This window comes from Lacinutrix mariniflava, from assembly GCF_001418015.1.
In the GTDB taxonomy this organism is placed as follows: Bacteria; Bacteroidota; Bacteroidia; order Flavobacteriales; family Flavobacteriaceae; genus Lacinutrix; species Lacinutrix mariniflava.
In genome coordinates, this window is the sequence record NZ_LIQG01000018.1 from 57,672 (window position 1) to 111,510 (window position 53,839).

The 53,839-nt window shown below is 30.6% G+C and carries 48 protein-coding genes, 1 other RNA gene and 1 pseudogene (1 of these 50 running past the window's edge); 32 read left to right on the top strand and 18 right to left on the bottom strand.

The window, feature by feature from the left end; all coding sequences use genetic code 11:
- On the bottom strand, positions 1-429 hold the 5' portion of the coding sequence (gene hutH / locus ASC44_RS02900; RefSeq protein ID WP_055446129.1) for a histidine ammonia-lyase. Its footprint begins 1,104 nt before the window's first position; 429 of the gene's 1,533 nt are visible here — the first part of the coding sequence; the start codon lies at positions 427-429; the stop codon falls past the left edge of the window.
- 124 nt (positions 430-553) lie between these two features.
- On the opposite strand from hutH, the gene ASC44_RS02905 reads away from it, so the two are divergent.
- Positions 554-1,603 (top strand): TlpA family protein disulfide reductase, encoded by a 1,050-nt coding sequence (locus ASC44_RS02905; RefSeq protein WP_055446130.1) that lies wholly within the window; start codon positions 554-556, stop codon positions 1,601-1,603.
- A 70-nt stretch (positions 1,604-1,673) separates the two neighbouring features.
- Here the strand turns inward: ASC44_RS02905 and ASC44_RS02910 are convergent, their stop codons facing one another.
- Positions 1,674-3,239 carry a bifunctional ADP-dependent NAD(P)H-hydrate dehydratase/NAD(P)H-hydrate epimerase gene (locus ASC44_RS02910; RefSeq protein ID WP_055446131.1) on the bottom strand — a complete coding sequence of 522 codons (1,566 nt, stop codon included), beginning with the start codon at positions 3,237-3,239 and terminating at the stop codon, positions 1,674-1,676.
- A 365-nt stretch (positions 3,240-3,604) separates the two neighbouring features.
- Between ASC44_RS02910 and thrA the strand changes: the two genes are divergently transcribed.
- From thrA to ASC44_RS02930, 4 genes are all read left to right on the top strand, one after another.
- Positions 3,605-6,049 (top strand): bifunctional aspartate kinase/homoserine dehydrogenase I, encoded by a 2,445-nt coding sequence (gene thrA / locus ASC44_RS02915; protein WP_055446132.1) that lies wholly within the window; start codon positions 3,605-3,607, stop codon positions 6,047-6,049.
- Between the two features lie 83 nt (positions 6,050-6,132).
- A complete protein-coding gene (locus ASC44_RS02920; RefSeq protein WP_055446133.1) occupies positions 6,133-7,053 on the top strand; it encodes a homoserine kinase in 921 nt (306 codons plus the stop codon).
- A gap of 100 nt (positions 7,054-7,153) precedes the next feature.
- Positions 7,154-8,446 carry a threonine synthase gene (gene thrC / locus ASC44_RS02925; RefSeq protein ID WP_055446134.1) on the top strand — a complete coding sequence of 431 codons (1,293 nt, stop codon included), beginning with the start codon at positions 7,154-7,156 and terminating at the stop codon, positions 8,444-8,446.
- Positions 8,447-8,504: 58 nt separating this feature from the next.
- On the top strand, positions 8,505-8,891 hold the full coding sequence (locus ASC44_RS02930; RefSeq protein ID WP_055446135.1) for a VOC family protein: 387 nt from the start codon (positions 8,505-8,507) through the stop codon (positions 8,889-8,891).
- A 71-nt stretch (positions 8,892-8,962) separates the two neighbouring features.
- On the opposite strand, the gene ASC44_RS02935 is transcribed toward ASC44_RS02930, so the two are convergent.
- Entirely contained in the window at positions 8,963-9,613 is a 651-nt protein-coding gene (locus ASC44_RS02935) for an SDR family oxidoreductase (RefSeq protein WP_055446136.1), read from the bottom strand.
- Between the two features lie 328 nt (positions 9,614-9,941).
- Here ASC44_RS02935 and ASC44_RS02940 point away from each other — a divergent pair, with 328 nt between their 5' ends.
- The 7 genes from ASC44_RS02940 (at position 9,942) to ASC44_RS02970 (ending at position 16,312) form a co-directional block, all read left to right on the top strand.
- On the top strand, positions 9,942-10,421 hold the full coding sequence (locus ASC44_RS02940; RefSeq protein ID WP_055446137.1) for a DUF2004 domain-containing protein: 480 nt from the start codon (positions 9,942-9,944) through the stop codon (positions 10,419-10,421).
- Positions 10,422-10,442: 21 nt separating this feature from the next.
- Positions 10,443-11,498 carry a polysaccharide lyase family 7 protein gene (locus ASC44_RS02945; protein ID WP_055446138.1) on the top strand — a complete coding sequence of 352 codons (1,056 nt, stop codon included), beginning with the start codon at positions 10,443-10,445 and terminating at the stop codon, positions 11,496-11,498.
- A gap of 17 nt (positions 11,499-11,515) precedes the next feature.
- Entirely contained in the window at positions 11,516-11,866 is a 351-nt protein-coding gene (locus ASC44_RS02950; protein ID WP_055446139.1) for a gamma-glutamylcyclotransferase family protein, read from the top strand.
- A 67-nt stretch (positions 11,867-11,933) separates the two neighbouring features.
- Complete coding sequence (locus tag ASC44_RS02955; RefSeq protein ID WP_152973256.1) at positions 11,934-12,335, top strand: hypothetical protein; 402 nt, start codon at positions 11,934-11,936, stop codon at positions 12,333-12,335.
- Positions 12,336-12,708: 373 nt separating this feature from the next.
- The gene (locus ASC44_RS02960; protein WP_275044195.1) at positions 12,709-13,437 is read left to right on the top strand and encodes a tRNA-uridine aminocarboxypropyltransferase; all 729 of its coding nucleotides are present in this window, start codon (positions 12,709-12,711) and stop codon (positions 13,435-13,437) included.
- A gap of 267 nt (positions 13,438-13,704) precedes the next feature.
- A complete protein-coding gene (locus tag ASC44_RS02965; RefSeq protein WP_055446142.1) occupies positions 13,705-15,429 on the top strand; it encodes a hypothetical protein in 1,725 nt (574 codons plus the stop codon).
- Positions 15,422-16,312 (top strand): hypothetical protein, encoded by an 891-nt coding sequence (locus ASC44_RS02970; protein WP_055446143.1) that lies wholly within the window; start codon positions 15,422-15,424, stop codon positions 16,310-16,312. The genes ASC44_RS02965 and ASC44_RS02970 overlap by 8 nt, the downstream gene beginning before the upstream one ends.
- A 170-nt stretch (positions 16,313-16,482) precedes the next feature.
- Here the strand turns inward: ASC44_RS02970 and ASC44_RS02975 are convergent, their stop codons facing one another.
- On the bottom strand, positions 16,483-17,919 hold the full coding sequence (locus ASC44_RS02975; protein WP_083476231.1) for an SH3 domain-containing protein: 1,437 nt from the start codon (positions 17,917-17,919) through the stop codon (positions 16,483-16,485).
- Positions 17,916-18,467, bottom strand: coding sequence for a hypothetical protein (locus ASC44_RS02980; RefSeq protein ID WP_055446145.1), 552 nt, complete (start codon positions 18,465-18,467; stop codon positions 17,916-17,918). Before ASC44_RS02980 ends, ASC44_RS02975 begins: the two co-directional genes overlap by 4 nt.
- Positions 18,468-18,653: 186 nt before the next feature.
- Between ASC44_RS02980 and gcvT the strand changes: the two genes are divergently transcribed.
- The 11 genes from gcvT (at position 18,654) to ASC44_RS03040 (ending at position 29,792) form a co-directional block, all read left to right on the top strand.
- A complete protein-coding gene (gene gcvT / locus ASC44_RS02985) occupies positions 18,654-19,724 on the top strand; it encodes a glycine cleavage system aminomethyltransferase GcvT (RefSeq protein ID WP_055446146.1) in 1,071 nt (356 codons plus the stop codon).
- An 8-nt stretch (positions 19,725-19,732) separates the two neighbouring features.
- Complete coding sequence (locus tag ASC44_RS02990) at positions 19,733-20,647, top strand: glutaminase (RefSeq protein ID WP_055446147.1); 915 nt, start codon at positions 19,733-19,735, stop codon at positions 20,645-20,647.
- A gap of 22 nt (positions 20,648-20,669) precedes the next feature.
- Positions 20,670-21,503 (top strand): sugar nucleotide-binding protein, encoded by an 834-nt coding sequence (locus ASC44_RS02995; RefSeq protein WP_055446148.1) that lies wholly within the window; start codon positions 20,670-20,672, stop codon positions 21,501-21,503.
- 310 nt (positions 21,504-21,813) lie between these two features.
- Positions 21,814-22,395, top strand: a complete 582-nt coding sequence (locus ASC44_RS03005) for an SMI1/KNR4 family protein (protein ID WP_055446150.1) — start codon at positions 21,814-21,816, stop codon at positions 22,393-22,395.
- A complete protein-coding gene (locus tag ASC44_RS03010; protein ID WP_055446151.1) occupies positions 22,395-22,832 on the top strand; it encodes a hypothetical protein in 438 nt (145 codons plus the stop codon). The genes ASC44_RS03005 and ASC44_RS03010 overlap by 1 nt, the downstream gene beginning before the upstream one ends.
- A gap of 30 nt (positions 22,833-22,862) precedes the next feature.
- On the top strand, positions 22,863-23,153 hold the full coding sequence (locus tag ASC44_RS03015; protein WP_055446152.1) for a 4a-hydroxytetrahydrobiopterin dehydratase: 291 nt from the start codon (positions 22,863-22,865) through the stop codon (positions 23,151-23,153).
- A gap of 69 nt (positions 23,154-23,222) precedes the next feature.
- On the top strand, positions 23,223-25,271 hold the full coding sequence (locus ASC44_RS03020) for a carboxy terminal-processing peptidase (protein ID WP_055446153.1): 2,049 nt from the start codon (positions 23,223-23,225) through the stop codon (positions 25,269-25,271).
- A gap of 6 nt (positions 25,272-25,277) precedes the next feature.
- Positions 25,278-26,312 (top strand): hypothetical protein, encoded by a 1,035-nt coding sequence (locus ASC44_RS03025; protein WP_055446154.1) that lies wholly within the window; start codon positions 25,278-25,280, stop codon positions 26,310-26,312.
- A 170-nt stretch (positions 26,313-26,482) separates the two neighbouring features.
- Positions 26,483-27,226, top strand: a complete 744-nt coding sequence (locus tag ASC44_RS03030; protein WP_055446155.1) for a YebC/PmpR family DNA-binding transcriptional regulator — start codon at positions 26,483-26,485, stop codon at positions 27,224-27,226.
- Positions 27,227-27,367: 141 nt separating this feature from the next.
- On the top strand, positions 27,368-28,852 hold the full coding sequence (locus ASC44_RS03035; protein ID WP_055446156.1) for a carboxypeptidase-like regulatory domain-containing protein: 1,485 nt from the start codon (positions 27,368-27,370) through the stop codon (positions 28,850-28,852).
- A 499-nt stretch (positions 28,853-29,351) separates the two neighbouring features.
- Positions 29,352-29,792, top strand: a complete 441-nt coding sequence (locus tag ASC44_RS03040) for a hypothetical protein (protein ID WP_055446157.1) — start codon at positions 29,352-29,354, stop codon at positions 29,790-29,792.
- Positions 29,793-29,913: 121 nt separating this feature from the next.
- Here the strand turns inward: ASC44_RS03040 and ASC44_RS03045 are convergent, their stop codons facing one another.
- The 8 genes from ASC44_RS03045 to ASC44_RS03080 all read right to left on the bottom strand — a co-directional run bounded on the left by ASC44_RS03045 (position 29,914) and on the right by ASC44_RS03080 (position 37,251).
- Positions 29,914-30,951: an NHL repeat-containing protein gene (locus ASC44_RS03045; RefSeq protein WP_055446158.1), complete on the bottom strand. Its 1,038-nt coding sequence runs from the start codon at positions 30,949-30,951 to the stop codon at positions 29,914-29,916.
- Between the two features lie 425 nt (positions 30,952-31,376).
- Positions 31,377-31,925, bottom strand: coding sequence for a 1-acyl-sn-glycerol-3-phosphate acyltransferase (locus tag ASC44_RS03050; protein ID WP_055446159.1), 549 nt, complete (start codon positions 31,923-31,925; stop codon positions 31,377-31,379).
- Between the two features lies 1 nt (position 31,926).
- Positions 31,927-33,009, bottom strand: coding sequence for an iron-containing alcohol dehydrogenase family protein (locus ASC44_RS03055; RefSeq protein WP_055446160.1), 1,083 nt, complete (start codon positions 33,007-33,009; stop codon positions 31,927-31,929).
- A 28-nt stretch (positions 33,010-33,037) separates the two neighbouring features.
- Positions 33,038-33,655 (bottom strand): CatA-like O-acetyltransferase, encoded by a 618-nt coding sequence (locus tag ASC44_RS03060; protein ID WP_055446161.1) that lies wholly within the window; start codon positions 33,653-33,655, stop codon positions 33,038-33,040.
- A 2-nt stretch (positions 33,656-33,657) separates the two neighbouring features.
- Positions 33,658-34,362: an HAD family hydrolase gene (locus ASC44_RS03065; RefSeq protein ID WP_055446162.1), complete on the bottom strand. Its 705-nt coding sequence runs from the start codon at positions 34,360-34,362 to the stop codon at positions 33,658-33,660.
- 60 nt (positions 34,363-34,422) lie between these two features.
- Positions 34,423-35,151, bottom strand: a complete 729-nt coding sequence (gene kdsB / locus ASC44_RS03070) for a 3-deoxy-manno-octulosonate cytidylyltransferase (protein ID WP_055446163.1) — start codon at positions 35,149-35,151, stop codon at positions 34,423-34,425.
- Positions 35,152-35,213: 62 nt separating this feature from the next.
- Complete coding sequence (locus ASC44_RS03075) at positions 35,214-35,780, bottom strand: DUF4126 domain-containing protein (protein ID WP_055446164.1); 567 nt, start codon at positions 35,778-35,780, stop codon at positions 35,214-35,216.
- A 43-nt stretch (positions 35,781-35,823) separates the two neighbouring features.
- Positions 35,824-37,251 carry an ATP-dependent DNA helicase gene (locus tag ASC44_RS03080; protein WP_055446165.1) on the bottom strand — a complete coding sequence of 476 codons (1,428 nt, stop codon included), beginning with the start codon at positions 37,249-37,251 and terminating at the stop codon, positions 35,824-35,826.
- A 120-nt stretch (positions 37,252-37,371) separates the two neighbouring features.
- Here ASC44_RS03080 and ASC44_RS03085 point away from each other — a divergent pair, with 120 nt between their 5' ends.
- From ASC44_RS03085 to ASC44_RS03095, 3 genes are read left to right on the top strand one after another with little or no spacing between them, the layout of a single operon-like run.
- Positions 37,372-38,112 carry a hypothetical protein gene (locus ASC44_RS03085; protein ID WP_055446166.1) on the top strand — a complete coding sequence of 247 codons (741 nt, stop codon included), beginning with the start codon at positions 37,372-37,374 and terminating at the stop codon, positions 38,110-38,112.
- A complete protein-coding gene (locus ASC44_RS03090) occupies positions 38,093-38,917 on the top strand; it encodes a DUF3822 family protein (protein WP_055446176.1) in 825 nt (274 codons plus the stop codon). The genes ASC44_RS03085 and ASC44_RS03090 overlap by 20 nt, the downstream gene beginning before the upstream one ends.
- On the top strand, positions 38,918-39,475 hold the full coding sequence (locus ASC44_RS03095) for an RsmD family RNA methyltransferase (protein ID WP_055446167.1): 558 nt from the start codon (positions 38,918-38,920) through the stop codon (positions 39,473-39,475).
- 58 nt (positions 39,476-39,533) lie between these two features.
- On the opposite strand, the gene rnpB is transcribed toward ASC44_RS03095, so the two are convergent.
- An RNA gene (rnpB, locus tag ASC44_RS03145) (RNase P RNA component class A) lies at positions 39,534-39,856 on the bottom strand.
- An 85-nt stretch (positions 39,857-39,941) separates the two neighbouring features.
- Here rnpB and ASC44_RS03100 point away from each other — a divergent pair.
- The 4 genes and pseudogenes from ASC44_RS03100 (at position 39,942) to ASC44_RS03115 (ending at position 43,994) form a co-directional block, all read left to right on the top strand.
- Positions 39,942-40,919, top strand: a complete 978-nt coding sequence (locus ASC44_RS03100) for a hypothetical protein (protein WP_055446168.1) — start codon at positions 39,942-39,944, stop codon at positions 40,917-40,919.
- Positions 40,920-41,064: 145 nt separating this feature from the next.
- Positions 41,065-42,797: pseudogene (locus ASC44_RS03105) on the top strand (DNA polymerase III subunit gamma/tau).
- Positions 42,798-42,847: 50 nt separating this feature from the next.
- Positions 42,848-43,396: a hypothetical protein gene (locus tag ASC44_RS03110; protein WP_055446169.1), complete on the top strand. Its 549-nt coding sequence runs from the start codon at positions 42,848-42,850 to the stop codon at positions 43,394-43,396.
- Between the two features lie 16 nt (positions 43,397-43,412).
- Positions 43,413-43,994 (top strand): MiaE family protein, encoded by a 582-nt coding sequence (locus tag ASC44_RS03115; protein WP_055446170.1) that lies wholly within the window; start codon positions 43,413-43,415, stop codon positions 43,992-43,994.
- A gap of 186 nt (positions 43,995-44,180) precedes the next feature.
- Here ASC44_RS03115 and ASC44_RS03120 read toward each other — a convergent pair whose 3' ends face one another.
- The 4 genes from ASC44_RS03120 to ASC44_RS03135 form a co-directional block, all read right to left on the bottom strand.
- Entirely contained in the window at positions 44,181-44,711 is a 531-nt protein-coding gene (locus ASC44_RS03120) for a porin family protein (protein ID WP_055446171.1), read from the bottom strand.
- Between the two features lie 101 nt (positions 44,712-44,812).
- The gene (locus ASC44_RS03125; RefSeq protein WP_055446172.1) at positions 44,813-45,724 is read right to left on the bottom strand and encodes a Ppx/GppA phosphatase family protein; all 912 of its coding nucleotides are present in this window, start codon (positions 45,722-45,724) and stop codon (positions 44,813-44,815) included.
- Positions 45,724-47,784 (bottom strand): polyphosphate kinase 1, encoded by a 2,061-nt coding sequence (ppk1, locus tag ASC44_RS03130; protein WP_055446173.1) that lies wholly within the window; start codon positions 47,782-47,784, stop codon positions 45,724-45,726. Before ppk1 ends, ASC44_RS03125 begins: the two co-directional genes overlap by 1 nt.
- Positions 47,785-47,825: 41 nt before the next feature.
- Positions 47,826-48,335 (bottom strand): SixA phosphatase family protein, encoded by a 510-nt coding sequence (locus tag ASC44_RS03135; RefSeq protein WP_055446174.1) that lies wholly within the window; start codon positions 48,333-48,335, stop codon positions 47,826-47,828.
- Between the two features lie 72 nt (positions 48,336-48,407).
- Between ASC44_RS03135 and ASC44_RS18430 the strand changes: the two genes are divergently transcribed.
- The gene (locus ASC44_RS18430) at positions 48,408-48,539 is read left to right on the top strand and encodes a hypothetical protein (protein WP_275044196.1); all 132 of its coding nucleotides are present in this window, start codon (positions 48,408-48,410) and stop codon (positions 48,537-48,539) included.
- A gap of 204 nt (positions 48,540-48,743) precedes the next feature.
- On the top strand, positions 48,744-53,839 hold a 5,096-nt coding region (locus ASC44_RS03140; RefSeq protein WP_206542776.1), incomplete at its 3' end, for a beta strand repeat-containing protein.

Consider the following 53,839-nt stretch of genomic DNA (forward strand, 5'->3'; position numbering starts at 1 on the left):
AAGAGATCCTTGAGTAAATACAAACGGAAAAACATCATTATTAAAAAAATCTATTAATCTATTTACAGTAGCTAGTTGTACACCACTATGTCCATAACTTAACGATTGTATTTTTAATAATAACATTACTTTTACTACACTTTCCGGGACACGATCACCTGTTCCGCAAGCATGAGACATTACTAAGTTCTCTTGTAATTTAGTTAAATCTTTTTTAGAAATCTCTACATTATATAAAGAACCAAAGCCTGTATTAATACCATAGAATGGCTTATCTGCCTCACTTAATTTCTTATCTAAATATGTTTTACATGTTTCTATTTTTTGAATAGATTCTTTAGAAAGCTTAAGTTTTTTTTTGTCTTTAAAAATATTGTAGATCGTTACAATGTCAAGTTTATCTGATGATATATAATGGAATGTGCTCATTTAGTTAGATTAAAGTATTTCAAAAATGAAGATATGTTAATTATTCTGCAAATAATATTAATAATTTATGAGAATCTCTAATAATCTTCTACTTTTGGGAAAAACTTTTTAATAAATAAGTAAAATGAAAAAAATAGTATTGGCATTATCTATCTTAACAATAGTAGCTTGCAAAGAGGAAGCACCTAAAGATTATCTTATCTTTTCCGGGAAAATTGAAAATCAAAGTAGTGACTCTTTATATGTTTTCCAAGGTAGAGCATTTGCTAAAACAATAAAAGTTGCAGAAAATGGTACATTTAATGACACTTTAAAAGTGGCTACAGGAATGTATGGTATTTATGATGGTAACAAAAATAACAAGACTAATAATCTATTTTTTAAAAACGGAAATGATTTAAAATTAGAGCTAGATGCTAACGAATTTAATGAATCATTAAAATTCTCAGGTAAAGGAGCAGATGATAATAACTATTTTCTTAAAAAATCTAAGATGCAAGAAAATTTATTTGAGCCAAGTCTTTTTGATCTTGAGGAAGTAGATTTTAATGCAAAAGTTGTGGAAATGGAAAAAGAATTAAATTCTTTTTTAGAAAGCAATTCTAAAAACCTTGACTCTACACTTTTAGCTAACGAAAAAATAGAAATCACTAAATTTAAAGGTGGAATTACTGGTGCCTACAAACAACAACAAGGTAGAGCTGCACAGTTTGCCTCTTATATTGGAAAGCCGTCTCCAGACTTCGATTTTGAAAATGCAAAAGGAGGAAAAACAGCTTTAGCAGATTTAAAAGGAAAATATGTATACATAGATGTTTGGGCAACTTGGTGCGGACCTTGTATTAGAGAAATTCCTTCATTAAAGAAAGTAGAAAAAAACTTTCATGGTAAAAATATTGAATTTGTAAGTCTTTCTGTAGATGACGGAAGAGGATTTAAAGGAGATGCAGTTGCTGCTAAAGAAGCTTGGAAAAAAATGATAGCAGATAAAGAGTTAGGTGGAACTCAGATTATTTCAGACAATGGATGGAAATCTGATTTCGTACAAGGATTCAAAATTAACGGTATTCCTCGTTTTATCTTACTAGATCCAGCAGGAAATGTAGTTAATGCTGATGCTCCAAGACCTTCAAGCCCTAAATTAATCGAGTTATTCGATTCTTTAGAGATGTAGTATAAAAGTTTAAAGTATAAAAAAAACCGAGTTAACTTATAAAAGTATAACTCGTTGTTTTTTTTTTGATCTATTTTTTCTGCTCCTTAGTATCTGCTTGTTCTACTTGCAGCGGTTCTGGTTGTTTAAACAAATCTAAATAAGCTAAACTTATACCGTCTATTACATTACTTGCAATAATACTTTGGTAGCCTAATTGCTCTATTAAAATATCGGCACTTTTACCATGTAAATACACACCAAAAAGCGTAGCTTGTAATGGATCATAACCTTGAGAAATTAAACCGGTAAGCATTCCTGTTAAAACATCTCCTGTCCCAGCAGTTGCTAATCCAGGATTTCCCGTAGCATTTATGTATAATTTATCCTCGAAAACGGTAATTGTATTGGCACCCTTTATAACAACAATAACTTTATGTTTTTTAGCAAAAGCTTTTGTTTTCTTTAATTTATCGAAATCATCTTTCCACTTCCCAACTAACCTTTCTAATTCTTTTGGGTGTGGTGTTAAAATGGTTAATTCTGGCAATAATTTTAATAACTCCTTCTTTTTAGCCAGTACATTAATACCGTCTGCATCGATAACTAGCGGTTTTTTATTCGCCTTTAAAAACGTTTCTAAAGCAGAAGCCGTTTTAGCATCCGTACCCAAACCTACTCCAATTCCAATTACTGTTGGCTCTATATCGAAGTCTATATTTGTAATTTTTTCTTCATCTTTATCTGTAATCACCATAGCTTCTGGAAAAGCCGTTTGTAAAGGTATATAACCACATTTAGGAATATAAGCAGTTATTTTACCTGCTCCAACTGCTAACACCGCACGACTAGCAAGTGTTACTGCTCCAATTTTGCCATAACTCCCTCCTATTATTAAACTGTGGCCAAAAGTACCTTTGTGACTATATTTTTCGCGCGGCTTATAGATTGGTAACACTTCATTCTTACCTATTAAATCGGCTTCGGTAATAGTCTTAGATAAATATTCTGGATCAATACCAATATCTAAAACCTCCCATTGCATAGTATATTTTGCTGTTTCAGGTAAAAAGAATACTAATTTTGGTGTTTGAAAACTAAGTGTATAGCCTGCATTAACCACTGCTTCTGGGTCTTCAACGCCTTTATCTGTATGTAATCCCGAAGGTAAATCTATAGATAAAGTAAATGCTTTTGATTCTCTAAAAAAGTTAAACAAACCTTTAACCCAAGCATCTACAGGTCTATTTAGGCCTATTCCAAAAATTGCATCGACAACAATATCTTTTTCTTCAATATTTATAGCACTAAAATCGTCTTCACAACTTAATAAAGTTGGCCATTTTTTAGTAACATTTTTAATACGATCATAATTTACTAAAAAGTCTTTCGAGCGCTTATCACTATAATTTACAATGTATGTGTTTACGTTATAGCCATGTGTAATTAAATGTCTTGCAACTACTAAACCATCTCCTCCATTATTACCAATACCACAAAATACATGAATTGGTACTTGAGCACCTTGCATTCTAGTATGTAACCAATTAAAAATCTGGTTTCCTGCACGTTCCATTAAATCGGTAGAGGAAATTTTTTGTTTTTCTTGCGTTAACGTATCGCCTTCGTAAATTTGTTCTTTAGAGAATATTTTCATATTTATCTTTATATGGTATTATACTTTGCAAAAAATGTTCAAGATAATTCAGTCTTAAGCAATTTAAGGACTTAAATTAAAAATTAAATTGAATAAAATTCAGAATTGTATAAAAATGATCAATTAGTTTTGATATTAGTGTAAAAGTAATACATTTACTAAGTATTACACAGAAAAAATGTATAACAAAACGCTAAATATTACTATTATTCCTGCTACTTCTTTAGAAGTTACTATGGCTATGTTTACATTTTCAACTTCAATTATTATTACCCTTTTGGGTCTTTAAATAATATACACTTCCGTCTCAATTTACAGCATATTTTTACTGCTTTTCAAAAATGAATTTTATAAAATAGATACAAATGCAAGTACTAAAATTTGGAGGAACATCTGTAGGTTCTTCAAAAAACATAAATAAAGTTATTACAATATTAGAAGAATATTCTAAAAAAGACAAAGTAATTTGTGTCGTTTCTGCTATTGGTGGTATTACAGATAAACTACTTAAAGCTGGTCACTTAGCAAAGGATAATGACAAAAATTATAAATTGGAATACAAGTCTATCAAGGCTAAGCATTTAAAAGTACTGGAAGAATTAATACCTAATAACAATACAGCAATTGTTGCTGTAATAGAAGGTAAATTAAAGAATCTTAAGAACCTTTTAGATGGTATTTTTTTAATAAATGAATTGTCTCCTCAAACATCCGATCGTTTAGTAAGTTATGGCGAACTTTTATCGTCACTAATTATAGCAGAAACTTTAAAAGTTAGAGGCATAAATGCTTTTAGAAAAAATACACAAGAGCTTATAACTACCAACTCTAATTTTACTAAAGCTGAAGTTAAGTTTGAAACTACAAATAAAAACATACAAGATTATTTTAAAGCATCGACACAAGACGTAACAATGCTTCCTGGTTTTATTTCAAAGTCTAGCTTAGGTGAAATTACAACTCTTGGACGTGGAGGATCAGATTATACAGCAGCAATTGTAGCTGCAGCATTGCATGCCGAGAAACTTGAAATATGGACAGATGTTAGCGGAATGTATACAACAAACCCAAAACTGGTTAAACAAGCCTATCCTATCGAGCGTATAAGCTATCATGAAGCTATGGAATTGTCACATTTTGGAGCTAAAGTCCTTTATCCTCCAACAGTACAACCTGTTTTAGACTTAAACATTCCCATACATATTAAAAACACATTAAAACCTGAAGATAGAGGTACTATAATTTCTAATGAAGGCAATAAAAAATCTTCAACTGCTACAGGGATTACTAACATTAATGACATTGCTCTATTAACCTTACAAGGTAATGGTATGGTTGGTGTTCCAGGTTTTTCAAAACGTTTATTTGAAACCTTATCACAAGAGAAGATTAATATTATTTTAATAACTCAAGCGTCTTCTGAACATTCAATATGTTTCGGTATTTCTAAAGATGATGCAAACCAAGCAGAAATAGCCATTAATCAAGCCTTTGAATATGAGATTTCTACAAGTAAAATAGATCCTATTACTGTAGAACAAAACCTCTCTATAATTGCATTAGTAGGTGATAACATGAAAAGTCACCAAGGTATTAGCGGTAAAATGTTTAGTGCCTTAGGAAAAAATAATATTAATATTAGAGCGATTGCCCAAGGTGCATCAGAAAGAAATATATCTGCTGTTATTGCAGAAAAAGATGTAGAAAAAGCACTCAATACTATTCACGAACGCTTTTTTGAAGACAATATTAAACAGTTAAATGTTTTTATAACTGGTATTGGTAATGTAGGCGAAAAGTTAATAGATCAAATTCATCAACAAAACGATTATTTAAAGAAGAACTTAAAAATCGATGTTAGAATTGTTGGTATGGCAAACTCTAAGAAAATGATTTTTAATGCTGAAGGTATCGATCTAGATAATTGGGCAGGCAAATTTCATCATGCAGATAAATCGAGTTTAGAGGGCTTTTTAGATAAAGCCAAAGAACTTAACTTACGTAATAGTATTTTTGTAGACATCACAGCTAACGAAGGTGTTTCAAAAATGTACGAGCACTATTTAAGAAATAGTATTGCTGTTGTTGCGTGTAATAAAATAGCATGCTCTAGTACGTATAGTAACTACAAATTATTACAAGATTTAGCACTTAAATACAATACACCTTTCTTTTACGAAACTAATGTTGGTGCAGGATTACCAATCATTAATACTTTAAATAACTTAGTAAGTTCTGGTGATAAAGTTACCAGTATTCAAGCGGTACTTTCTGGAAGTTTAAATTTTGTGTTTAATAATTTTAGTGATAAAACTAATTTTCACGACACTGTAAAACGTGCGCAATTTGAAGGCTATACAGAACCAGATCCAAGAATAGATTTAAGTGGAATTGATGTTGCTAGAAAAATATTAATATTGGCACGTGAAAATGGAGGTGCAATGGAAATAGAATCTATAGTAAACGACTCGTTTTTAACAAAATTAAACTTAGAAAGTGATACTGTAGACGATTTTTACAAAACGCTTAAAACTGAAGAAGCACATTTTCAAAAGTTATATGCTTCAGCAAAAGCAAAAGACTGTCAATTAAAATACGTTGCCGAGTTTAAAAACGGAAACGCTAAAGTTGGATTAAAAGAAATTCCGGAAGGACATCCATTTTATAATCTAGAAGGAAAAGATAATATCGTTATGTTTTATACAGAACGTTACCCAGAGCAGCCATTAATTGTTAAAGGTGCCGGAGCTGGTGCAGATGTAACTGCTTCTGGTTTATTTGCAGATATTATAAAAGTAGGTAGTAAATAAAAACCGAGAATAAAGAAAAGAGAATATTGACTGCAATAGTTTAGTTCATTCTCTTTTCTCTATTTTCCTTTTCTTTAAAAGGCATGAACGAAATTAAAATATTCTCACCAGCTACAGTAGCAAACGTCTCTTGCGGATTTGATGTTTTAGGCTTTTGCATAGACACCATTGGCGATGAAATGGTTATTAGAAAAACGAAAGAAAAAGGCATAAAAATAACCAAAATTGTTGGTGCCGATTTACCTTTTGAAACAGAAAAAAATGTTGCTAGTGTTTCGGCATTAGCCATGTATAATGATGCTAAACCAGATTATGGTTTCGAAATTGAAATTTATAAAAACATAAAACCAGGTAGTGGTATTGGAAGTAGTTCTGCAAGTGCTGCAGGAAGTGTTTTTGCTATAAACGAGTTATTAGGAAGACCATACAACCAAACTGAAGTCACCAATTTTGCAATGAAAGGTGAGGCTGTTGCAAGTGGCTGCGAACATGCAGATAACATTGCTCCTGCTCTATTTGGTGGTTTTACATTAGTGAAAAGTACAACACCATTAAAAGTCTTACAATTACCAACACCTAAAGATTTATTTGTAACTATTATACATCCTCAAATTGAGGTAAAGACATCTGAATCTCGTGCTATTTTACCTAAAGAGATTCCGTTACAAAATGCCATTACACAATGGTCTAATGTTGGAAGTTTAGTACATGCATTACATACTGAAGATTACAGTTTACTAAGCGAATCTTTAGAAGATGTTGTTGTAGAACCTTATAGAAGTCAATTAATACCACATTTTAATTCGGTTAAAACCGAAGTTATAAAAGCAGGCGCTTTAGGTGCTGGAATTTCGGGTTCTGGTCCTTCTATTTTTGCATTATCTAAAGGAAAAGATACTGCTGAAGCTGTAGAAGAAGCGATGAAAAAAATATACAAAAACACAGATATTAATTTTAATACTTACGTATCTAAGATTAATACACAAGGCATGAAAATATTATAACAAGCAAATTGTCACACTGAGCGCAGTCGAAGTGCTTTAAAGTTTAGAACACCATAAGGTCTTCGACTGCGCTCAGACTGACATCATACAATAAAATAGAATGAATTACTACTCTCTAAACAAAAAAGCACCAAATACAACATTTAAAGATGCCGTTATAAAAGGTTTGGCTCCAGATAAAGGATTGTATTTTCCTGAAACTATAACGCCATTACCACAATCGTTTTTCGATAATATAGATGATTTAACGTATACGGAAATTGCTTTTGAAGCGATTAAACAATTTGTGAGTCCAGATATTCCTGAAGCTGTTTTAAAAACAATAGTAGAAGAAACCTTGTCTTTCGATTTTCCTGTGGTTAAGCTTAACGATAACATTTCTACTTTAGAGTTGTTTCATGGACCAACAATGGCTTTTAAAGATGTTGGTGCACGCTTTATGGCACGTTGTTTAGGTTATTTTAATAAAGACAATACAAACGAAGTTACTGTTTTAGTTGCCACTTCTGGAGATACCGGAGGCGCTGTTGCTAATGGTTTTTTAGGTGTTAAAGGTGTTAATGTTGTAATTCTTTATCCTAGCGGAAAAGTGAGCGATATTCAAGAAATGCAATTAACAACGCTTGGTCAAAACATTAAAGCACTTGAAGTCGATGGTGTATTCGATGATTGTCAAGATATGGTAAAACGTGCTTTTTTAGACGAAGAATTAACTAGTAAAATGCAATTAACATCTGCAAATTCTATAAACGTTGCACGTTGGTTACCACAACTCTTCTATTTTATGTTTGCATATAAACAGTTACATAAAACGCAAAAAGAGATTGTATTCTCTGTGCCAAGTGGAAACTTTGGTAACGTTTGTGCAGGAATGATGGCACAACAATTAGGTTTACCAATCAAACATTTTATAGCGTCTAACAACGAAAACAATGTGGTCACAAACTATTTACAAACCGAAGAATATAATCCAAAACCATCTGTACAAACGATTAGTAATGCAATGGATGTTGGTAACCCAAGTAATTTTATTAGAATTCGCGAAATCTATAAAAATGACTTCAACGCCTTAAAAAATAACTTGTCTTCTTATAGTTTTAGTGATGCTGAAACAAAAGTAGCTTTAAAAGAAATTAAAGACGACTATAACTACGTTGCAGATCCTCATGGCGCAGTTGGTTATTTAGGTTCTAAAGCCTATTTAGAAAACAATCCAAATGCACATTGCGTGTTTTTAGAAACAGCACATCCAACTAAGTTTTTAGATGTTGTTGAAGAAGTCATTAAAGAAAAACAACCATTACCAGCACAAATACAATCTGTAATGGGAGGAACTAAAGAAGCAACTAAAATTAATAGTTACGATGGTTTAAAATCATTTTTATTAAGTTAATCTCTTTTAGAAGCATAAATCAATCTTTTAATAAAATCTATTTTTTTCATTAAATACTATGTTTACTTTATCATTAGATCATGTTGCTATTTCTGTAAAAGATGTAGACCAATCTGCTCTTTTTTATAAAAAAGTTTTAAAGCTTGAAGAGGTGAAAAATACAGCTTCAAGCTCTAAAACAAGATGGTTTGCTTTAACAGATAGCAAACAAATACACCTTATACCGAGACCAAAACTTGAGGTTATAACTAATAAAGCTGTTCATTTTGCCTTATCGACTCCAAATTTAGATTTAGTTACTAAACACCTTCAAAGTTTAAATATTGAATACTCAGATTGGATTGGGACAGAAAATAAAGACTATGTTCGTAACGATGGTTTACAACAGTTATATTTTCAGGATCCTGATGGTTATTGGATAGAAATTAATAATGCAGTATATTAATTCATTTATAAAAAAAAGTAGCTACCAAAATAGGTAGCTACAATTCATTATTATTGTTATTAAACCTTTACTTAAGCTTTAATACTAGATACTTTATTTAAAGCTTCACCAATTGCAGTATTTCCTTTAATTATTTCAAATGTGGCATTATTTGCAACATCATCATTAAGTGTACGTACTAATGTTTGGGCTACATCATTTCTACTAATCTCACCACTTTTATTAAGTTTCTCTTCTAATTCTATAGTATTTGTTAGCTCATTATTTGTTAAAGAACCCGGTCTAACAATGGCGTAAGTTAAACCGCTAGACTTCAAATACTCATCAGCATTGTGTTTTGCTTTTAAGTACTCCTGTAACTGTTCTGCTTTTTCAGGAGAATCTGCTCCCATAGAACTAAGCATGACAAATTTTCTTACTTTATTTTTATTTGATGCATCAATTAAGCGTTTTGCGCCTTCTTGGTCTACTTCTACCACTTTTTTACCTCCAGAACCAGCGGCAAATAATACTTTATCTATTTTACTCGAAGTATTAAATACTTCTGAAACATCTTGTTCTAAATCACCTAAAACCGTCTCAACTTTCTTAGCTTCAAAATAAGCTTTTTGCTCTTCTTTTCTAACCATAGCTATTGGGTTAAAATATTGAGATTCTTTTAAAAGATTAACTATTTTTTTTCCTGTAGTGCCATTTGCACCTGCTACTAAAATATTTTCCATATTCTAAGATACTACTAGAATAAAGGCATTCCTAAAAATAAACCTTGTTTAACTTTAGTTTAATACAGAATTATAATAACATTAAGAATAAACGAAACAGTACTTAAAACTTACTTTAGAGTAACAAATGCGTCACGTAGTAAATCTATTTAGTTCAATATATCAATTGAATTAAAGCGCTTTTGTTGGGAGAATAATGTTGATTTTGTGATAAAACCATTAAATTCGAATCTATAAAGCTCTTGATCTAAAACACTTGAAAAATTTTGTAGCATATCATACGTTATTTGAACGTACTAAACTTGAAAGCCAGAATTAAGTTAGAAAGATGGAAAAATTTAAATTACCTTATTTTAAAGAAGAAATTGATATTCAAAATTTGCGAGACGAATATGAAACAGAACTTGAATATAATGGAAAAGAAATCAATATTTTTTTAAATGAAATGTTAGGAGCTGATAAAGAACAACTCAATCAAATAAAAAATACATTAGAAAATTTATCTGAATTTGATAAACAAAATAGAAGTTTTATTTCAAACGACTTTAAAAACCAAAATGGAAACACATTTGAATACTTGTCCTATCATTTAGATGAATTAAATGTTCATTTTAAAGAAATTATTGATTCAAAAAATACTAAACTTAATAATTTAAAGAAAATCATGAACTTACTCAAAATAGCAACAATCAGTTTTTATTCTGATTTGGTTGTCTTTTATTATAGTTTAGATGATGAAATATCCGACCAATTATTAGTTGTTAAACTGGATAGACAGAAAAATCGATCTCTTGATTGGGAAAGTTAAATGAATATATAAAAATTAAAAATGAATCTTAAAAACACACAATCATTATCGTATTTACTTTTAGCCTTTAGCTTTCTATTATGTTTTAGCAGTTGTGTTGATACACCTAAAAAAGTTGCTGAAGACACAACAAAATCAACAATATATCCAAGTGATGTCATTCCGTTTATGGACCAATGGAAAATTTTATTAGGTAATGGTATTCATACTAAAGACTTAGTAAATTACGAAGCTAAAGATTTCTTTTATGTTGAAAAAGAAGGAGAAACAAACTGGGTAGTCTATAAAACACCAAATTCTGGTATTACCTCGCGCACTTCAAGTAATACAAGAACAGAACTAGGACAAAAAGCACATTGGATACCAGAAACTGGTGGTAAATTAACCGGTACTTTAAAAGTAAAACATGTTTCAACCTCTGGAGATGCAAGAGTTGCTGCTTCTTATTCTGTTGTTGTTGGACAAATTCATAGTGATGAAGGACATGAAAATGAACCGCTAAAAATCTTTTATAAAAAATTTCCTGGGCATACTAAAGGTTCTGTTTTCTGGAATTACGAAATTAATACCGAAGGTGATAACTCTAAAAGGTGGGACTACTCTACTGCTGTTTGGGGAAACGATATATCTGTGGTAGGTGCCACACCAACTACATATCCTGAAGAACCAGAAAATGGTATTGCTTTAGGAGAAGAGTTTAGCTACGAAGTAAATATTTATAAAGGCATAATGTATCTTACTTTTACAAGCGAAGGTCATGATACCGTAAAGTTCACCAAAAACTTATTAAAATCAGATTTTGCAACGCGTTCAGATATTCCAGAACAAATACTATCATTATATGCTTCTATAGGTCGTGATGGTGTAGAACGCGACAGTGCTTATGCAGGAGAAATGCAATATTTTAAACAAGGCGCTTATAACCAAACCAATGGAAAAGATCCTGAAAAAAACATAGTTTGGAGTACTGGTTCTGAAACTTATAATGGTGATATCCCTAAACAATATGCCAATGGTTGTTATGCTGAAGTTTGGTTTAAAAATGGGACTCTTGGTGCTAGTACCGCTCCTAACTAAACATAATTATATCTATTATGAGCCTTAAAAAACATAACCTATTTTCTTATGGTACATTACAACAAGATAATGTGCAAATTGAAAATTATGGGCGTTTACTTGCTGGTGTAAAAGATAGTTTAAAAGAATACAAACTCGATAAACTAAAAATTACAGATGCCAAAGTATTAAAAGCTAGTGGAAAAGAATACCATCCTATTGCCTTGAAAACGAATAATACAAGTGACACGGTTGAAGGTACTATTTTCGAAATTACGGAAAATGAACTTATAGAAACTGATAAATACGAAGTAAACGATTATAAAAGAATTTTAGAAGCTTTTGTTTCTGGTAAAAAAGCTTGGATTTATGTTCCTCAAACTGAATGATAACCAGTATTATTGAAAAATTAGACAATAAACACTACCTCTATATCCCGTATTTAATACCTAAAAAATGATGCCCAAAACAATTACTTTTATTCTAATAACGCTTATAAGTTTAATGTCTTATGGCAAAAACACATTGCCCGACTTTTTAGCCATTGCTCCTATAGCCCTTTTTGATAATACTACAGAAGGTATCTCTCTTGGAGAAATAGATAATTTGGTAAAACATGGAGCATCTGAGACTTGGGAAATTTCATCTAAAAATGACAAACTATTAACTATTAAATGCAAATACCCATCGTCTAAAGTTAGTTTGTTTCTTTTAAAAAGCAATGACAACTCATTAATACTAGCTTCCTATACAGAAAATGAACAAAGAATAGTTTTAGAAACTTGGAAAACGAATACTAATAACACCTTAGAGAAAATAGATTTAGTACCGCGTGTATATGCTAAAGACTTTTTTTAAAAAAACAATCAAATTGAAGGCATATCGGGTGACGATGCACAAGTATATTTTCATTTAGATTATGAAACATTAAAAATCACAGCTCGTTTTAATACATTTATGTTAGAAGATTTTGATGAAAATAGCATTAACTACAACATCTCATTAAAATGGAATGGCAAAACCTTTGAAATAGAAAAATCTAAACAATAGAATATACACTCTCATCTTTGTAAATAAATACATTCTTCAAATAAAAAGGCAAGACATTTGCTAATAATTAAGCTTTTTTTATTTTAAGGTTAATAATAAGTTTTATGTTTGTGCCCATACAAAAAGCATTAGCCATTGCTAAACAGCTATATCCAAATATAAAACTACAGAAATAGTAACTTTGCAAGAAGAAATAAAGAATCATAGAATAACCTGTTACAAATGTATGAGTCCTAAAAGCACATGTATTTGTAAACACATTCGTCCTTTCCACACTAATACGCGTTTTATTATTCTTATGCACCCAAAGGAGTATAAAAAAGAAAAAAACGGAACAGGACACATGACTAAGCTTCAACTTGAAAATTCTGAAATTATAGTTGGTGTCGATTTCACTACTAATAGTCGTGTAAATAAAATATTAACTAATACAGAAAACACTTCTTTCTTACTGTATCCAGGAAAAGATAATTTTAATTTATCTACACGAAAAAGTGCAAAAACACATGCCTTTATGGGTAATAATCCATACATTTTTATTTTGGACGGTACTTGGCCTTGTGCTCGTAAAATGCTAAAACTAAGTAAGAACTTGCAAACACTAAAAAGAGTGAGTTTTGATAATAAAATAAAATCAAAATTTATTATCAAGCAGCAGCCAGACCCGCTTTGTCTTAGTACTATTGAGTCGGTTTATACCGTCTTAAATCTACTTAATAAAGGTGGTGTAGAACAGTGTGAAACAAAAGACTTCCTTTTACCTTTTGAAAAAATGATTGAGCATCAACTCGAATATATGTTTAACCCAGAAAGTAAAAATTATCGATCAACTGCTAACACTGCGTTTATTGAAAAGAATGCATACAAGAAAAATACCGAAAGAAATATTATTTTTGAACAAGACAGTTAAATACTTTTTTTCAACAACTTAATTCTAAATAATTCTGCTTTATTTTAGACTATATCAAACACTTTCTTAAGTTATTTTTTTTCTAAAAATTTAAACTTTTTGTTTATAACTAGAAACTTGACTTTGTGAAAAAAAACCGCTAAATCCGAAGTTATATAACTGTTGATATAAAACATTAAAACGATTTCATATCAGGTAATACGCTGTGGTTAATTTTCGCGCTAACCATCAACTTTTTTTACTAACTTTAAAAACCTATTTGTACTTATGAAAAAACAAAAACTCAAAACATTTTTAAAACTCGGAATTCTTCTTTTCGGAATATCCTTGTTCCTCGTTGCCTGCCAAAAAGACGACGATTTACAGACTAATGCGAATCTATTACCTAAAAAGTATTCACCTTTTTCTATCACTAAAATTGGAGAAGCAGAAATATTCAAAAACAAAGTATTAAGCAATAAACTTAATAAATTAAAAACAACTATTAATAAAAATAGAACTGCTTCCTTACAAAACAAAATGGTCTATTCAAGTGAATATGACTTTTATATTAATACCGATTTTGCTAATTATATAGAAGTAGATAGTACTTACCATTCTTATACTTTTAATATCTATAGAGACTCTATAACTCCTAATATCGAAAATCTATTGTTATCTTTACAACCAGATGGGAATTATAAAATATCTCTTATTAAATATAATACAACATTACAAGAAAAACAAGATTTTAGTAATGGTATATCTATTAATTTTTCTAATAATGCAAGTGCTACTATTATTAATGATGATGGTATTAGTAGCGGTATTTTCAACAAAGACATACCATGTACAACAATCTTTCTCGAAATATGTGGCTACAATAACCCATTACACAATGGAGGTTATGATAGCTCAAACCACCAGTGCCCTGGATACGCATTAGCTCAACAAGCTTCGTTTGGTTGTAGTGCGGCTGCTGGTAGCGGAGGTGGTTCAACTGGATATGGTGGAACTCCTATTCCTGATTACGGAAACCCTAGCACTGGAAACTATGGACATGGAGGTGCTGGTGGTACTGGCGACACAACAAATCCAAATATTACTGTACCAACACCTTGTACTAGAGATTGTCCTGAAATGTTTGATTATGAATGCTCTTTATCTAACGAAGATTTTAACGCACCATACAGCGCAAATTCTCCCTTTAATGTCGATTTAAGTTTAGTAAGAGATTCTTGTGACAACATAGACACTTCTAATGTAGAAGCTAATGAGAAATTTATGTGTATTTATAATAAGCTAACAGCTTCTCCGTCATTCAAAAACTTGTTTACAAATACATTTGGTGAGAGTAAAGAAATGAATGTAAAAATAAAAGTAACTGACAGTTTAATTATTGATGGAGAATCTGTTAATGGTGTTTGCAGGAGAGAAAATTATAATTTAGACTCTTCAGGAAACCTCGAAAGCATAGAACTACAAATAGAAATAAACTCAAATCTTTTAAGTGGTTCAAATTCAAGAACTCCTTTTCAAATAATAAAAACCATCTTGCACGAAGCTATTCATGCATATTTATATGTTAAAATATTAGATTGCGATCAAGGTAGTGCTATTGCACAAATAGATGAATCTAAATTTGAAAATTTAATTGATTTATATTTCCAAAATACATGCTCTCAAAATCAAGATCAACATGATTTTATGATTAACTTTATGCTACCAACAATGATACAAATACTATCAGAAGTTAAAGACAGTTCTATTCCTGATAATCAACAAGAAGTTTTAAATGGATTTGATTTTTTAATTTTATCTGAAGCAAGTAACGGACCATTGACCGAAAATACTATCTTTAATTGGTCTAGTTTATATCACTATCTTAGTTTAAGTGGATTGCACAATACTGACGCTTACAATCAAATAATACCGTCAAATACGGTTAATTCTTATTTAAAATCGGTATATCTAGCTAAGCTAAATACTTTAAGTAAAAATTGTTATGATTAAATTAATTGGTACAGTTTTTGGAATATATTATACAACAACTTTAAGAACTATGAGAACTATATTTATATTATTTATTCTTTTATTTACATCTAACTATGTACTGGCTTGTGATTGTGAAAAACCTAAAATTGCTTTAGAGTTTTATAATTCCGAGTATGTATTTAAAGGTAAAGTTACCCAAAAGGTTTATAGTGATGATTTATCTTCATATTTGATAACAGTAAAAGTTATAAATCATTATAAAATTAAAGATAGTCTACCCAAAGAATTCCAATTTCCTTTTCGTTCAAAGCATAATTATAACAAAAATTCTTGTGATTTTTTTATTGATAAATATGAATCCCTTTTACTTTATGTAAAGAAAGAAGATAATTCTTATAAATTTAGTTTAATGTGCTCAAATTCTAAGAGAATTACTAATAAACCAATTAGTACAAAAGAATTGGCAATTTTAGAAAATTTTAAAAAGTTTAATCTAAATAATTACATCTTAGAAAAAGAAAAAGGCTTTAGCTATTCAAAACCTATAACAAATGTTGATTCAATTATTAGTATGTTTAAAAAAAATAAAATAGAAAAAAAACAATTTTCCATTGTAATAGTGGATATAGACGAAAAAGGCAAATTAATTAATGCTAACTTACATTATAAATTAGAGCCAATTAAATATAAAATTATAGATAGTATTTTCGGCTTAAATTATCTTATAAACAAACAATATCGAAAACCAGAAAATAATTTTGAGTCAGTTATCTTAAAAATTTCAAAAAAAATAACAGATTGGTTACCTTATCGAAATTTAAAAACAGGAGAAGCTGTACGGCACCGAAAATATCTTAAATTTCAATCAAGTATGAAAGGTGAATTAATATTTGAGTATTAAAAGAAAAACGAACCACAACCATGTATATAAAAAATAGCAGTTGAGAGTGAAACTTTAAGTTTTGTTCTTTTTTGCTATTTTTGTTCTAAACTGAAAAATGGCACATATAAAACTGCTGCTTCCCATATACAAATCCGTTATAGAACTTCGATCCAACTTAAAAAAGAATATTAAATCTTCCTCAAATACCCATCAAAAACATAACCTGTTTTATTGATATCGTATAGAATTTTACACCAACGACCAGTAACGGTTTTATTATTTGCTTCTTTCAGTTTAAAATCTATTTTAGATCTTGCAATAATTTTTACTCGAGTATTATAATCTAGTTTATCTATACGTTCTGTAAAACCTGGTTTTTCTCTAACAGACAATCCGTTTTTAGCATCTACATAAGCTTCAAAACCAGTTACGCTGTCTTTAGTAAATTTAACATCTTTAAAATCGTAGACTTCATCAATATTATAAACGTGAGTCGTTTTACCTTCTTGATCGTCCTTTTCAACATTATAAACCGTTTCGTTACCAATTTTGGTAATAATTAATCTATTATTAAAACCCGTATTAGCAGTTGGAATATTAAAGGTTTCGTCGGCTTGGTAACTGCCTGAAAAATCGCTTTCGGTGTTTCCGCCTTCGCTTTCCGTATACAATTCGTTAATTAATGTGTTATTGCTTGTGTAACCAAAAAGCATGTTACTGTAACCGTAAACATCCCAAGTTTCTCCTAAGCCATCATTGGTAATCTCTACTAATTCTTGAACGTTACCAATAGAAAAATTGGTGTAATTTTTTTTAACTTTGTTTACCGCATAGAGTATTTCTATATAATTTTCTTTCGTTTTAAGTATGTTGGTGTCAACAATAACACCTTGTTTTCTAAGTATCGATTTATGCACGCTTTCTCTCCTATTTAATAGCGTTTTTTCAATACTATAAGTATAATTTTTATCCTTTTTAAAAACATGTTTAAACACTGTATTAGTTATTGGAAACGTTTTTTGTTCTGCTACTACTCCATTACCTATAATTTCTAATTTTTTAGTTGTGTTGGATATTTCGGTATTAGAAATTTTATTAATTATAGACGTATTTAAGGTGAAAAAAGTGTCTTTAATATTTAAAGTATTCTTCAGTAACATATCTTTAGGAAACGTTATTGTTTCTTCAAGTTTTAATAATTTTCTATTGCTTTGTCCAACAAGCAAATCGTAAGTAGAACCATTGGCTAGCTTAAAACTAATTAAGCCAACTTCGGTTTTAACTTCAGGAAAAACTACCGATTTTACTTCTTTAAAATCTTGTTTTAAAACCACGTCAGGATTACACTGTTTTAAGAGTTTAGGTAAAGATATTTTATCTATTACTTTATTTTTATATTCTAAGTATAAATGTAAAGAGCAATATTCATTTTGACGATTAAGCCTTGCAACAACCAAGTTTAAACTATCTTCTGTTTTAAACTTAAAACTAATGAAACCTTCTATTGGCACAAATTGATTCTCCTTATTTACAGAGCCTATAAAACCCGGATTGCTTTCATTTTTACATGCTGAAAACATAAATAAAACAAGAATAAGTATTGTAAATGAGTGTTTCACTTTCATTTGTAGATTTTCTCTTTCTTTAAGTTGCCTTTTTCGTCATAAATTTTCCAAAGACCAATCTTATTTAAATTTTTAATTGGACCTTCTTTTTTTAAATAGTTTACACAAAGTTTATAGGAGTAACTGTATAGTTTTTTATAACCAAAAACGTCTGTAAACTTCCAAGTGTCCTTCATAAAATCATCTACATCATTAGTATTTACTTTAATTTTATTTATTTCGAATTCTTCTATTATATTGCCGCTACTATCAGAATATTTATAAGATAAGTAGTTACCGAAATTATCAAATTCAGAATCGGTAATTACATTTCCTCTTTTATCATATTGTCGATATTTACCAGCAATAAACTCATAAATATAATCTTGATATTGATAAACAAGTTTAGTTCCCGATTCCTTTTTAAAACCATTATTATATTTAGTGTCAATAGTTATAGAATCGACTAAAACAAAACGACTTGTAAACTGTTGATAAGACTTTGTCTGTTGAGCAAATAAAGCTGTCGAGCCGATAAAAAATAAAAGTAGTACTAAAAATCGCTTCATTAAGGATTATATTTATATTAATTATGTTGAAAATTAATGATAATAATTGAGCTTAAGAAATTAACAAATTATTAAAGTGATTGCTATAAAATGAACTCAATAATTTTCAATACTTTTGTTCAACAAATCAACATTAACAAAACACTATAGATTTTCGTTTACACGAAAAGAATAAACCTTTTACCAATGAAAAATACAGCATTAACAACAACACACGAAGCACTAAGTGCTAAAATGGTACCATTTGCAGGCTACAACATGCCAGTACAATACGATGGTGTAAATATAGAACACGAAGCAGTTAGAAAAGATTGTGGTGTTTTTGATGTCTCGCATATGGGAGAATTTCTAATAGAAGGACCTAATGCTTTAAAACTAATACAAAAGGTGTCTAGTAATGATGCTTCAAAATTAACCATAGGGAAAGCACAGTATTCTTGTTTACCTAATGATGATGGTGGTATTGTAGACGATTTAATTATCTACAAATTAAAGGAAGAAACATATTTGCTAGTTGTAAATGCTAGTAACATCGAGAAAGATTGGAACTGGATAGCGTCTAAAAATAATGTAGATGCTACCATGCGTGATTTAAGTGAAGAGTATTCGCTTTTAGCAATACAAGGTCCTAACGCTGTAGAAAAAATGCAAGTATTAACAAGCCATGACTTAGCAGAAATTAAATTCTACAACTTTGTAGTTGGTGATTTTGCAGGTATCGAGAATGTAATAATTTCGGCAACTGGTTATACAGGAAGTGGCGGTTTTGAAATTTACTGTAAAAACAGCGAAGTAAAACAAATTTGGGATAAAGTAACCGAAGCTGGTGCAAAACCAATTGGTCTTGCTGCACGTGATACTTTACGTCTTGAAATGGGATATTGCCTTTACGGAAACGATATTACCGATGAAACGTCTCCATTAGAAGCAGGTTTAGGATGGATTACAAAATTTACTAAAAACTTTACAAATTCTGAAGCTTTAAAAGACCAAAAACGTCTTGGTGTAGAGCGCAAACTAATTGCTTTTGAACTTGACGAACGTGGTATTCCAAGACAAGGTTACGATATTGTAGATGGCCAAGGTAAAAAAATAGGTGTAGTCACTTCTGGTACTATGTCTCCAATGTTAGGAAAAGGTATTGGCTTAGGTTATGTACCAATGGTTTTTACAGATGTTAATAGTAAAATTAATATTCAAATTCGTAAAAACGCAGTGCCAGCAACTGTGGTAAAACTACCTTTTTATAAAGGATAAACATATTTATGATCGATTTCCAAAGCGTTATTGAAGACATACATAACAATTTAAAAAGCACAACAGAAAGAGGTGTTGTAGCTTCTTATATACCAGAACTAGCAAAGCAAAAAGCTTCTAGTTTTGGTATCTATATAAAACCTGTAAACGGTAATAGTTGCCAGGTTGGAGATTGGAATGTTCCTTTCTCAATACAAAGTGTATCTAAAGTTTTAGCATTATCTAAAGCACTTGCTTTTGAGGATAATAAAATTTGGGAGCGCATGGATGTTGAACCATCTGGAAATCCTTTTAATCATTTATCTTTATTAGAACACGAAAAAGGAATTCCTAGAAATCCATTAATTAACGCTGGTGCAATTGTAGTTGCAGATATTTTGGTTACACATCTTAAAAATCCTAAAGAAGATTTTTTAAATTATGTTAGAGGCATTTCTGGAGATCAAACTATAGATTATAATCTAGACGTAGCAGCATCAGAACAAAGAACAGGTTTTAAAAATTATGCAGCAGCAAACCTTTTAAAATCTTACAATAATCTTAATAACGATGTCGATGTTGTTTTAGATTTTTACTTCCACCAATGTGCTTTAGAAATGACTTGCGAGCAACTCGCTAATGCGTTCTATCTCTTTTCTAACAGAGGTGAATGTGTAAATAATATGCAACACTTAACACTAGGTCAAGTAAAAAGAATAAACGCCATAATGTTAACTTGTGGCTTTTATGATGAGGCTGGAGAGTTTGCTTTCGAAGTCGGTTTACCTGGAAAAAGTGGTGTTGGTGGTGGCATTGTTGCCTTATTACCAAACGATTTTGTTATTGTTACTTGGGCTCCTGGTTTAAATGCAAAAGGAAATTCTCTTATAGGAATGCAAGCACTAGAACAATTTACTACAAAGACAAACCGTTCTATTTTTTAGCGTATAGAATTTACTTTTTTTAATGAAGCAAGAAATAGACAAAAAACATAGAATATTAGTTTTAGGAGCTAGCGGCTTTATTGGCGAGGCTATTTATAGAGAGCTCTGCTCCTATTTTAATACTTACGGAACGTACCGAACAGATAATTATAGTTTTGATAAGAATCAGCATTATTTTCAGTATAATGTTTTGGAAGATGATATTTTCGAAATTCTAGAAATAGTAAAACCAACAGTTATTGTCTCTGCGCTTCGTGGTAATTTTTCGGCACAAGTTATTGCACATGCACATATTTGCGAGTATGTAATTGCCAATAATGCGAAACTATTATTCTTATCTTCTGCTAACGTCTTCGACGCTTACAGTAAGTTTCCAAGTTACGAGTTAGACAAAACACTAAGCCATAGTATGTATGGCCATTTTAAAATTAAAATAGAAAACATGCTATTGCGCATGCCTAAAAAGCACATAGCAATTATAAGATTACCAATGGTTTTTGGAGTACAATCTCCTAGAATTAAAGAAATTAAAGCCTTTTTAAAAGAAGGGTTGCCAATTGAGGTGTTTCCTAATTTGGTGATGAATGTTACTACAGAAACTAAATTAACACAGCAAATTCATTATATAATTAACAGAAATAAGTCTGGTGTTTTTCATCTTGGAAGTAGCGATTTAGTGCATCACGACGATTTTATAAAAGAGGTTATTGAAACCTTAGGCGCTACTAAACCAATATTAAAAAACGTTTACACTACTAACGAAGAGCGTTATTTAGCTGTTTTAGCTAAAGAGAATAAATTACCGAAGCATTTACAATTAGAAAGTGATGCTGTTTTGAAGGAGTTGGAGGTTTAAATATGTATAAAAATAAGCCATCAAAAAAAATAATAAGTTCTACTCTTATTGGAACTTTTACCTTTCTTATAATTGGGTTTATATTTTCACATATTTTTTCTAATTCTTGTAAATATCATGAACCAATAAATAAGGAAACTGGAAAAACTTTTAATATGTTTTTTAATTTAATTTCAGGCCATCCTGAAGCAAATAGATATTATTGGTTGTTAATGTTGTTCTTTGGAATTGTCTTAGGTTTTTTCATTCGAAAAAAGTGTAGGAATGTGTTTTAGTATTCTTATTTTTATAAAAATGAAACTTGTAAGAAATGGAATGGTTAGAAAAAATAGTAGATGAAACTTTAGCTAAAATGTCTAAAGAAGACATTTTAATGAAAGTACCAGATCCTGATATGCCGAAAGAAATGTTTGATTCTAGTGTTTCTTGCGAAAATGATTGGAAAGGCTGGAAAGCAATAAAAAGCGTCTTTAATGATTCTGATTTAAACAGACTAGAAAGAATACTTGGGATTAAATTACCCATTTCTTATCGCTACTTTTTAATGTACAAACATTTTTATCAATTAAGCATCCCGGATTTTGCTGTTAATTTACATACTCATTTACCTGATGAAAATCTTGATGGTTTTAAAGAATTTCTTTATGAATATGAACCTGAATCTTTAATTGAAAAAGGTTTAATATACTTTGCAGATTTCCAGGATTATGGTTTGTTATGCTTTGATTCAACTGAAAAAAGAGAAAATAATGACTATCCAATAGTTTATATTGATCATGAGGAATTATCAATTAAACATCATTATGCAAATAATTTTAAAGAAATGTTGCTGGAAGATAGAGAACGTGGTAATAGATTTATTTTAGAATTAAATGAATATTATAAGCAATAATGAATAAGCAAGATCTATTATTCCTATTACTAGGAGCTAGTTATACATCCTATAAATTTGCAGAAAAATATTTAAAAAACAATTTAAGGACTGAATTTAGGTATGATTTGGAATTAAATGCTTCTCATGATAATCCTGAATTAAAGCAGTTTGATATCTACCCAGAAGATAATGGTAAAAAATATTTTGATCTAACAGACAAAGAAGTCACTGAGATTTTATGCAAAAATGATAAAGTTCCTGTTTGGATTGATATAGCCGTTTCAAAATCTGATAGAAAGAAAACTACATTTAAACTTACGTGTGCTGGGAGATATAGCGACGATAAAAACGAATTCTATTATAAAAATAATGGTTCTGGACCTTTTGGAATAAAAAGTCCAAACCTTCCCTATGGATTTAAGGAAGGGAGTAAATTTAGAATAAAAAAGAGATAAAAAAATAAATAAATTAAAATCAAAAACACCATGCTAAAATTAACAAAACAAGACATAGAAAAACACTTAGAAAAGCTTCCAGAATGGGATTACGAAGACAACGCAATCCATACAGAATATGAATTCAATAACTTTAAAGATTGCTTTAGTGCAATGTCTAGAATCGCTTTTGAGTGCGAAGCTTTAAACCACCATCCAGATTGGTCTAACACATACAATGTGTTAAATATTAAATTAACGACTCATGATGCCGGAGGTGTTACTTTAAAAGATATAAAACTAGCACAAGCTATTGAAGGTATTGTTGAAGAAGAAGAATAGTAAATACGTTCATAACTAGGATTATACTTACTTTTTTTTGTATTTTACAAGTCTAATTTACTGCCCTTAATGATTAGACTACTCTTGGTTACCTTAATTTTTTGTGTTTCATTTTTTGGCTACAGCCATGAAGATACTTTGTTTTACAAACAAGTCTCGGCGCTTAAAATCACCATCGATACTAATCATTTTTTACCTAAAACTCTAAACGACAGTACTTCTAAATTTGTTTACAAGTTGTTTCTTAAGGAAATGGATGCTGATAAAGATTACTTTCTTAAAAGTGATATTATCAATTTCAATGAAGATAAATTAAAATTCGATGACTATATTAAAGATGGAAGTTGCAACTTTATAAATAAATACATCTCGGTTTTAAAGCAGAAAATCAACTTAAACATCTCTAAACTTCAAGCTTTAAAAACAAAACCACTAAATTATTCTGGTACATTTACATTACAACATACTCCAGAACAGTTCTATACTTATTATAAAGATGAAGCAGCTTTAGAAAAAGGACTTCGAAAACGTATTAGCTATAGAATAATATCTAAACTATTAGAAGAACAAGAAGATCTTGCTGCAATAAAAAAGAATTTCACAAGCTTAGAACAAGAAACTAAACAAATAGTTATAGAAAATGAAATTTGCTTATTAACCGAGTTACTTAATAAAGATGGCGGTATTGCTGCTTTTGTAAAGTCATCCTTTTTAAATGCCTATGTAAAAGTTAACGATCCAAATTCTACCTTTTTTAATGCTACCGAAAAGATAAGCTATCAAAATAGTCTCTCTAAAAACCAAATGTCTTTTGGTATTATAACTGCTAAAAATGATAATGGCGAGATTGCTATTGCACACATAATACCAGGAAGTGCAGCTTTCGAAAATGGTAAATTTGAAGAAGATGATGTAATACAATCTATTTCCCACGAAAACACTATATATACAATACACTGCGTTTCTAACGAAGATATCGAATTGTATCTTAATAAAGAGGAACATAAAATATTAACCTTTTCTATAAAAAAGAAAAACGGCACATTTCAAGATATTAAACTTACAAAAAGTAATATAAAGGTTGAAAATAATGCCATTAGAGGTTATTTAATTAATGACGAATCTAATTACGGTTACATTAAAATCCCAAGTTTTTATACCAATTACGAATCTCCAAATGGTCGCGGACTAACAGCCGATATTGCGAAAGAACTCTACAAACTACAAAAAGAAAACATTCAAGGTTTAATTCTCGATCTACGTTTTAATGGTGGTGGTTCTATGCAAGAAGCTATTGAGCTTTCTGGCATGTTTATAGATCGTGGACCAGTTGCAATTATTAAATCTAAAGCAGGAGAGAATTATACAATTAGGGATCGTAAACGTGGTAGTTTTTATAACAAACCTATTGTTATTTTGGTTAACGATTATAGTGCTTCTGCATCAGAGTTTTTTGCTGCTGCAATGCAAGATTATAACCGTGCACTAATTGTTGGTTCTACAACCTATGGCAAATCTAGTGCGCAAACCATTATGCCTATAAATGAAGACGAGTCACTCGGTTTTACAAAATTAACAATAGAGGCCTTCTATCGTGTTACAGGCAAAAGCCATCAAGCCATTGGCATTATTCCTGATATTAAATTGCCTTCGTTGTACGATAATTTTAAAACGTCTGAAAACGATAAACCATACGCCTTACAAAACACATCTACCAACGTTACTTTAAAACATTTACCACTACCAAAATTAGATATAGCAATAGTTAATACTAAAAGTAACGCACGTGTTTTAAACGATAAAAGTTTCAAAAAAATTACGGATATAAATAAAGCTTTATACGACCTCGTTTATAAAAAAGGACCAAAATACAAACTTACTTTAGAACGTATTTCCGAAGAAAAAAAACAAAGGAAAGCAACTTTAGATTTTATTTTTAAAGATGACTTAGATGCTCCTTCCCTATTTAAAATAACAAATACACTATCTACAAATGAGCTATTGGAATATAATACAGAAGATAAAGAGCAAAATAATGCAGTTTTAAAAATACTTGCTCAAGATATTTATATTAACGAAGCTCAACATATTTTAAAAGATTTAATAACCCTGAACTAACAATAAATGAAATCCCTTACTAAATTACTTTTCGCTTCATTTTTTTTATTATCACTCTTAGCAAGTGCTCAAAGTTTTGGCTCTGCCCTAGATTATCTAGAGTTTATTGGCAAAGAACAAGAAACGGTTACAAAAAACACTTGGAAATATACCAAAGCCGTTGCGCACAGTAAAAGCGATAGAAGCATAACAAAAAAACGAGAAGTTTTAATTAAAACTGTAGCTCGAGCTATTGCAAAAATAGATAAAGCAAAAGGATTTAATGGTGAAGATTATAAAACCAATGTGCTTAAACATATGCGTTTAAACGAGAGTTTGCTTAAAAAGGAATATGCAGATATTATTGACATGAAAGCGGTTGCAGAGCAATCTTACGACCTAATGGAAGCCTATATCTTAGCTCAAGAATTAGCAGACGAGAAAATGATGGAATCGCAAATTGAGTACGAGAAAAACTTTTATGCTTTCGCTGAAGAATATAAAATAAATATTATAGAAAGTGATAACGATTTAGGAAAGAAAATGGCCATATCCAATAAGGTATTCGACCATACTAACGCACTTTATTTAATATTTTTTAAAGTCTACATTAACGAAGTCTATTTATGGGAAGCTATAGAAAAAAGCGACGTTAGTGGTATTCAGCAAAATGCAAATGCTTTAAATCAAGCTGCCAAAGATGGCTTAGAAATCTTAAAAACAACAGATTCATATAAAACAGATAAGAGTTTAATATTAGCCTATAAAGCTGTTTTAAATTTCTTTATTGATGAGTCTGAAACTAAAATTCCTGTAATAGCAGATTATTTAATTTTAAAAGAGGATTTTGAAACTATAAAAACGACACTTGATAAAACGCCTGAAAAAAAGCGCACAAAAGCACAAATAGACAGTTATAATAAAAAAATAAAAGAAATTAATAAAGCCGGAACCACTTATAACAAGGTAAACACTTCTTTAAATAGTAACCGCCAAAAGGTGTTAATAAAAATGGAGGAAGCTAAATCTAAGTTCTTATCTCGACATGTACCAAAAGATTAATGCCAATTTAATTATAGTTTAGCTAGAAACATTTCTGTAGCCAAACATTTTTTTTAAATTTGTAGCACAGTATATAAATAACAAACAGATTTCCGTCTACGCGGAAATTATAAATATAAATTTCTGAATCCTTAAATTTTGGATAAGGAAATACAAAAAAACAAATTACTATGGGAAGAGCTTTTGAGTTCCGTAAAGCAAGAAAAATGAAACGTTGGTCTGCTATGAGTAAAGCATTTACTCGTATTGGAAAAGACATTGTAATGGCTGTAAAGGAAGGCGGTCCAGATCCAGACAGTAACTCGCGTTTACGTGCAGTTATACAGAATGCAAAGTCTATAAACATGCCTAAAGACAATGTAGAACGTGCCATAAAGAAAGCTAGTGAAAAAGATCAAGGCGATTTTAAAGAAGTTCTTTTCGAAGGTTATGCACCACATGGTATTGCCGTTTTAGTAGAAACAGCTACAGATAATAACAACAGAACTGTTGCCAATGTAAGGAGTCATTTTAGTAAATGTGATGGTAGTTTAGGAACTTCTGGTTCTGTAGTATTTATGTTCGATCATACCTGTAACTTTAAAATTAAAGCTGAAGGATTAGATTTAGAAGAATTAGAACTTGAACTTATTGATTTTGGTGTTGAAGAAATTTTTGAAGACACAGACGAAGATGAAAATAGAGAAGAACAAAACTATATTCTTATTTACGCACCTTTTGAAAGTTTTGGAAAAATTCAATCGTATTTAGAGGATAACTCTCTAGAAATTATTACTTCTGGTTTTGAGCGTATACCTCAAATTAATAAAGCGCTAACTCCAGAACAAGCTGAAGATGTAGAAAAACTTTTAGAAAAATTAGAAGAAGATGATGATGTGCAAAATGTATATCATACCATGGAAGAGAGTGCTTAAAATTAAATAAGCAATAAATTAAAAGTCCTTTTATTCCTAGTTATTATGGAATGAAAGGACTTTTTTTGTTTACATACCTAAAGCTTAAATATTACTTTGTAACAAACTTTAATTTCAATCGTTTAAATTAAAACAGCCTTTATGAAAAATCGATTACCATTTCTACTTTCAATTTTATTCCTTTTCACCATTACTTTAGTCAATGCTCAATCTATTTCTGGAAAAATTTTATCTACAGATAATGAAGCAATACCTTATGCCACAATACAAATTGGAGAGAGTCATGGTACCATTTCTAATGAAGAAGGTAATTTTACTATCGCTACTAATGGTTTTCTAGAGCAAGAAATAGTAAAAATCTCTTATTTAGGTTTTGAAACTATTGAAATACCGTTAAACCAATTTACCGCTAAAGATTATATATTAAAAGAACATTTTAATGTGCTCTCTGAAGTTTATTTATCTGATAAAAAACTTACCATAGAAGAAATATTAGAAAAAGTAAGAGCAAATATTACAACTAATTATAGTAATAACTCTGAAAGCGAAATTTTTTATAGAACATCTGCTTTCAGTACACCACAAAAAATAGAATTTGAAGTTTTAAAAGCTTCAGAAATTAGCAAGAAGATGATTAAGTCTATAAATAATCAGTTCGAAGATTTACGGGATTTTTCAGAAAACCAAACGTCTTCTAATTATAAAGACATTCTATTAAAGTATTCCCGATTAGATGATAGTACAAAGGTTAATGTTATAAAGGCGACTAAATTAATAAATGCTAGTAAAGATAAATCTACAGATAAATTACAAAACGATTTTATTCAAATAATTAGCACACAACTAGACTCTACCTCTACTTACAAAGTAAAAACAGGCCTTTTTAAAATAGAAGATTCTTTAAAAGTAGGTGCAGCTTTTACAAATAGCAAAACCGCTAAATTACCAAAAACAAAAGGTATCATTTCTTCAATAAACGACTTGACTAAAGAGCATGCTATTAACGAATCTTCATACTTTAGTTTTATATTTAATGAGAATAAAAATGAATACGTACTAGACGAAATAACGTCTATAAATAATGAACTTGTTTATAAAATAAGTTTTACTCCAAAAAGAAAAAGCGAAAAATTTGAAGGTGTTTTTTATGTAAACGCCAACGATTTTGCTGTGATAAAAGTAGATTACAATCTTAGCGAAAATCGATCGGGAAAAAGCTTGAATCTTAAGCTTTTAATGGGAATTAAGTTTGTTGAAAATAAAATTAATGGATCTGTAATTTACAAAAAGGGAGTCGATGAGAAATATAAACTTCAACTTATTACTTGTGAAAAACAACAGTACGCCTACTTATCAAGACCATTAAAATTTATAAAAAATGTAGCTAATGAAAATGATAAAAAGACAACTTTTAAATTCAAATTTAAAGTAGAGATTACTAATATTGATAAACAGGAGTTATACTTTATTACAAATAAAACAAGTACGGAAACAACTTTCAATATGCTTAATATGGAGAAAAACTATTCAATTGATCAAATTGAAGCTTATAATCCCGAAATTTGGAAAGATTATAAAATTATTACACCTATAAAATCTATAAAAAACTATCATTTAGAAGATTAATCTTTGTTGTGAATTCCTATATATAAAAATGTCTGATAATAACTAAAATGGTGTTCGATTATGGTATGAGCTGGAAGTCATTATAATGGCTCGGTTAGTGTTTTTAATCTTATCAAAAAAAGATATAAAGCTTCAGTTAGTGAAAAGGAAAAATAGTTCGAGGTTATCGGTTTTTAGAATAACAATTGCAATTTTTGAAAATAACAAATGTGACATGAGTAGAATACCTAATAAAAAGAGATTAACTTAGATTGATAACTTCAAATAATTAAAGTCTCGTTTCTAAATATCCAAAAAATAGTAAAATCTTAGATTTTAATTTATAACTGGTAATCGGATAATACTGATTTCAAATATAAATTCAGATAATCTTGCCTATTTATTTTGGTAAGTTTTCCACTCTCAAAACGTCTAAAAATGAAACCTTAAACCTTTCATTTTGAAAAAAGCAATTCTATTTATCTTCTTAATAAGCTCATCATTTTTATTTTCTCAACAAATGAACAACATTACCTTAGAAAAACTATTAACGCAAACCAGCGACACTATAATAGGCTCTAATGGCAGGTGGCAATTATTAATTAAAGAGACTACATTAATTTGCTTAACAGATGAGAGTAACAATAGAATGCGTATTATTTCTCCTATAATAGAATCTTCGAAACTTAATGAAGATTTAAAAACAGATGTATTAATTGCAAATTTTCATACTGCACTTGATGTAAAGTATGCCATTTCAGATAACGTTCTATGGTCTGTTTTTATTCATCCTTTAAGAGAATTAACAAAAGAGCAGGTTCTAGAGGCTGTAAAACAAGTCTATCGTGCTAATATTACTTTTGGTTCAACGAATTCTAGCACAGACTTAATTTTCCCAAGTAAAAAGAGAGAACGTCCTGAAAAAGAAAAAGAGAAACCATTTTTAAAACAACAATTTTAAATATTAGGTTTTGCTACATACTCGGTAACCAAACAAAGTACAAAACGAGATATTAAAAATATTATAATAAAAAAGCCATTCTATTAAGAATGGCTTTTTTTTAAAATTTGAATAGAGATAATTAGTCTTTAGACAAATACACTGCAGAAGCAAAAACTAAATCATTATTTACAACTGGTGCTATATTTCCTCCTGTTCCAATATTATTAAAAGCTAAAATCTTTCCATTTTTAGCATCAGCAACAAATATTGTTTCTGTTTCACTATCATAAGCCACATCTACAGGGTTTCCTAATAAGGTATCCGCTCCCTTAATAATTGTTTGGTCAGTAAATGGAATACTCTCTCCATCTGCCATTGCATCTAACTTTGTTGTAAAGTCATTAATGATATGAATTCCACCATCTGTTCCAATTGTAGCATCTCCAATATCTGTTAATATAGCAGTATCTGTATTTGCATCATAAGTAATACCATGCGTTCTTACAATATTACCAATTTCAATTCTTTTTGAAGCAGATAAAGTTGCATCTATACTGTTAGATAAGAAATCATTAAATATAGCTAATCCGTTTGTAGTATCTACAACCGCATATAAATTTGATCCGTTAAATACAATTCCCCACAATTTAAAATCTGTAGTTATAGTATTTCTTAAAGTAAATAATCCAGCACTTTTTTCATAAATAAATAATCTACCATCTGCTGTAGTAGCATCTCCATCTACATCAGAATTATCTGCAACCACATAAAAATTACCATTTACAGCAACCTCTCTTGGGCTTACCATATCTGTTGTACCAGCAATAGCAGCTGTAACAGTCGTTCCTGAAGCTTGAGTTGTTGCATTAGCAAAACCTTCTAATGCTAAACCAGATCTAGAAGCTTGTATTACAGTGTCCGAACTACCATCGTAATAAACACCATCTGCAGCAACACTAGCTGTGATTAATGACGTTGCTGTGATGTTAGACATATCTGTTACATCATAATATGTTATGTTACCATCTGCATTATTAGAGGTATATAATCTAGTAGAAACAGTTGCTTCATTTCCAGTGTTACCATTATTATCGTCGTCATCACTACAAGATGTAAATGCTATTGATGTTAAAGCAAAAAGACTAAATAATTTAATTGATTTTTTTAATGTTGTCATTTTTTTGTTTTTATTGTTATACAGTAATATTTACGATGGATAAGACATTAAGGATGTTGTTTAGCTATGGAATTAACGAGATATTAACATTTATTAAAAAATGTTATAATAGAAGTAACAATAAGTCTCTAAAAATCATGTTCTTATATAAAAACATAGAATAGCATAGTTTCTATTGTAAACCATAAAAACAAAAAAAAGCTACTTCAAGTAGGTTGAAGTAGCTTTTTTTTTTAAAATTGTAGTAAGTAAATGTTTCTTTTTAGGGACTTGGGTGAAAGTTTACTTTATGTTTCATCCGCGTACTACATAAATTGTATTTCAATTATTATACCAAACATAAAATTCAATTAAAAAAAGAGATGAATTCTTTTTAATAAAGAAATAGCTTCAGGTTAAAATTAAAAAATTAACTCTATAACCTTTTAAGAGTATTGCGGTATTTTACCAACAACTCCTTTATAAAAGGAATGCATGTGTTTAAAATCTGCATCAATATCATCTGTTGGATAAAATGGTTCGGAAATAGTATTTATTTTATTTTTAAAATCTAGAGTAAACATTATTATTGGTACGTTTGCCGTTTTGGCAATATAATAAAAACCAGTTCTCCATTTCTCTACCTTCTTTCTAGTACCTTCTGGAGCAAAGGTTATTCTAAATTCTTCAGATTTACTAAATTCTTTAGCAATGGCCTCCACTTTATTTTCGTTAGTACTTCGATTAAGTGGCACACCACCTATTGCACGGAAATAGTAGCCTAATGGCCAAACAAATAATTCTTTTTTACCTACAAAATTAGTTTTTATATTAACGACCCTTCTAAGAAAAACACCAATATAGAAGTCATGCCAGCTCGTATGAGGTGCGGCAATTATAACTGCTTTTTTTACGGTCTCTTTAGACATTGAAGTATTACCTTCAATTTTCCAGCCTAATACTTTGAAATATAAAAATTTATAAAAGTTAAGCATACTACATTTTTTGATAGAGTGCTTTAAGCTTTTCTCGTGTTATTGTTTTTTTCCATTGCTTACCAATAGCATTTTCCCAAAGCGGCTCTAGGCTTAATGCCACATTTATCATGGTATCAAATTCTTTATCAGATAGATCTTTACAAATACCTTGAGGCAATGTAATGTTATGCCTTGCTTTCATCGCTTTAAACATAGCTACTCCATCTGGATAATACTCCTCTAAATGATCGAACACAATACAATTACCAATACCATGCTTTACACCAAGTAAGTAACCTAAACCATAACTTAGAGCATGTGCTACACCTACTTGAGAATAAGCGATACTCATGCCACCATGCCAACTAGCCATCATTAATTTATCTTGAGATTCTTCATCACTTAAAGTATCTTCTAAAAAAATCTCTTTACATAGCGTAAACGCCTTCTCACCATAAGTTTTACTAAAAGCATTTAAAAAAGTACCTTTAAGAGACTCTACACAATGTACAAAACAGTCCATTCCTGTAAAAAACCATTGATCTTTAGGCACATCTTTTGTTAACTCTGGGTCTAAAAGTACTTGATCGAATGGTGTATAGTCACTATTAATACCTAATTTTCGTTCTGGACCAGTTAGAATAGTTGTTCTAGAAACCTCTGCTCCTGTTCCTGATATTGTAGGAATACCAACATGATAAATAGCAGGGTTCTTAACTAAATCCCAACCTTGATAATCTTTAGACTCTCCTTCATTAGTAAGCATTATTGCGACCGCTTTAGCAATATCTAAAATACTACCACCTCCTATACCGATAATACCAGACGGTAACTCTTTATAATTTAGTATAATGTCTTCTACTAGTGCGTCTATTTGAGACGTTTCAGGTTCTTTTTCTGAAGATACAAATATTAATTTATCGTCGTAAGACAATGGTATTCTTGACGTTAACCAAGCATTACCTTTAAAAACATCGTCCACAAAAAATATAAATGGCGCTTTGGTATTTAAACGCTTAGGAGAAAGAATTTCTTCTAATTGATTAAAACTACCTCGTCCAAAAATTACTTTAGACACCATTGGAAAATTCTTATAACTCATTGACTTTTAGTCTTAGTTTGTAAAGTTATTACTTATTTAGTTTTTTCTGAAATAATTCTGAAAATAAACTTAAATGATATCCATCTACAAGAGCATGATTAACATTTATTGCTACATTCATTATTTTTTCTTTATTTATTTCTTTCATTTTTCCAAATGCCAATTTAGGAACAGATTCTTGTAAGCCTGAAACGGGTTCTTTATGGCCCGAAAAATCCGACCAAGGCAAAGCGGAACAATGGATACAATCTAGTCCGTTTTTAGGAGGAAAAAGATTATTTGAGCTTTCAATACGTTGTTTTTCGTCTTGAAAATTAGACAAAAATAGGTCTAAATTTTCATTATAGTCTATATATGAAAAACCAAATGTTTTATTCTCTCTCATTATAGTTGCAGATGCGTTAATGGTGTTATAACTCACTACTTTATCATTTACAATTCTATATTTTAAATTCTCAACATTATTAATTGCTTGCATACACGCATGCAGATATGTACCAAAAAAACTTATTTTGTTATCTTTAGAAAACGCATAGGCTTTAGTGACATTAAAAGGAATAGTTATACCAAAATAAGGGTCTTCTAATTTTGAAAAATGTTCAAAATGTTCCTTTCTATTCCATGTATTTATATCTAATGTTTTCAATCTTACTCTAATAATTTTGGAAGGTCCAGTAAACTCTTTAAAGTTTTATAGTCTTTTCCGTTTGTATCTTTTTCTGTAACTTGTTCATGCGCCCAAGTGGTATGAAAAGGCACATGCACTGCATGTGCTTTTATATTAATTAATGGCAGAATATCTGACTTTAAAGAATTACCAACCATTAAAAATGCTTCTGGCTCAATGTCTAAGCGTTTTAATAATTTACTGTAATTGTCTTCTTTTTTATCGCTTAATACTTCAATATGATGAAAATAATCAAGCAATCCAGATTTTTCAAGTTTACGTTCTTGATCTAACAAATCGCCTTTAGTCGCCACAATTAATTTATACTTTTTAGATAAGTCTTCAAGTACTTCTTCTACTCCATCAAGTAACTCTACAGGCTTATTAATCATGTCTTTTCCAATCTCTAATATTTTTTCTATCGTTTTATTAGATACTGTGTTATTAGATAATTCTAAGGCCATTTCTACCATAGACAAGACAAAGCCTTTAACGCCATAGCCATAAACCGGAAGGTTTTTCATTTCCATTTTAAAAAGTTCTTGGTCTATTTTGTTTTCAGTTTCAAACCTGTTTAACAATTTTGCAAACTCACTTTCAGCATCACGAAAATAAGTTTCGTTTACCCACAGCGTATCGTCCGCATCAAAGCCAATAACCTTTATATTTTCGTATTCTTTATTCAATAGGTATTAAATTCTTCTATTTATTTTTATTAAAAATTTCTGTTCGAGAAAGCAATTGTATTATTTCCACAGTTTTTTGGCGCGTTCTAAATCTTCTGGTGTGTCTATCTCTACTCCCTGTACATTAGTTTCAACCATTTTTATACGTTTTCCGTATTCTAAATAGCGAATACACTCTATTTTTTCCGAAGCTTCTAACATTAGCATTGGCAATCTGTAAAAATCTAATATTGCTTGCTTTCTAAAAGCATAGACGCCTTTATGTTTATAATATTTTGTAGCTACTTCTTTGTCTCTTGGATACGGAATTGGGCTTCTAGAAAAATACAAAGCAAAGTCTTTTTGGTCAACAATTACTTTAACTGTATTTGGATTCTTTATTTCATCTTCATCTGTAATATGTACCATTAAAGATGCTAAATCTACTTCCTTTTTATCGTCTTTTTTAAAGACTTTTATTAATTTCTTAAGCGAAGCTACTTCTATAAAAGGCTCATCTCCTTGCACATTAATTACAACATCAACATCTAAAAACTCTACAGCTTCAGCTATTCTATCGCTTCCACACTCATGTTCTTTAATGCTCATTATAACTTTTCCTCCTATACTTTCAATTTCTTTAAAAATAATAGCACTATCTGTTACCACAACCACATCATCAAACAATTGCGTAGCAACTGTAGCCTCGTAAGTTCTAGTAATAACAGGTTTACCTCCCAAATCTTGCATAAGTTTACCAGGGAAACGAGAGGCACTATAGCGTGCAGGAATCATTGCGATTATTTTCATTTATAAAGCTGAAGTTTTAGCTGAATTATTAACTAGTCAAAAATATAATTTTTAAAATGATTTTAGGCCTTACGAGATTTAAACTTTTTGTAAAGCTTAAAAATGATGAATAAAATAATAAGAACTAAAAATATAGCGATGATAGGAAAAACTATTGAAACGGCCGACATAACAACGGCTGTTCCCGTTTCTACGGTAGAAACAACTGGATTTGCGAGACCTCCAGTTGTTGCGGTTGAAGCAAGCCTTGTTACTCCAGAAGTACTAGCTACAGCTGCGGCAGTGCCGCCTCCTGCAATTATAGCTAAAGCCCAAGTTATTACTGGACTTAAATCTGCTACTGTAGAAACCATAACAGCAGTTCCAGCAATAGCCGCTAATGGGATGGCTACAGAATCTAATAAATTATCAACATAAGGAATATAGTACGCAAAGATCTCGACAATTGTAGCAACACCTAAAACTATTAATGCCGATAAACTTCCAATCCATTGCCAAGATTCGTTTAATTCCCAACTTCCTAAAAAAGCAGTTAAACTCAATGCAAATAATGGTACGAATACTCTAAACCCAACTGAGGCTGATAATCCTATACCTAGGCATATACTAATTATTGTTTCGCTCGTCATTATTAAAATTTGTCTTTTGTGTTATTTATAAAAATAAAACTAATTAATCAGTTTCAAAAAAATCATCAGGAAAACCTATTAAATATAACTTTTCTTTTGCTCTAGTAACCGCTGTGTATAACCAACGTAAATAATCTCGATCTATACCTTCGGGTAAGTAAGGTTGCTCTACAAATACAGTATTCCATTGCCCACCTTGAGATTTATGACACGTAATTGCATAAGAGAATTTTACTTGCAAGGCGTTAAACTGTGGATTACTTTTTGTTTTTAAATACTTCTTGTATTTACTCGTTTCATCTTCATAATCTTTCTGTACTTCTTGATATAAACGGTTAGAATCCTCGTAAGGTAACGATGGTGTTTCTGCATTAATAGTATCTAATAACAAAACCGTTTCAATAGGAATCATTTTAGGATAATCGACCATGCGTATTTTTACTTCAGCAAATCTAAAACCATACAATTCTTTAATACTAAATATTTCAAGCACCTCTATAATATCTCCGTTCGCAATAAAACCGGCCTCACTAGTTGGCTTTAACCAAAAATAATTATTCTTAACAACCATTAGATAATCGCCAGCAGATAATTCATTTTCATTAAATAAAATTCTACTTCTAATTTGTTGGTTATATAAGTTAGCACGCTTATTACTGCGTACAATAATTGCCATTTCTTCATTTCCTAAAGTACTATAAGCATCATTAATGGCATCCATTATATCGTAACCATCAACCAATCGAACAATATCTGGAAAACCTTTAATATTAAACTGGAAGCTTTCAAAAAAGTTACTAGCAATAGTTTCTCGTAATAAAGTAGCGTTCTCCAAAATTCCAGAATCTTGACCTTGACGCATAACTTCGTCCAATTCTATTTTTGTAACCTCTTTATTATAGGTTAAACTTAAAACAGTTTCGTCTAAAGCAGGACTTATATCTAATTTTACTGGTGGTAATTGTGCTGTATCTCCAATTAAAAGCAGCTTACAATTATGACCTTGATATACGTATTGCATTAAATCGTCTAATAACGAACCATTTGCAAAAAGTTTGGAGTCTGATGGCGTATCTGGAATCATAGATGCTTCATCTACTATAAAAATGGTGTTTCTGTGCTTATTTGGCTGTAAAACAAATTTTACACCTCCTCCCTGTTCTTTTTTAGGAAAATAGATTTTTTTATGAATAGTAAAAGCTTCCTTTTTAGAATAATTACTAATCACTTTTGCCGCTCTACCCGTTGGTGCCATTAGCACAGCATACTTATCTGCATGTTTCAAATTATTAACTAGAGTACCAATAATGGTTGTTTTTCCTGTTCCTGCATACCCTTTTAATAAAAAAATATTATTGTCGCCTTCTTTAAAAATAAATTCGGAAAGTTGTAATAATAATATATTTTGTTTTGCCGTTGGTGTAAACGGAAAATGCTGTTTTATAAGGGAATAAAATTGAGAAGACGTCATTAATATGTTTAAGATTTTAAGAATATTTCAAAGATATAAATGATTTTTACTCTTATTGGTTTTTACGAACAAAAAAAATTGTAGATTTGCGATAGACCATTAACTTAATAAATTAAAATTATGATGATAATAATTGCTGTAATAGTTGTAATTCTTCTAACTGTTGGAATTGTTTGGGCAATAGACAAGTTTATTCCCTCAAAATTGAAAGCACCAATATCCATTCTATTATGGATTGGTATTTTTGCTTTAGGGTATTTAACCTTTAATTCTGTTTACAATGAAATTAAATTTCATGATATTAAACAAGATCGTTACGCTGCGGTTATTAAAAACCTTGTAGATATTAGAGACTCTGAATTAGCATTCAAAGAGATAAACGGTAAATTTACAGGTGACTATACTGAGTTAATTAACTTTATTGAAACAGGTAAATTTGCCATTATAGAACGAAGAGATACTACTGTTGCAGATGTTGAAAAGACAAAGGCATATGGTGGAATTAAATACACAAAAGAAGAAACTATTATAGATACTTTAGACTTTGTATCTGTAAGAGATTCATTATTTAAAAAATCTATGCGTTATAAAACAATGATGAATGTTCCTTTTTCTAAAGAAGGTACTACATTTGCATTAAAATCAGGAATAATAGGAGAAGAAGGTAAAGAATTACCTGTATTTGAAGCTGTTGTCATGAAAAAAGATATTTTATTCGATCAACCAAAAGATTTAATAAAGAAAGAAGAAAACGCATTTTCTGTAGAAGAAATTAATGGTGATGCTATTAGAATTGGTTCTATGGAAGAAGTAAAAGTAAATGGAAACTGGCCTAAAGTTTATGATCCAATCAAAAACTAATAATAGTATACATATTACGCATAAAGCACTGTCCATTCAAATAAGTTTGAATGGACTTTCTTTTTGCATCTTAAACATGCAAGAGCATTCGGTTATAAGAGTTGAACATGTTGTTTTTGATAAAAAACTGACACCTTTCGAGTTACTTGATGCTGTAAAAGACGCTTTTAACACCAAAGAATGGTTAAATGAAACCTTTGATAATGTACAAGTTATTCATGTAAATGAATTAGCAACATTGGTTCCTAAACCTTTATTTAATGAAGATGCTATTGCAGATTATCTCAAACTAAGTTCGAAAATACTTAAAACAGATTTTATAACTTTCGATACCATTTCTGTAAATGAAACCGTAAACGTATATGTGCCTTATGTAAACGTAAACAACTACATTTATGAGCGTTTTGGAGATTTTACATACAAGCATTTCTCTACTGTTTTAGTTGAAGAAATTCTTGCTCAAGAAAAGAATGCTAGTGGAAACAAAATGTTTATTCATGTAAATCCTACTCATTTTGAAATTATTGTTACTAAAAAAGGAACTTTAGCACTTTATAATACTTTTGAACATCATACAGTTGAAGACTTTATTTACTATGTATTATTTACTGCAGAACAATTAGATCTCAATCCAGAAGACATTGAAACAGTACTACTAGGTGCTATTACTAAAGGCGATGCCTTGTACAGCATACTATACAAATATGTTAGACATATTAATTTTGGTCGCAGAAAAGATAATTTTGCTGTAACCGAAGACATAAAAAACAACCATTCACATTTCACACTTTTAACTCATTTTTAAATGCGTATAATCTCAGGAGAATTTAAAGGCAGAAGAATTACAGCTCCAAAAAAGCTACCTATTCGTCCAACTACAGATATGGCAAAGGAATCTTTGTTTAATATTATAAATAATCAATATTATTATGAGGATATTTCTGTATTAGATTTATTCTCTGGATCTGGAAATATAAGTTACGAATTTGCTTCTCGCGGTACAAGAAACATTATAGCTGTAGATCAAGATTTTGGATGCATTAAATTTATAAATGAGACAGCAGAAAGTTTTGGAATGGAAATACAAACCATTAAAAGGGATGTGTTTAAATTTTTAGAAAAAAGCAAAACTAAATCCACTCTTATTTTTGCAGATCCTCCTTACGATTTTACTGTAGAGCAATTCTCTAAAATTCCAGAACTTGTTTTTAAAAACAACTTATTAGAAGCAGATGGTTTATTAATAGTTGAACATTCTAAATATACAGATATTTCTGGCTCAGAAAATTACAGTCACTCTAAAGGTTATGGCGGTAATATGTTTAGCTTTTTTACACTGCCTAGTAGTGATGAAGAAGAGTAACATTTAGAAAATAATATTATAAAACAAAGCCCTTTGAAAATTTTTCAAAGGGCTTGTTTATTTAAGTAAATCTATAAGCCGGATTCTGTTACAAAACAATAATAAATTAGTGTCTTGACCCTTATCATTTATCTACGCATATTGTTACCAATATACTTTAGCTGCCTACCCTCTAGCTCGCGCGTGCACGCTCAAACGCTAGTTTACATGACATTGCACCTAATAGAGTTTACCTGGTTTCACTACAGCATTACCTGTACATACTTTCTGTTGCACTTTTCCTAACCTCACGGCTGGTGGCTGTTAACCACTATATTGCACTATGGTGTCCAGACTTTCCTCACAAACAATAAATGCTTGTGCGATAAGGCGATTTACTTGTGCGCGAAATTAAGATTTTAATATAATAATAGGACTATATATTGTTGTATAATTGCAACCTTTATGATATAAACATACATCAAATATGAAAAGACAAATTTTAATTACTTTAATTACTATATTATCATTCACAAACATTTATGCTCAGTTTGGTATGCCTAAAGCTGAAGATGCAAACAAAATTCAAAAACGTACTTTATTAGTTGTTTTAGATGAAGTTGATGAAAGACTTAAAAAGAAAATTAATAAAAAACCTGAAAAGTTTCAAAAGTATGCTGACGAAATAAATTTGTATAACGAAAACTTAAAATCTGCGATAGAAAATACGTGGACATTCTCAACGGAAATTAGATACGTTACACAAACCAAATTTTTAGAGATAAAAAAAGATAAAAAGCAAAAAAAATTATATGCATACTTCTCTAATAAAATTCAAAGAAACCCAAGTAGAATAATTTCTGATTCATACTATGCTGACGCCCCAGACATATACACAATTAATATAGGTTTAGCAGATGAAAAAAAAGCTATACATTCTATGATGTATTCAACCTCTCATCCTTCGGAAGCAGATTTAACCTTTATTTCTCAACAGTTTCAAAATCTTTTAACAAGCTTACAACAAGCTGAAGGTAAAAAATATAGAAAAGAAATGAAAGCTACTATGGCAAAAAATAGCCAAAAATTAAAAACTAAAACTTTACTTCTTGACAAGGAGTTTGTAGATAAAAAATTAATTAGTAAAATAGATAAGATTTATAAGTATGATTATAAATTAACAGATAGAGAAACAATAGATAAAGCAATACTTGCTAAAGATTCTAAATATGCATATGTTAGAGCATTTCCTATGTTTCAGCAAAATGGAGGAAATAAATCTATTCTTAAAGTTTCTAAATTAATTTATATTCAATATGTTATTGATGCAGAAAATGGTGAGATAGCATCTTATGCAGCACCAGCTTCAATAGGTTTAGGCGGTAATTTAGCAACAGCTGCGAAGTCTAGTAATCAATCAACATCAGTTAAAGATTTGGAGAAAATTGTAAAAATGATAAATTAGTAATTTATTAAAATAAAAGAGTCAAATTATTTATACTTATTGTCTTTTTTGTTAATAACTCCATAAAAACAAAGCTCAAATTGATAATCAATTTGGGCTTTGTTTTTTAACTTTGCTTCTCATTCATTAGACAATAAATTTCAATTTGGAACATTTTGTAGTATCAGCCAGAAAGTACAGACCACAGACGTTTAAGGACGTTGTTGGGCAGGATGCTATTACAAATACTTTACTTAATGCTATTGAAAACAACCATTTAGCACAAGCTTTATTATTTACAGGTCCACGTGGTGTTGGTAAAACCAGTTGCGCACGTATTCTTGCTAAAATGATAAATAGCGATGGTACAGAAACAGGAGAGGAAGATTATGCTTTCAATATTTTTGAATTGGATGCAGCATCAAACAACTCGGTAGACGATATTAGAAGCCTTACAGACCAAGTACGTATTCCACCACAAGTTGGAAAATATAAAGTCTATATTATAGATGAAGTACACATGCTTTCTCAAGCTGCCTTTAATGCTTTTTTAAAGACTTTAGAAGAGCCTCCAAAGCATTGTATATTTATTTTAGCAACTACTGAGAAGCATAAGATTATTCCAACGATTTTATCACGTTGTCAGATTTTCGATTTTAAACGTATTACCGTTAAAGATGCTAAAAACTACCTAAAGTATATTGCTAAAGAACAAGGTATTACTGCAGAGGATGATGCTCTACATATTATTGCTCAAAAAGCAGATGGCGCAATGCGTGATGCATTATCTATTTTTGATCGTGTGGTTAGTTTCTCTGGTAAAGACTTAACAAGACAAGCCGTTACAGAGAATTTAAATGTACTAGATTACGAAACGTATTTTAAGAGTACAGATTTAATATTAGAAAATAAAATACCCGAATTATTACTTCAGTTTAACGAAACACTTTCTAAAGGTTTCGATGGACACCATTATATCGCTGGTTTAGCATCGCACTTTAGAGATTTATTAGTTTGCCAAAATCCAGTAACTATAGAACTTTTAGAAGTTGGTGATAAAACTAAAGAGAAGTATTTAGAGCAATCAAAAAAAGCCTCACAGTCCTTTTTATTAAAAGGCATTGAGCTGGCTAACGAAACGGATTTAAAATATAAGTCCAGTAAAAACCAACGACTGCTCGTCGAACTTTGTATCATGCAACTTGCCTCTATCACTTTTGATGGAGAAAAAAAAATAGCAGTCGGTTCATAATTCCGCCATCTTATTTTAAACGTGTCGGCATCACTCCTATTCCTGTAAAAAAACCTACAGAGACTACAATAAGTCATCCTAAAGAAGTTATAGAAAACAAACCACAAGCCGTTGTTGCTGTTTCTGCACCTAAAGCCGTTATAACACCTACAACTAGTAAGCCTAAAATTGTTCTAAACAGAGATACTAAACGCACGTCTGGTTTATCTTTAAAAAGTATTCGTGCAAAAAAAGAACATGAGATAAGGAAATTGGATGTAGTTGTTGATGAAGAAGATTTACCTAAAGAACCTTTTTCTCAAGAGCAATTAACAGAAGTTTGGAACACTTTTGTAACAAAAATAGAAGCTGAAGGTAAAATGAATCTTGCCGCAATACTCTCTATAGATGAGCCTACGCTAAAAGGAACAACCATTCATTTAACGTTTCCAAATTCTACAAATAAGGTGGAAGTTGAAAGACAGTCTTTCGACTTATTACAGTTTCTAAGAAAGAGTTTAAAAAACTACGATATAAGTTTAGATATTGATATAAATGAAGAAATGCAAAAGAAATTTGCATATACTCCAGAAGACAAATATGAAAAACTAAAAGAAAAAAATCCTAATATTGAATTGCTCCGTAAGACGTTTGATTTGGATTTGTAATAGACCTTTTCTTTAATTACATAAATTTGAAATTATCTTATTTCTCTAATATGAAAAACATTCTATTTATAGTAACATTCGTTATTATCGCATGTATTAGTTGCGATGGTAAAGACCGTGTACATCTATCTAACGCTCAAATTTTGAAAGAACATAAATTGCTTGATTCTTTTTCTGAAGACATAAAATACTTTCCTGAAAAATATACAGAAGTCGCAATTGATACTATTTTAAGCAATGGATTTACAGTTAAGATTAAAACTTATGCTGACATGGAAAATAGTATTCTTAAAACTTATAAAGAAGATAACATCATTCATAAAAAGTATTACAGAAATATTAATTCCGACATACAAATTAAGAACAATAACGAGATCATTTATCAAGCAACAGTAAACAATGCGTTTCTTGCCGATAGAATTAAAATGAACATACAAGGTTTCGTTATTAGTAACATAACCATTTCTGAGAAGTCTATGTTATTAAATGAACCTGAGTTGTATTTACGTTTAGATATTAAAAGAATGGATGATAAAGAGATTATACCATTCCAATTTCATATCGATAAATATGGCGCTGCTAATATTACAAATCTTTAAACTAAAATTTGATTAAATGCTAGGACTTAAATTACCAACAGATCCACGTTGGGTAAACATAGTAGAAAAAAATATTAAAGAAATTTTAATAGACCATGCCTTTTGCGAACAAAAAGCAACAAGTACCGCTATTTCTCTAATTGTAAGCTTTCCTGAATATTCCGATTTAGTAGAAGAAATGATCGCTTTGGTGAAAGAAGAAATAAGCCATTTTAAAATGGTACATGATTTAATTCTACAAAATGGCTGGGTTTTAGGCCGTGATCGTAAAGATGAATATGTATCGAAATTGCTTCAGTTTTTTCCTAAAGGTGGTAGTAGAACGACACAATTGGTACATAGACTATTGTATGCTGCACTAATAGAAGCACGCAGTTGTGAGCGTTTTAGGCTACTTAGCGAGGAATTAGAGGATAAAGAATTAGCAGAATTTTATAGAAAATTAATGGTAAGCGAGGCAAACCACTATACTATGTTCTTAGGTTTTGCTAGACAATATGGAGATAGAAATGAAGTTGACGAAAAGTGGCAAGCTCTTTTAGACTTTGAAGCAGACATAATGAAAGACTTAAGCAAAAGTGAAACCATACATGGATAAGCCTGTTTGCGTCTATAATATTAAAAGCTTAACCGTCTGTCTTAAAAAATAAAGAGCAAATACATAGCATTATTCAATATTAGCTCATATAATATTTTATAGAAAACAATAAGCACACACTTTATTATAAAAAAAAATCCAATACAAATTGTATTGGATTTTTTAGTTTTTTACTAGATGGTTTGGTTAAAACTTAACACCAAATCCTATTTGCATATTGGTGTTTTTTGCTTCTAAATTAGTTTCATCATCAAAGACGTTTGTTAATCCATAAGAGTATCTAAAATCCAGGAAGAATTCATCAGAAATCATGTATTCTATACCTGCAAGTCCTGAAAACGCAAAGTTTTGTAAACCATCTTCGTAATCATGACCTTTTAAACTTACTTGAGGTCCTAAGCCAATAGAAATACTTTCTGCAATTTTATACTTAAAAAATATTGGCATTTGAATATAATCAATTCTAATATTTTCTTCTTTTGCTCCTTCAGCAGAAAATTGAATTTCCGGCGCTAAAGATAAGCTTGATGTTAAACTATATTCAGCAAAAAAACCGATTGCAAAACCATTTCTATGCATATTCTCAAACGAACCTGTTGTTGGTTCAAAATCTAAATTTGATATGTTAACACCAGCACGAACTCCGTATAATGCATTTTGAGAAAATCCGTAAATTGAAAACATTGCAAAGGCAGCGATAAGTACTATTTTTTTCATAGAAATTGGTTTTATGTTCTTTATTAATTTTGGTTCACTTTAAAAGTTGCACTAATATAATTTTTTTTAATATAACTTGAACAATAAAAAGACAAAGTGTATCATTTTAACTTTGTATGACTTAAAATAGTCTCTTTATACATGCTTTTTATAATTCCATCTGCTAATCCTATCTTTGGAACATAGATATCTTTTGCTCCGCTCCATTTCATTGCAGATAAATAAATTCTAGTTGCTGGAATAATAACATCGGCTCTATCTTGATTCATATTAAGCTCTGTTATACGTTCTTCATAAGAATAACTTTGCAACATATTATAATACGTAGTTAGATAAAAATATGTCAGCGGCTTCCCAGCTGCTTTTCCTGAAGATTTAAATATATTATTAATGTTACCTCCAGAACCAATAACTTCAATAGTATCGTGTTGTCGTGTTTCTTTTTTAACCCACTGTTCTAAATCTAACCAAGTTTCTTTTTTTACAATATCATTTAACAAGCGAACTGTACCTATTTTAAAAGATCTTGAAGCTGTTTTTTCTCCATTATAAATAACACTAAACTCTGTACTCCCACCTCCAACATCTACGTATAAGTAGGTTTTATTTTTATCTATAAAAGTACTTAAATCTGTTGCTGCTATTATGGTAGCTTCTTCTTCTCCATCTATAATATCCACAGTTATTCCTGTCGATTCTTTTATTAAAGCTGACACTTCTTCTCCATTACTTGCTTCTCTCATCGCCGATGTAGCGCATGCCTTATATTTATCTACTCGATGGGTTTTCATAAGTAATTTAAATGCCTGCATTGTATCTAGCATTCTATCCGTATTTCCCTTAGAAATCGCATCATTTATAAACACATCTGCACCTAAACGAATTGGCACTCTCACCAACGACGTTTTCTTAAAACGAGCAGGTTTATCTTTTTCTTCTACAATACTAGAAATAAGTAATCTTACAGCATTCGAACCTATATCTATTGCAGCATATTTAAGTATCTTAAGCATTAGTCTAATTGATTTTTATAATAGTTATACGTTTCAAACTGAGCTCTTATTTTTTCCTTTTTATCATGCCTATAAGTATTTGTCTGCTTTCTGTCTAATATTCTAGATTTTACATTGTCTTTCCAACAAATATTAAAAGTATCTATTAATTCTTCTTTTATATCATTATCGTAAATAGGACAACTTACTTCTACTCTATTTTCAATATTTCTAGTCATCCAATCTGCCGAAGAAATATACACTTTTGGAATATTATCATTACAAAAAACATACAACCTTGTATGTTCTAAAAACTTATCTATAATACTTACAACCTTTATGTTTTCACTCATTCCTTTAACTCCTGGAACAAGACAGCAAATACCTCTAACAATCATCTCTATACTAACTCCTGCATTACTAGCTTCGTATAATTTGTTTATCATTTTATAACTAGAAATACTATTCATTTTTAAACGAATATATGCTGGCTTCCCTGCTTTTTTATTCTTTATTTCAGTATCTATTAAATTAAAGAATGCATTTTTTGTATAATGAGGTGACGTAATTATATGCTTAAATCTATATACTTTATAATTAACAGAAAAGAAATTAAACACTTTACTAATGTCTTTTAATATTTTCTGATTTGCAGTAAACAATGTGTAATCTGTATATATTTTAGCAGTAGATTCATTAAAATTCCCTGTACTAATAAAGCCATAACGTACGATTTTATTTTTTTCTTCACGTTCAATCACACACATTTTACTGTGCACCTTCAAACCTTGAACTCCAAAAATAAGCTGTACACCTTCTCTCTGCATTTGCTCTGCATAATCGATATTTGCTTGCTCATCGAAACGTGCCTGGATTTCCATAGAAACCGTAACTTTCTTACCATTAATAGCTGCATTTATTAGCGAACTTGCAACATGAGAAATTTGCGCTAACCTATAAATTGTAATTTTTATAACTTTAACCTGAGGATCTAAAGCAGCTTCTCTTAAAAACTTCACGGTATACGCAAACGTATGGTACGGAGTATATTGTAAATAATCTTTTTTAGCAATAGCCTCAAAAATACTAGTTTCTAAACTTAGTCCTTTAACCGGCAGCGCTACAATTTTGTTGTATAATAAATCGGTTCTTCCTAAACTAGGAAAACTCATATAATCGCGTCTGTTATGGTATCTTCCTCCAGGTATAATACTATCTGAACTTTCAATTCCCATTTTTGCCATTAAAAAATCCAGTGTTTCCTTATCTATAGTCTTATCATAAACAAAACGCACAGGTTCTCCATCTTGTCTATCTTTAACACTATCACTAATTTTTTCCATAAAACTTTTACTCAAATCACTTTCAAGATCTAGCTCTGCATCACGAGTAATTTTTATCATGTGCGCAGAAATGCTTTTATAATCGAAAATATTAAAAATATCATCTAAACAATAGCGTAAAAGATCGTCTAGCATAATTATGGAATTTTTACTTCCTTCTTTTGGAAGCACCACAAAACGATCCATGTTTTTAGAAATTTCAATTAATGCATATTGATTATCATTTTTTTCTAAAGACATATTAATCGCCAAATAAGCAGCACTATCCTTAAGATTAGGTATTCTAATCTCATCGTTTAAAATTATAGTAACTAGTGCAGGACTTACATGTTGGATAAAGTAATTCTTTATAAACTTTTGTTGACTTACACTAATTTGATTTTCTTTTACAATAAAAATATCTTCAGTTTCTAATTTTGTCTGAATATTACTTAAAATACTTAAACTTTCAGATTGCTGTTTTATAACTGTTTCAGTAATAATTTCTAGTAGATCTGAAGCTTTAATCCCGCCTAATTGATTTTTACCTGCTTTACCAGCTTCATCGATGCGTTTAACAGTAGCATAACGAACCTTAAAAAACTCATCCAAATTGTTAGAGAAAATACCTAAAAAACGCAAGCGCTCAATTAACGGAACATTCTCATCTGAAGCCTCTTGCAAGACTCTTCCGTTAAATTGCAACCAACTTAATTCTCTATTAATATAAGTATAATTGGGGCCTGTTTTTTTAATCATTTCTATAAAGTTTCAAACACAAATATATTCTATTATTTGCATTATTTTAAATGTTTTGGAAATACAATTTTTTCAGTTTTTCCTTTAGGCAAGTTTTCCCAACTATTAGTATCAAAATTTATCTTAACAAACCCAGATGTAGTAACGTTTTCAATATGAATATCGCCAAACTGATTAACAAAATTAGTGAGTGCATAATTATGGCCAAAAATCATTATGCTACCGAATGAATTATCACAAGATTCGATAACTCGTAAAAGTGATTCGCCAGAAAAGTCATATAAAGCCATTAAATACTTTCTGTTTACGTTTGTTAAAGCCAAATTTTTAATAAATATTTCTGCCGTTAGTTTTGTTCTTTCTGCAGCACTGCATAATATTAGTTCTGGATTTATTTCACTGTATTTTAAATGATTAGAAACTAGATTAGCATCAAGTTGTCCTCTTTTTTTAATAGGCCGCTCAAAATCAGCTAATTCATTGTCCCAACAGGATTTAGCATGCCTTATCAAAAAAATTGTCTTACCTCTGTTAATCGTGTTTATGTGCATTTTGCCGATATTTATTATAAATTTGTTCTTTCAACGAATATATATGTTATTAAACACTTTTCTTTGTTATACATGAAAAATACAATTTATTTTGCAAACGCTATTAATGCGCTTATCCCAAAGCTAAAACAACATCCTACAATCACCATTATTGGTGTAGCTCCCTTAAACTGTAGCAAAGTGATAGTTTTAATGAAGAGTTAACCGTGCCATGAATAAAATATTAATGTTTAAATTACTAATTATCACAAGAGCAATATGTTCTTGTTTATTGGTGTATAAGAGTTTTTACTCTGAATATAAAACCTACAGCCATCAATTTTACTTAAAAAACAAAATTGATGCAAACTCTATTTTAATAAACCCTATTTATTAATTTCCCAAATTATGCTAACTAATAATTATAATTTGAAAGTATATACGCATAAATATTTAATTTTAATATTTATACTATCTAGCATTTTCTCTTTTTCGCAGACGCAATCACCATCAATTCAAACAGGAGTTACCTTCCAGTGGTCGGATAATCAGAACGCCGGCATTAATAATCCAGCTACGATAAATTCTGTTACAGTTAACGGAGATATTTATAATACGTTTGTTATACCGACATCATATGAGATGACAATTCTAGGTCCTGATGGAAACTCTCCGAATATGATTCTTGAAAACGGAACCACTTTGGCAAATACAAGTAGTGACCCTAACTGGAACACAAAAGCATTGAGTGCTTTTCAAGATAAAAACTTGAATCATTATTTTACTGCCAATCCAAATGGAGAAAACATGTGTGGTAATTTCACCAAAGCAGAAGTCTCCAATGCGCAGAGACAAACAATTTTTTACAGTAATCCAATACCATCAAATCAAGGTGGTATTTTGGCTGTTACAGAAAGAGGTGGAAACAACTGTTTTTATGTTGAAGTATGGGGGATACCAGTTGGTGGAGGTCCAGAACAACAATTAGGTAACACTTTTGTAAGAAATTCTGGAGATTATAGAAATTGTTCTTTTGGTCCTCCTATAAATAATAATACTGATTACTGGAGATCAGGACGATGTAACGAAAATGGACAGACTATTGGTATTGGTTTATTCTACTTAAACTCTATTGCACCTACTGGGTCAAAAATTACAAAAATAGAATTTGTTGGAGCAACACGAGATCATGGTGATGGTAAATTTTTTCTACTTCAAAAATATGCACAAGATGCAGATTTTGACGAATGTATAAATAGTATTAGTAATGGTGATTTAAATACTGTTGCAACTGCACCTGATAATTCGACGTTTTCTTTAGTTTCTGGACCTAGTACAGCTGGACAATCATTTTCTTTAGCGGCAAACGGAAATTACAGTTATACGCCAACTCCTGGTTTTACAGGAACTGTTACTTTTAGGTATCGCGTATGTTTACCTGCACCAAACCAAGTGGTTTGTGATGAAGCAACAATTACTTTAAACTATCAACCTTTACCTGGTAACCCAGTTTTAGACACAACTTGTAATAATATTAATGATTCTAGTACGATTACTGTAACCTCTCCTGTTGGAAGTGAATATACGTACTCTATTAATGGAGGTCCATATCAAAGTTCTCCAACATTTAATAATTTAGCACCAGGAAGTTACACTGTATTGGTTTCTAATACAATTGGTTGTAGTAATTCTACATCTACAACAATCAATAACATTATAGAGATTTCTAATGTTGCTTCAACTAACGCTGCATGTGACACAGGAAATACAGGGTCTATTGACATAACAATATCTGGTGGTACTGCACCCTATACATACGCATGGAGTAATGGTACACCAACACAAGACTTAAATAATATACCTGCCGGAACATATAGTGTTTTAGTAACCGACACTAACGGTTGTGAGGCTTACATGGATAATATTATTGTTGGTTCTCAAGACAATGCTAACCCAGTAATTACAGTACCTAATGCTTTAAGTATTGAGGGTTGTGATGCAAATGACATAACAGTTAGTAATTCTGTATTTGATTACAGTAGTACAACATCAGAAAATGTATTGACGACATTTAATACACTGTCTAATTATAATGCTAATGATGATAATAACGTTCAATCTGTAACTTACATAGATAATATAACCTCTAGTGTTACTTGTACAATCATTGTTCAACGAACTTTTACTGCTATTGATGATTGTGGTAATATTTCTACTGCAACTTCTACAATAACTATTAGAGACACTACTCCACCAGATTTAACCAATTGTAATCTTGTCACACAAACAAATGAAGAATGCTCTAGTTCAGAAAACGAAACTACCGTAAATAATTGGAATGCATCAAACGTTGCTTTGTTACAAAGTTGTAGTATTGATAACTGTACTGATTCTAGTAATCTTGTCATAACATCAAACTATGTTTATTCTAATTTTATAAATAGTTGTGGAACTAGTGGAAGTATAACAGTTACTTATACTGTTAAAGATGAGTGTAATAACTCATCTACAATAAATGCAACTATTACCATAGAAGACAATACTGGACCAGATTTATCCAATTGTACCGCGATTAATCAGACTGTTGAATGCGATAGTCAATCTATTCAATCTGCTGCCTCTAGCTGGAATAATAGTAATATTGATGCCTTAAGAAATTGTGGAACAGATAATTGTGACGTTACAGCTACAAACAATGTAACATCTAATTTTAATTTTTCAGATTTTGTGCCTAATGCCTGTGGCGGTGGCACTATTGAAGCAGAATATTCTGTAATTGATGACTGTGGAAATGTCTCTCTTATTACTGGTACATTTACTATAGAGGATACTACTCCTCCAACTTTTAATCAAAGTTTACCAGGTGATATAACTGTTTCTTTCGACAATATCCCAAACGTTCCAAACATATCAGCTTCAGATAATTGTGGTGATGTTACAGTTGCTTTTAATGAGACAGAATCAGGAGATATTTGTACTGGAAGTTATACTATAACAAGAACTTGGGTTGCTACAGATGACTGTAATTTATCAACAACACACACTCAAATAATTACTGTAAACCAACCCGTTTTATCCGTAACTGTTTCAACTGTAACCAATGTACTATGTAATAGTGAGGCCACTGGAAATATAGACATTACAGTTACTGGTGGTACAGGTCCTTACTCTTTTGTTTGGAATGATAGTGGTAATTCAACTACTGAAGATTTATCTAATGTTATTGCTGGTGCATATAATGTAACAATAACTGATGCTAACGATTGTACAACATCTATTGGTGCTACAATCTCTGAACCTACTAGCCCACTTAGTTTAAACATTACTAAAATTGATGCAACAAGTGCTCAAGGATGTGCTAATGGTGAAGCTACTGCAATTGTATCTGGTGGAACTCCAACATACACATACCAATGGAGTACATCTGCTGGAAATCAAACAACGGCTACTGCAACTAATTTAGTCAATGGTACACATAGTGTAACTATTACTGATGCCAATAATTGCGAATTAACTCAAAGTGTTGTTATTGAATGCGTTAACACATGTGATACTGAAATTGTAATAACTAATATAACAGATGTACTTTGTACTGGTGATACCACTGGAGCTAGTACTGTAACAGCTAATTCGGGTTCTAATCCAGCTGCTACCTTTACATTCACTTGGTCTACAGGTCAAGTAGATACTGGAGTAATAACAAGTACACTTGCGAATTTAACTGCTGGTGTATATTCTGTTAGTGTTACTATTGATGGTACTGTTTGTCGAGCTGTTGAAAAAACCATAGCAATTATAGAACCTAGTAATGCTCTTGATATTACCGCTACAACTACAGACGAATCTGGTCCGACAACTGGTGATGGTACTGCTACTGCAGTAGTTACTGGAGGTGTAGAACCTTACACATATTCTTGGACTCCTAATGGAGAAACAACGAGTCAAATTACAGGTCTTAGTTCAAGTGAATACTGCGTAACAGTTACAGATACTAATGGATGTACAGATACTACTTGTGTAACAGTTAATCCTGGAACATGTAATAATCTTTCAGTAACTGGCACTTCTACTCCTGCTGTATGTTTTGGTGATAGTAATGGTAGTATTACAGCTACCGTAACTGGCGGTTCTGGAAACTTTACTTATGCTTGGGATACAATTTCAAACACAACAGCATCTGTTTCTAATTTACCTGCTGCTGATTATACTATTACTGTTACTGATACAACAACGCTATGTACTACTAGTGCAACTATAACTATTAATGAACCTAATGTTCTAAGTTCTGCTATTGCTGTCTCTAATATATTATGTAGAGATGATGCAACTGGATCTCTTGACTTAGCTGTTAATGGTGGTACTGCTCAATACTCTTTTCTTTGGAGTAATGGATCTACTAATGAAGATTTAATTAATGTAGTTGCTGGTACTTATTCAGTTACTATTACAGACAATAACGGATGTACTGCTACTAATTCTGCTACAATTATTCAACCAGATACTAATGTCTCTGCTTCTATTACTGATCAGACCAATATTCTATGTGATGGTCTAGGCGCTGTTACTGTTGTAGGAGCTGGTGGAATTGAACCACTTTCTTATTCTATAGATGGAGGAACAAACTACCAAACTAATGGTTCTTTTAATGACTTATCTGAAGGAAACTATACTGTAACAGTATTAGATGCTAATGGTTGTACATTCAATCAACCTATATTTATTACTAATTCTTGTATCAACGTTTTAAAATCTGCAACGATTGCAAAGGGTGAAGAATGTTTAAATGTAGGCAGTGAAGTAACATACACTTTTACTCTAACAAACACAGGTAACTCTAATATTAATACTATTGTTATTAATGATGAGTTATTAGGTGGACTTATTACAGTAACGCCTACTGGTGATAGTAATGGTAACGCCATTCTTGAACCTACCGAAACATGGGTTTATACAACTGCTAATTATACCGTAACTCAAGAAGATATAGATACACAAAACATTACCAATACTGTAACTGCCGATGGGCAAGATCCTAATAATGTTGCTGTAGATCAAGCTACAGATACTTTTATTATTGATGGTACTACAGGTATTGAGTTCTGTGATCCTACTAATGGTTTAAATATTGTTAAAACAGCAGCTATTGCTAATGGTGATCCTTGCCTAGTATTAGGTAGCGAAGTAACCTATACATTCACCCTTACAAATACGGGTACAGTATCTGTTAATACTATTGTTATTAATGATGAGTTATTAGGTGGACTTATTACAGTAACGCCTACTGGTGATAGTAATGGTAACGCCATTCTTGAACCTACCGAAACATGGGTTTATACAACTGCTAATTATACCGTAACTCAAGAAGATATAGATACACAAAACATTACCAATACTGTAACTGCCGATGGGCAAGATCCTAATAATGTTGCTGTAGAAGTCTACGCTACAGATACTTTTATTATTGATGGTACTACTGGTATTGAGTTCTGTGATCCTACTAATGGTTTAAATATTGTTAAAACAGC

Excerpts from the sequence above, each read along its gene's own strand:
- ASC44_RS02905 (WP_055446130.1), top strand. The coding sequence starts at position 554 with ATGAAAAAAATAGTATTGGCATTATCTATCTTAACAATAGTAGCTTGC.
- ASC44_RS02910 (WP_055446131.1), bottom strand. The coding sequence starts at position 3,239 with ATGAAAATATTCTCTAAAGAACAAATTTACGAAGGCGATACGTTAACG.
- thrA (WP_055446132.1), top strand. The coding sequence starts at position 3,605 with ATGCAAGTACTAAAATTTGGAGGAACATCTGTAGGTTCTTCAAAAAAC.
- ASC44_RS02920 (WP_055446133.1), top strand. The coding sequence starts at position 6,133 with ATGAACGAAATTAAAATATTCTCACCAGCTACAGTAGCAAACGTCTCT.
- thrC (WP_055446134.1), top strand. The coding sequence starts at position 7,154 with ATGAATTACTACTCTCTAAACAAAAAAGCACCAAATACAACATTTAAA.
- ASC44_RS02930 (WP_055446135.1), top strand. The coding sequence starts at position 8,505 with ATGTTTACTTTATCATTAGATCATGTTGCTATTTCTGTAAAAGATGTA.
- ASC44_RS02935 (WP_055446136.1), bottom strand. The coding sequence starts at position 9,613 with ATGGAAAATATTTTAGTAGCAGGTGCAAATGGCACTACAGGAAAAAAA.
- ASC44_RS02940 (WP_055446137.1), top strand. The coding sequence starts at position 9,942 with ATGGAAAAATTTAAATTACCTTATTTTAAAGAAGAAATTGATATTCAA.
- ASC44_RS02945 (WP_055446138.1), top strand. The coding sequence starts at position 10,443 with ATGAATCTTAAAAACACACAATCATTATCGTATTTACTTTTAGCCTTT.
- ASC44_RS02950 (WP_055446139.1), top strand. The coding sequence starts at position 11,516 with ATGAGCCTTAAAAAACATAACCTATTTTCTTATGGTACATTACAACAA.
- ASC44_RS02955 (WP_152973256.1), top strand. The coding sequence starts at position 11,934 with ATGATGCCCAAAACAATTACTTTTATTCTAATAACGCTTATAAGTTTA.
- ASC44_RS02965 (WP_055446142.1), top strand. The coding sequence starts at position 13,705 with ATGAAAAAACAAAAACTCAAAACATTTTTAAAACTCGGAATTCTTCTT.
- ASC44_RS02970 (WP_055446143.1), top strand. The coding sequence starts at position 15,422 with ATGATTAAATTAATTGGTACAGTTTTTGGAATATATTATACAACAACT.
- ASC44_RS02975 (WP_083476231.1), bottom strand. The coding sequence starts at position 17,919 with ATGAAAGTGAAACACTCATTTACAATACTTATTCTTGTTTTATTTATG.
- ASC44_RS02980 (WP_055446145.1), bottom strand. The coding sequence starts at position 18,467 with ATGAAGCGATTTTTAGTACTACTTTTATTTTTTATCGGCTCGACAGCT.
- gcvT (WP_055446146.1), top strand. The coding sequence starts at position 18,654 with ATGAAAAATACAGCATTAACAACAACACACGAAGCACTAAGTGCTAAA.
- ASC44_RS02990 (WP_055446147.1), top strand. The coding sequence starts at position 19,733 with ATGATCGATTTCCAAAGCGTTATTGAAGACATACATAACAATTTAAAA.
- ASC44_RS02995 (WP_055446148.1), top strand. The coding sequence starts at position 20,670 with ATGAAGCAAGAAATAGACAAAAAACATAGAATATTAGTTTTAGGAGCT.
- ASC44_RS03005 (WP_055446150.1), top strand. The coding sequence starts at position 21,814 with ATGGAATGGTTAGAAAAAATAGTAGATGAAACTTTAGCTAAAATGTCT.
- ASC44_RS03010 (WP_055446151.1), top strand. The coding sequence starts at position 22,395 with ATGAATAAGCAAGATCTATTATTCCTATTACTAGGAGCTAGTTATACA.
- ASC44_RS03015 (WP_055446152.1), top strand. The coding sequence starts at position 22,863 with ATGCTAAAATTAACAAAACAAGACATAGAAAAACACTTAGAAAAGCTT.
- ASC44_RS03020 (WP_055446153.1), top strand. The coding sequence starts at position 23,223 with ATGATTAGACTACTCTTGGTTACCTTAATTTTTTGTGTTTCATTTTTT.
- ASC44_RS03025 (WP_055446154.1), top strand. The coding sequence starts at position 25,278 with ATGAAATCCCTTACTAAATTACTTTTCGCTTCATTTTTTTTATTATCA.
- ASC44_RS03030 (WP_055446155.1), top strand. The coding sequence starts at position 26,483 with ATGGGAAGAGCTTTTGAGTTCCGTAAAGCAAGAAAAATGAAACGTTGG.
- ASC44_RS03035 (WP_055446156.1), top strand. The coding sequence starts at position 27,368 with ATGAAAAATCGATTACCATTTCTACTTTCAATTTTATTCCTTTTCACC.
- ASC44_RS03040 (WP_055446157.1), top strand. The coding sequence starts at position 29,352 with ATGAACAACATTACCTTAGAAAAACTATTAACGCAAACCAGCGACACT.
- ASC44_RS03045 (WP_055446158.1), bottom strand. The coding sequence starts at position 30,951 with ATGACAACATTAAAAAAATCAATTAAATTATTTAGTCTTTTTGCTTTA.
- ASC44_RS03050 (WP_055446159.1), bottom strand. The coding sequence starts at position 31,925 with ATGCTTAACTTTTATAAATTTTTATATTTCAAAGTATTAGGCTGGAAA.
- ASC44_RS03055 (WP_055446160.1), bottom strand. The coding sequence starts at position 33,009 with ATGAGTTATAAGAATTTTCCAATGGTGTCTAAAGTAATTTTTGGACGA.
- kdsB (WP_055446163.1), bottom strand. The coding sequence starts at position 35,151 with ATGAAAATAATCGCAATGATTCCTGCACGCTATAGTGCCTCTCGTTTC.
- ASC44_RS03075 (WP_055446164.1), bottom strand. The coding sequence starts at position 35,780 with ATGACGAGCGAAACAATAATTAGTATATGCCTAGGTATAGGATTATCA.
- ASC44_RS03080 (WP_055446165.1), bottom strand. The coding sequence starts at position 37,251 with ATGACGTCTTCTCAATTTTATTCCCTTATAAAACAGCATTTTCCGTTT.
- ASC44_RS03085 (WP_055446166.1), top strand. The coding sequence starts at position 37,372 with ATGATGATAATAATTGCTGTAATAGTTGTAATTCTTCTAACTGTTGGA.
- ASC44_RS03090 (WP_055446176.1), top strand. The coding sequence starts at position 38,093 with ATGATCCAATCAAAAACTAATAATAGTATACATATTACGCATAAAGCA.
- ASC44_RS03095 (WP_055446167.1), top strand. The coding sequence starts at position 38,918 with ATGCGTATAATCTCAGGAGAATTTAAAGGCAGAAGAATTACAGCTCCA.
- ASC44_RS03100 (WP_055446168.1), top strand. The coding sequence starts at position 39,942 with ATGAAAAGACAAATTTTAATTACTTTAATTACTATATTATCATTCACA.
- ASC44_RS03110 (WP_055446169.1), top strand. The coding sequence starts at position 42,848 with ATGAAAAACATTCTATTTATAGTAACATTCGTTATTATCGCATGTATT.
- ASC44_RS03115 (WP_055446170.1), top strand. The coding sequence starts at position 43,413 with ATGCTAGGACTTAAATTACCAACAGATCCACGTTGGGTAAACATAGTA.
- ASC44_RS03120 (WP_055446171.1), bottom strand. The coding sequence starts at position 44,711 with ATGAAAAAAATAGTACTTATCGCTGCCTTTGCAATGTTTTCAATTTAC.
- ASC44_RS03125 (WP_055446172.1), bottom strand. The coding sequence starts at position 45,724 with ATGCTTAAGATACTTAAATATGCTGCAATAGATATAGGTTCGAATGCT.
- ppk1 (WP_055446173.1), bottom strand. The coding sequence starts at position 47,784 with ATGATTAAAAAAACAGGCCCCAATTATACTTATATTAATAGAGAATTA.
- ASC44_RS03135 (WP_055446174.1), bottom strand. The coding sequence starts at position 48,335 with ATGCACATAAACACGATTAACAGAGGTAAGACAATTTTTTTGATAAGG.
- ASC44_RS18430 (WP_275044196.1), top strand. The coding sequence starts at position 48,408 with ATGAAAAATACAATTTATTTTGCAAACGCTATTAATGCGCTTATCCCA.